The sequence below is a fragment of the Treponema sp. OMZ 788 genome, from assembly GCF_024181245.1.
Classification (GTDB): domain Bacteria; phylum Spirochaetota; class Spirochaetia; order Treponematales; family Treponemataceae; genus Treponema_B.
In genome coordinates this window covers 519,041-576,711 of record NZ_CP051199.1, presented here as the reverse complement: position 1 = coordinate 576,711, position 57,671 = coordinate 519,041, and the positions used below count along the sequence as shown (strand labels likewise).

Here is a 57,671-nt window from a genome sequence, read left to right as displayed (position 1 = left end):
TTCGTTTAGCTTTAAATTTGACGGTAAAAAAAGATCCCAACTCTCCGCTTGCCGGCATCGATACAATATGGGAAACTTTTCCTGATTTATTCTTTTGTTCCCCATCGTAAGCATCCGTTTTGCCCGATGCGTAAGTATTTAACAAAAAGCAGAAAAAAATAAGTAAATGGAGCTTTCTTTTTTTTAACATTTTATCATCCTTGATTTTAGTCAATATATAGCTAATCTATTTTCTTTAAGTCGCGGATCACCATCTTCGGAGTAACGGATCCGTTAAAGTAATTTTTCGATATATTGAATACTATATCGGCATAATCCCCAACCTTAAATTCCGTTCCGAGTTTTTCGGCAGCCTTCCAATAAAGAGCAGTCCATTTATATTTTCCGCATTCCAAATTAAAACGCAGGTGAAGAGGCTCTGCCTTGCCGATAATGTTTGCATTTAAAATTTTTACCCGCTTTGTCATAAATGTCAGTGCCGGGGAATTACATCCGTAGGGCTCAAATTTATCGACCAAGTTTAGGATTTCGGGTTTTAAATAATCGTGGGGAAGCTCTGCATCAATTGTAAGCGTTTCGGCATTTGAATCATTTTCAAATTCCATTGCTATGGAAAATTGTTTTAGACTGTCCAAAAACTGCTTCAACTTTTCCTGCTCGATGCCGAAACCGGCCGCAAAATCGTGTCCGCCGTAGTCCAAAAAAAAGCTCGCTGTATGGCTCAAGAAAATCCAAAAGACGGAAACCTCTGGCTGACCTTATGGAGGCAACTGCACTTCCGTCCGGCATAAGGCAGATGGCAAGGGCCGGAAGTTTAAAGTATTCGGCCAACTTTCCTGCAAGAATTCCGGTAATTCCTCGATGAAATTCCGTACTGACGGCAACTACCAATTTTTCGTTATAATCCTTTAAGCTTTCAATAGCGAGAGGCAGGGCAACTTCCCAAGCCTTAGCACCGAGAGCCTTTCTATCCTCATTCATTTGAAATATTTCTTGAGCCTTAGCCGTTCTCTCGCCTGAGTCTTGAGCAAGAAAAAGCTCGATAGCCGTTTCGGGCCGGCCCATTCTGCCTGAAGCATTCACCAAGGGAGAAATGTTCCACGCTATGTCTTCGGTTCCTATGGGAGCTCCCAATAGTTTTTGCATGGCCATAAGGTCTACAAGACCTAAGCGGGGTTTTTTGTTTATCTCTTTTAAGCCTTGTTTTACTATGATGCGGTTTTCGCCGGAGAGCTCCATCAGGTCGGCAAGGGTCGAAAGGGCAACCAGCTGAATTTCGGAGGCCTCGCGTTTTCCGTAAAAATTATTTTTTTGCTGAACAAAGGTTATGAAGATATTTTTAAATGTTTCAAGTTCCGAGCGGTCTTCTTCATAGTATTTTCCTATGGTAGAAAATTCCTTTAAGCGTAAGAGGCTCATATCTCCCATCTGCGGGAATTGTTTTGCAACCTCGCTCTGAAAATCAAAAAAATTAAATTCGATTCCGTTTCCGAAGATGTTTTTAAGCTGCTTTTTTTTGCAAGGGAGCATCCCAAACAAATATTTGCTGACCGTTTAAAAAAGAGCCGAGCCTTGTTTCCGAAAAAGAAAGCATTCCGGGAACGACGGTTTCGGTAATTTTCCCGATTTGAACCATGTTTACAAGTTTTACGGCTTCTATCGAATAGGCATCATTTACAGGCCTTACGTTTAAAAGGGAAACCTGCTGTTTATAAAAGGGATGCATTCCGAAGCGGAGAGCGGTGATGAGCTTCCACGCCGTTGCACAGCCTGATAGGTTTTCGTGGGGGTAGCCCGAATCGGGAACCTTACAGTTTATTATTACGGCAGCATCCGGTAAGGTCTCTTGGGGAGTGTGATGATCGACCACGATTACATCAATGCCTAAACTATTGGCTTTTTCGATTTCTTTAAAATTGGAAATGCCGCAGTCCACAGTGATGATAAGGGTACCGTCATTTGCGGCGTGTTTTTCGACAGCTTCTATAGAAAGCCCGTAGCTTTCATCCCCGGTCGGGATGCGCCACGACACGTCAAGGCCCAGGTCTTTTAGGGCCTCATAAAGGAGGGTTGTGCTTGTGATACCGTCCACATCCCTGTCGCCGAAAATTAAAACCCTCTCGCCTTCTTCCCTTGCATCCAAAATACGGTCTACGGCATCTTCCATGTTCTTAAATAGAAAGGGGCTGTGTAGATAGCGCATATCGTCTTCCAGATAGAATAAAATATCCTTACCTTCTATAATTCCGCGGCGTACCAATATTGCCGAAGTCAGGGGATCACAGCCGTATTTTCTTTTTATCTCGTTTACCAGCTCAGGGCCGATTTCTTTTTTTTGCCAGTTCATTTTTTTCTCCGCAGCAGGCCTAAATTTTAAAGATCTTCTTGTCTGATAATTTTAAAAATAAGCTTATCCTTTTGCGGAGCCTTATCGGAATATGCTACAGCGTTTTTCAATAAAGGAATCGAAGCAGAAACCGAAGCCGAATCCTTTCCGTAGACCCTCATTATAAGATCGCCTTTTTTTACCGGGTCTCCCTTGTGTTTTAAAATTTCGACTCCGGCATCGGGGCATACAGGATCGGTGGTTTTGTTTCTTCCGACTCCGAGGTTTACGCCGGCCATTCCGACCTCAAAGGCGTTTATGCTTTCGATAAAGCCGTCCTTCTCGGCCTTCAACTCTTCAAAGAATTTACTTCGGCGGGTTTTATATTCGGCCATGAGGGTCTTAGGATTGCCGCCTTGAAGCTCTATGTTTTTCATAAAAAGCTCCAAGGCCTTGCCTGAACTTACGGCTTCTTTTGCAAGAACAAGCCCTTCTTCTTCAGTCTTTGCCTTGCCGCCGAGGATGAGCATGTGGGCTGCCAGCTGTAATGTAAGCTCGGTGCTGTCGGCGGGGCCTTGCCCCTTTAAAATATCTATCGTTTCTTCTATTTCCAAAAAGTTTCCGGCCATTGTGCCGAGGGGTTCATTCATATTGGTTATAAGAGCCCTAGCCTTTTTTCCCATAGCCTTAGCCGTACCTACAAGGCTCACTGCAAGAGCTTCCGCATCGTCCAAGGTTTTCATAAAGGCTCCTTTTCCGCATTTTACGTCGAAAACGAGGGCTTCGGAGCCTTCTGCAACTTTTTTCGACAAAATACTCGAAGTAATAAGCGGAACAGACTCTACAGTGGCCGTAACATCCCGCATTGCATAAAGTAGGCGGTCGGCAGGAACAAGTTCCTTTGTCTGCCCCGTCATAGCAAAGCCGGTTTTTTCTATAAAAGACCTAAATTCGGTTTCGGTAAGGTTAGTGCGGTAGCCCGTAACGGCTTCAAGCTTATCGAGGGTTCCGCCCGTATGCCCGAGGGCCCGGCCGCTCATCATCGGAACCTTAATGCCGTTTGCCGCAACAATGGGTGCAAGCGGAAGAGAAAGTTTATCCCCCACCCCGCCGGTAGAATGCTTATCGACAAAGGGCCCTTCAAGGCCTGAAAGATCCATTACCTTACCGGAATGAAGCATAACATCAGTAAGGACGGCAGTTTCTTCAAAGGTCATTCCGTTAAAATACACGGCCATAAGCCATGCCGAAATCTGGTATTCGGGTATTTCGCCTCTTACATAAGAATTTACAATAAACTCTATCTCTTTGCGGTTTAGGGGTTCAAGATTTTGCCACTTTATTCCGCGTTTTTTCATAATAATATCTGTTGCTCTCATGTGTTACCTCTCGTTTTTGATATTAGTATGAAAGGGCATAAATGTCAAGTCTAAAATTTTCGATTTTATTGAACGGATAAATTATTGACAATCAGCGGTATATATTGTAAAATGTCAAATGTGAAGAATATATGTAAAACTTGTGGATAAGTAGGGATGAAATTTTACGATATAACAGATAAAAACATTCAGGTCTCTTTTAAAGATGCCGTACTAAGAGGTTTTAACTCTGAAACGGGGGGAGTTTTTATGCCCGCCGAATTCGGCAAGTTAAGTCAGGCTATGATTTACCGAAATCCGCCCCCTTCTTTTAGGGATATAAGTTTTGAAATCATAAAGAATTTTTGCAAAGATGAAATTCCTGACGGAGATCTAATGTCGATAATAGCTCAATTTTATCCGCATAAGCTCCCGATAGCCCCGATAACACCCACAACCTATGTTTTAGAGCTCTTTCATGGGCCTACTTTCAACTACAAGGACATAGGAGCCGCTTTTTTAGCCTATCTTTTGGAATATTTTAACAAGGATGAAGACGAAGAGATTAGCCTCATTGTCGCAGCCTCAGGCGAAAGAGCCTGTGCCGTTGCCTCAGCCGTTTCTAAAGTTTCAGGCGTTAATGCCCTTCTTTTGTATCCTCAAGGCTCATTGACGGAAATACAGGAAAACATCCTTTCCTCGATGCCTAAAAATATCTATCCGATTTGTGTGGAAGGATCCTTTGAAGATTGTGAGAAACTTGTGGATAAAGCACTCAAAGATGCGGATTTACTGAAAAAATTAAAATTGGTATCAGGAGGAGCATTAAACATAGCCCCTATTTTACCTCAAACAGCATTCTTCGTATATGCAGCATTGACCGTTTTATACCGCAGCGATTATGACAACAAAATTGAAAATCCTTCAATTATAGCATCGGTGCCTTCAGGAAGTTTTTCATCCCTTACGGCAGCCCTGATTGCAAAAAAAATGGGAACTCCAATAAGCGGTTTTATTTCGGCCGAAAACGAAAATCATGCTGTTTCCGATTGGCTGACCCTTGGAAAATTTGAAAAAAAAGCGGCAGTAAAAACCAATACCCCGGCCTTGGATATTCCAAGCATGATAAATTTTAAAAGGATGCTTCAAATATACGATTTTGAAGAACTAAAAAAACTGATAATTCCTTATTGGATTGACGGGGCCGGAACTGTAACGGCTGTAAGATCTTGTCATGAAAGAACAGGTTATATAATAGATCCTTACGGAGCTATGGCTTGGACAGCATGGCAGGACATTTATCACGGAGCTTTAAATTCCTTAAAACGAAAAACGCCCGAACAAGATAAACAACCCGGAATACCTTCACAATATGCAGATATAGAAACATGGGCATCTTCAATCCATAGAAACAATATGGTAAGTATAATCCTTCAAACCTCTCATCCTGCAAAATTCCCGGAAATTATGAAACCGGCCATAGGAAGACCTCCTTCCTTGCCCGACAAGCTTGAAAGCCTTCAATACAGACCCTTAAAAGCTGTTAATGTGCCGCCCGACTACTCGGCATTTAAAGAATGGGCCTTATCTCTCTAAAGGCTTAAAAGTAAAAAGAGCAATTCCCTACTGACCCTTATATTCTTCCAAAGAGTCCGAAATATGCTCGAGGATTATCCCGGCTTTTTTAAACATTTCGATTGTATCGGCAGAATCGTGATAGCGTTTTTCGGCTACAACACGCACTATTCCGCAATTTATGATGAGCATGGCGCAGGTGCGGCAAGGGGTCATCTTGCAATAGAGGGTTGCTCCGTCTATGCTGATGCCTCGCTTTGCTGCCTGACAGATGGCGTTTTGTTCTGCATGAACGGTTCTCACGCAGTGTTGGGTAATGCTTCCGTCCTCGTGCTGAAGTTTTTTAAATTGGTGACCGACATCATCGCAATGAGGAAGGCCTGTGGGAGCTCCTACATAGCCGGTAACAAGAATTTGGTGATCGCGCGCAATAACGCATCCCGACCTTCCCCGATCGCAGGTAGCTCTTTTTGCGATAGCCCTGCAAACATCCATAAAATACTCATCCCATGAGGGCCGTCTATATTTTTCTTCATTGTTATTTGTTTCTGCCATAAACTTCTCCATACAAATAAAGCACCGGTTTGAGCTTTACAAATCGGTGCTTTTTTATCTTAAAAAAATAGGATTAAAGAATTCCCATTTCTTTGCCGACTTTTTCACAGATTTTTACGGCTCTGTCAAGCTGCTCTGTGGTGTGGCCTGCTGTTACCATACATCGGACTCGGCCTGTTCCCTTGGGAACCGTGGGGAATACGATGGGGCCTGAGAATAAGCCGTTTTCAAAGAGCTTTTTGGAGAACTCCAAGGTTTTGGCCTCATCACCGATGATAATCGGGGTGATGGGGGTTTCGCTGTGTCCGATATTGTAGCCGAGCTTTCCTAAGCCCTCTTTAAAGTGCTTGGCGTTTGCCCAAAGTTTGTCCGTATGTTCGGTTGATTCCATGAGCATCTTAACGGCTTCTATGGCGGCTCCTACTGCTGCAGGAGGAAGACCTGTCGAGAATAAGAAGGGGCGGCCCCTGTTTTTAAGCCAGTCGATTGTTACCTTTTTTCCTGCAACATAACCGCCTACAACACCGATAGCCTTTGAAAGAGTTCCCATTGCAACGTCAACTCTTCCGTGAAGCTTAAAGTGGTCTACGGTTCCGCGTCCGCTTTCTCCCAAAACACCGCTTGAGTGAGCATCGTCAACATAGGTTAGACAATTATATTTTTCTGCAAGAGCAACGATTTCGGGGAGCTTGGCGATATCTCCGTCCATAGAGAAAACGCCGTCGGTTATAATCAAAACATTGTTGTAGCTCTCTCTTTTTTCTTTTAAAACCCTTTCAAGGTCTGCCATATCCGAGTGCTGGAAAACAGCCTTGTCGGCCTTTGATAGGCGGGTACCGTCGATGATTGAAGCGTGGTTAAGCTGATCGGAGATGATTAGGTCTCCCTTATCGGTAAGAGCCTGAATAACGCCTGCATTGCAGTTAAAACCCGATTGGAAGGCTAAAACGGCTTCCTCTCTTTTAAATTCGGCTAAGAGCTTTTCCAAGTCGTCATGAATCTTCATGTTACCGATGATGGGGCGTACGGCTCCGGCTCCGGCTCCGTATTTTTCGATTGCTTCGATAGCAGCCTGTTTAAGGCGAGGATGATTAGCAAAGCCTAAATAGTTGTTGGATGAAAGGTTAATAACTTTTTTTCCGTTAATAACACATTCTGCATCGCTCGGTCCTTCAAGAGTAACGAGCTCCTTGTATAAGCCTTGCTCTTTTAATTCTTGAACTTTCTTTTGTAAAAATTCCATATCATGGATATTCGACATAGGTTCCCCCTAATAAAATGTTTAAAATTCTTAAAGACAATCAGCCTTTAATATGGAGGTATTATTTATCTTTTTGGCGATATTGTCAAGAGCCGAGAAAAGACTCACACTATAGAGCTTTTATTTCTTCAATACTTAATCCTGTTCCTTCGGCTATTTTAGCAATATCAACTCCAAGCCTTTTGAATGAAGCAGCCGTTTCGAGCTTTGTTTGGTAAGAGCCCTCGGCAAAGGCGATTTCCCGATCTTCTGCACGCTGCAAGGATATATCCGTATTATAGTCGTATTCTGCTACTAACATATTTATTACCTCCTCTTTTTAAAATAATCGGGCATCTTCTGCGTCACTACGCAAAAATAAATGCTCGGCGTATACCAGATACGCCTCCGCTTTATTTTTACTAGGTTCCTTGAATCTACTCCGCCTATTTTCAAAAAAGCTAATTCAAAAACCGCCATGGATGGCGGTGGTTTTAACTTTACGATGTTTTGAGCTATGCTCAAAACTCGAAGTCAAAGAATGTACATGGAAGTACATTCTTTGACCGGACATATTCGGGTTTATTGTTGATTGATGTTCAGCAAGTACTATTATTTTGTTATTAACAAGATAAGACACATCATTATAAAATGTCATATAGAGAATCTGATCAAGCCTAATATTTTTTAAATGCTCTATTGCCGTAAGTTTGGTGTTATGCAAGGCATTATAGAGCGATAAAAAGTTTTCTTTAGCTTTTTCGTCTTCGCTGAACAAGTCAACAAAAACCGAATCTTTGTATTTTCTATTGGCCGTACTCATAGCCGTTTCCTCTATTTTTAAAGACTGTCCACCATTATGCGGATGGACACACCGGCCTTATGTGTGCAGCTGCCTGAATATTAAAAAATAAAAGTTTTACAGCGGAAGCGTAAACGGGATTGCCAGCCGAAGAAATAGCTATTGGAAATTCACTTATCAATGTTGCGAAAGATGAAAGCGGAAATATAATTAAAGCAACAGGAAAAAGTATAAGATTTATTTATGATTTAAACCTTTGCAAAACAGATTTTAACACAGGGTATTTTGGTAAAAAAAGTGGTTCAAATTTATCAATAGAACAACTTCAAGAGTATTATAATCGTTCTGATAAAATGCAGATAGATGATGCAACAATCACTTGGTTAAATTCTGAAAATTTCAAGGGAAATTTTTTTAAAAATATGTTAACTAATGTTAGCTTCATAAATTGCGATTTATCAAAAATAAGTTTCCATAAATCTCAAACAGGTGAAGGGTATCTTAAATTTGAAGATTCAACTCTACCAACAAATATGTCAGGTTCTGCTATTAATAAGATAATACTAAAAAATATAACTTTTCCCAAAGAAGAATTTAATAATAACACAGAGTATGGCTTCAGTGATTTACCATATAATTTACCAAACATAGAGAGTACTTTAGAAATATATGGTGAAATAAAAAATAGTATTTTAGATGGTGCAACTCCTGAACAATTAAATTCATTAGTTCCACAAAAAAATATGCCTCCAAAATACAAAGGTTCACAAGAAATATATAACAGACTTAAGTATATATTTAGTGGAGAATCACAAATTAAAGATTTTGGAAATTATCAGGGTTCCATACAAAAAATCAAAGATCAGCTTCTTGCTTTAATACAAAATCAAGGCAGAGCCCGTGGCTAGTTAATCAAAAAATAAAAAACCGGCTATCCCGACAAGGTTAGGCCCAAGGGGTAACCGGTTTTTTAGTCTTGACCCTCCCTAAGTTTTACGCAAAAAACTGCCTGCGGCAAAGCAGGGCAGTAAGGGAGTAAAAGCCTCTTATTCAACTATAATTTTTCAATTTCCGATTCGGGAAGGCCGGTTATCTCTGTAATTAAAGCTATATCAAAGTTTTTTAGCTTCATAAGTTTAGCGGTTTCCCTTTTATTGTCATAAGCACCTTTATCCCTAGCGTCCATTTCAAAAGTTGACATTAATCTATACTCTTGTCTTGCCTGTTCGCTTTGTTTTACTGTCTGTATCATTTTTTCTATCCCCCTTGTAAATTCGCTTTTTGCCTTACCCGTTTTAAGGTATGTTAAAAATTCCTTTAATTCTTTGTTCTCAGTGTTTTCAAAGGCCTCTGCATTGATTATAACCTTTTTTACACCATCTTGTAAAGATAAGCCTTTATCTTGAATACAGATATTTTCAAAGGTATAAACAGGCCTGTTTTTGCCTATAGCATCAAATAAACAGATAAAAATTATAAAGCTGTCATTTAAATTATTATAAGAATTTCCCTTATCCAAAAACGAAATATCTATAGCAGCTTGATAAAACCTCATTCGTTTCGGGATATTGCGTTCATTGCTTACCTGCATTTCTACATCATAAAATTTACCGCTTTCTGCCTGAACTAAGACATCAAACCTTACGGATTTTGCCTGTTCATAGGTTTTAATACTATGCTGCACCGAGATATACGTAATTTTACCTATTGTATCGGATAGTATCATTTCGATAAGTTTTTTACAAAGCTTCGGATTTTGCATTCCGCCATGGACGGCGGTGGTTTTAGACTTTCGAGAGTTTTGCTGTCAAGCAAAACTCTTAGATTAAAAATGTACAAGGACGTACATTTTTAATCCATCGTCTGTAAAAGTTAAATCTTCAAATCTTTTTACCATTCGTTTTCTCCTAACTTTTTCACATTTTCCCTCCTCATTATATTTATAGTAATTATTTGAAAAAAAGAGCATAAAATAAACCCGCAAAATCCGAATGCTGAATTTATCAAAAATAACCGTAGCAAAGAACGGATTAAAATCTTTTGATAATTGAAAAACAGGCTGTTTTATGATATAATCAAGCTCGGAGATTCTTTACAAAAGATAGCTCAAGCTACGGGCTTAAGCCTTGAAGAGATCGAAAAGCTTTAAAAATCGGTAGTTTAAAATGCAGAACGAGTTGAGAATTCTATTTGAAGATAATTTTTTTGCCGTGGTTTTAAAAAACTGCGGAGATAATTCCCAGACCTTTTTTAAAAAAGCCTTTAGCGAAAAAAAATATGCCGAGGCCGTAAACCGCTTGGATAAGCCGGTAAGCGGCTTGGTTCTTGTAGCTTTTTCTCCTCAAATGCATACAAAATTAAATAATCTTTTTAAAGAACAAAGTATAAAAAAAGAATATTGGGCGATCTGCAAAAAAAGAGAAGAAGCCGACCATCAATTTCCCACAGCAGATTTTGAAATAAACCATAAGTCTTTATACAAAAAAGAATTTTGCGAAGCCTATCTTGAGTTTAACACAAAACTACAAAAGGGCTTTGTAACCGAATCAAAACAAAGAGGAAAAAAAGCCTCTCTTTATTGGGAGCTTTCAGGTATCGGAGACAACTATAATTTTTTACGTGTCTTTCCCGAAACAGGCCGCACCCATCAAATCCGTATTCAGCTTGCTCACTTGGGGATGCCGATAAAGGGGGACATCAAATACGGTTCCGAGCGCACCGAAAAATCCGGCGGAATAAGACTCCACGCCTACTCTTTAAAATTCTGCCATCCTCAAACCCGAAAGCAAATGGAAATTTCAGCCCTTCCGCCCTCTCCCGATGCGCTGTGGTCAGCCTGCATTGAAGCTTGCTTGAAGGCAAAAGAGCTTGACGAATAGATTAGAGCTTTTCGATTTCGGATTCGGGAAGGCCGGTTATTTTCTTGAATTTTTTAAAATTTTCCTATGTATTACAAACAATTTCTATAATAATTATGAGAGGGGAAAAACTATTCCTTTAAATAATTTATCATGGAGGTTGATATGAAACAAGCATTTAAAATTACCCTGCGAAACGACTACGCCTTTAAGCGGGTCTTCGGAGTTGAGGAAAATAAGGATGTACTACAGGATTTATTGGAATGTATCTTGGACATTTCTCCTGAAAATATCACAGGTTTGGAACTTTTAGATAAGGAGTTTCATAAGGAGCTTTTAAGTGAAAAATTAGGTGTATTGGATATAAAACTAAGAATAAAAGACGGAACTTTTGTAGATATCGAAATTCAAAACCTTTGGCACCGTGATTTTGCTGAGAGAACTTTGTATTATTGGTCTAAAATGTACAATGGAGGTATAAAGCAAGGTCAAGACTATACAAAACTTCCAAAGTGTATTACAATAAACTTAATAGGGCAAGGTTTTAATAAAAACAAACGTCTCCACAACAAGTATCTTGTTATGGAAAAAGACACAAAAGAGCCCTTACTTTCAAAGCTTGAGATTCATATACTAAACCTTGAAAAAGCTAAAACCTTAAAATAATCTCAATGCAAAGATAATAAAACAAAAGGCTTATTAAACTGGCTAAAATTTATCGAAACCGATGATAATGAAGGTTATCAACAGGGGCTTGAAGCCGGAATTGAACAAGGCTTTGCTGATGGAGCATATAAAACAAAACTTGAAACAGCCTCTATGTTTAAAAAACTAGGAATAGATATCGAAAAAATAGCTGAAGGAACAGGCCTTAGTAAAGAAGAAATACAAAAATTATAGCAATCACAAATCAAAAAACAATCCAAACATAAAAAAAAGCGGACATCTTTTCCCGTAGGAAAAGGATGTCCGCTTATCAGCTAATTTTTATTGGAGCGGCAGCGTAATCGCCCGGCTGTTTAAAAATTCAATTTTTAAATAGCCGAGGCGAGTACTAGGAGCCAATAAAAATTACTCGGCCATACGCTTATACCGATTATACCTTTCCTTGGCGTCTTCCTCTGCGTGCTTGAACAAGACTTCCGCAACATCGGGGAAGGTCTTTTTAAGCGAGGTGTAGCGGACTTCGGAGTTGATGAAGTCTTGGAATGAGCCGGTCGGTTCCTTGCTGTCCAGCTGGAAGGGATTTTTGCCTTCGGCTTTTAAGCGCGGATCAAAGCGGTATAGGTGCCAGTAGCCGGCCTCAACAGCCTTTTTCTCCTGCTCGACGCTTCTTCCCATGCCGGATCGGAGTCCGTGGTTGATACAGGGAGCGTAACAGATAACGATGGAAGGGCCGTCATAGCTTTCGGCTTCTTTTATAGCCTTTACAAACTGGCTCATATTGGAACCTATGGCAACCTGAGCTACATAAACATAGCCGTAGGTCATAAGCATTGCACCCAAATCCTTTTTGCGGATTCGTTTTCCGCCTGCCGCAAATTTTGCAACAGCCGCTGTTGGAGTCGACTTTGAGGACTGACCTCCCGTATTGGAATAAACTTCAGTATCGAATACGAGGATGTTAAAGTCTTCGCCCGAAGCCATGGTGTGGTCAAGACCGCCGTAACCGATATCATAGGCCCATCCGTCTCCTCCGAATGACCATACACTCTTTTTGACGATAAAGTCCTTCAGCTTGTAGATATATTCCAAGAGTCTGTCAGCCTCGATATTTCCCGTATTATATTTGAAGGTATGGCTTTCGGGAACGGGAAGATAATCGGCAGCATCCGTATTCTTTACAGCCGTATTTCTAGGCGGCTGATGAGCATCAAAGAGGGCCTTAATCTTATCGCAGGTTAGGATATTGGCTTCAACATCTTTTTTATTTTCAATCCATTCTTTAAAGAGCGGAGTAAAATCGGTTCCGACATTGAGCTCGATAAATTTTTTCATATAGTCTTCGGCTTGTTCCCTTAACTTGCGTGCACCGAGGGCCATTCCGTAGCCGTAGTTTGCATTGTCTTCAAAAAGAGAACTTGCCCAAGTGGGACCCTTACCCTTTTCGTTATAGGTAAAGCCGGCAGTGGGGTAAGAGCCTCCCCATATCGAAGAACAGCCTGAAGCATTTGCTATCATCATGCGGTCTCCGAAAAGGCGGGTAACAAGGGTTGCGTAGGCAGTTTCGCCGCAGCCTGCACAAGCTCCGTGGAATTCCAAGAGGGGCTGCTTAAACTGGCTTCCCTTAACCGAGAACTGATCCATAAGGCCGTGCTTTGTAGAAACATTGTCAACTGCATAGTCCCAGTTTTTAGCCTGAGCTTCTTCCTCTGCCAGAGGCTTCATAACGAGGGCCTTGTTCTTTGCGGGACAGACGTTTGCACAGTTTGAACATCCGGTGCAGTCCATAACCGAAACCTGCATCCTGTACTCAAGACCTTCAAGTCCTTTTCCGTTGGCCTTTATTGTTTCAAAGCCCTCAGGTTTTGCCTCTCTCTCTTTTTCGTCAAGAAGGAAGGGGCGGATTACGGCGTGCGGACATACAAATGAACACTGGTTACACTGAATACAGTTTTCCTTTATCCAATGCGGAACTTCAACAGCAACGCCGCGCTTTTCATATCGGCTTGTGCAGTTAGGCATTCTTCCGTCTTCAACACCCTTAAAGGTACTTACCTTTAGAGCATCGCCTTCCTGCCTGTTGATAGGAATAAGTACATTGCGTACATAGGGCGGAAGATGAGAATTTAAAATAGCAGAATCCTCTGCATTTGCCCAAGCGGCAGGAACAGCAACCATGTGAAGAGAGTTAACTCCCTTTTCTACTGCTGCATAGTTCATGTTTACGATGTCTTCACCCTTTTTACCGTAATCTCTTACTATGGATTTTTTTAAACTGTCAACGGCTTCTTCAATAGGAATAATTTCTGCAAGTTTAAAGAAGGCAGACTGCATTATCATATTGATTCTTCCGCCCAGACCGATATCTTGAGCAATACCTGTAGCGTTTATGGTATAAAACTTAATTTCATTTTTTGCGATAAAGCGTTTCATCTCGCCGGGGAGGTTGGCTTCAAGCTCCTCATCTGACCAGAGACAGTTAAGCAAGAAGGTTCCGCCTTTTTTTAAGCCCTTCAATAAATCGTATTGATGAACATAGGACTGTTTTGAACAAGAAATAAAGTCGGCATCGCTTATAAGATATGTCGACTTTATCGGCTGTTTTCCGAAGCGTAGGTGAGAAATTGTTACGCCTCCCGATTTTTTACTGTCATAAGCAAAATAGGCCTGGGCATACATACCGGTGCTGTCGCCGATAATCTTGATGGCGCTCTTATTTGCACCGACAGTTCCGTCAGAACCGAAGCCCCAGAATTTACATCTGATTGTTCCGGCAGGTTCGGTTTTAATTTCCTCTAAAACAGGAAGGCTTAAATTGGTAAGATCGTCTTCGATTCCTACAGTAAAGTTATTTTTAGGTGCATCGGCTTTAAGATTATCGAATACGGCCTTTACCATTGAGGGGGTCGTATCCTTAGAAGCCAAGCCGTACCTTCCGCCCACGATTAAGGGCTTATTGGGTACATCAATGTAAGCGCCGAGTATATCCAAGTGAAGGGGTTCATAAAGAGCACCCTTTTCCTTTGTCCTGTCAAGAACGGCAATCTTTTTAACCGTCTTAGGCATTACATCAAAAAGATATTTAGGCGAGAAGGGGCGGAAAAGTCTTACCTTAATAAGACCTACTTTTTCTCCCTTAGAAACAAGGTAGTCAACCGTTTCTTCTGCTGTCTCGGTGATAGAGCCCATAGCGATAATTACTCTTTCGGCATCGGGTGCTCCGTGATAGTCGAAGGGGCGGTAAGTTCTTCCGGTCAAGGCCGAAATCTGCTTCATATAGTCTGCAACTATTTCTACAGCATCGGTGTAGAATTTATTGGAGGCTTCCGAGGCTTGAAAATAAACATCGGGGTTTTGAGCCGTTCCCTTTGTAAAGGGATGCTCGGGATTCATGGCTGTGGTGCGCCAATCGTTTAAGGCCTTCCAGTCAAGCATTTTTGCAAAGTCTTCGTAATCGATAAGTTCGACATTCTGAAGCTCATGGCTGGTTCTAAAGCCGTCAAAAAAGTGGAGGAAGGGAACTCTGCCCTTTATTGCTGCAAGGTGAGCAATACCGCCGAGGTCGATGATTTCCTGAACCGAGCCTGAGGCAAGCATACCGAAACCTGTTTGGCGGCAAGCCATAACGTCTTGATGATCGCCGAAAATAGACAGGGCGTGAGACGAGAGAGCTCTGGCCGATACATGCAAAACACCCGGCAGAAGTTCACCGGACATCTTGTACATATTGGGTATCATAAGTAAAAGCCCCTGACTGGCTGTAAAGCTTGAAGCTAAGGCTCCGGCAGAAAGGGCTCCGTGCATTGATCCTGCAGCTCCTGCTTCGGACTCCAATTCCGAAACAAGAACGGTTTGCCCGAAAATATTTTTTCTTCCGTTGGCAGCCCATGAGTCAACCAGCTCAGCCATATCTGAAGAGGGCGTAATCGGATAAATGGCAGCCACATCGGTAAATGCATAAGCAACATACGAAGCCGCATTATTACCGGTCATTGTTTGTGTTTTCTTTTGCATACTCTTTTTTCTCCTTGATATTTAATATCGTAGTATGTAATATGGTTTCCAGCATTTTATTTGCCGGGTCTATAATTCTAATTGAGGTGTGCTTTTCAAGTTCCATTTGTATATAAGGAAAATGAGTACAGCCCAATATAAGGCTGTCTATTTTGTATTCTTCTATTTCAATTTTTTCAAGATAAGATAAAAATCCTTTAAGATTTAATAGTTCTACTATTTTATCGGGGCTAAGCCCTTCTTCAATAAGCCGAACTATACTTATATTTCCTATCGGAATAGTATTCTTATCTTGGTTATAACTTTGAATAATCCTGTCGATTGTATAAGCCGATAATCCGTTTGCCGCTAAAATAGCTATGTTCTTGCAATCCTTAGGTAATTTTTTATATGTATCTAAAGGACTAAAAATCTCGATATTTAAAATTCTTCTTATTTTTTCATAGTCTACAGCAGCACTTAGCGAGTTACAATATATTACAATAAAATCGGCTCCATTGGATATAGCTTCTTTCGATTTAACTATAAAAAGCTCTTCAAGAGCTTCTTGTGAAAAATATTGTAAATTTGATTGCTCATCACAGTTACTCGACATAGGAACAGCAAAGGCTTCTATACCATGACTTTTTAAAAGTTCCACTCCCATTCGGGTATCAACCGTAGTTCCGGCAAACACAGCCGCTTTCAAAAATCAACAACCTCCATTTCAAATACGGACAGGCGAAAACACCTGTCCGATTTTTAATTAAGACTTATTTAACAAGTTTATCTAAGGCTTGTTTTAAGTCGGCAATAATATCCTCTGCATCTTCAAGACCTACAGAAAGGCGTACCAAACCTTCGGCAATATCCGAAGCAGCTCTTTCTTCAGGCGTATAAGGAGAGTGAGTCATACTTGCAGGATGCTGGATGAGAGTTTCGGCATCACCTAAGCTTACTGCAATTGTTGCAAACTTAACGGAATTTATAAGAGTTTTTCCGGCTTCCAAACCGCCCTTAACTGTAAAGGCAATCATAGCTCCGCAAAGTTTCATCTGTTTTTTTGCAAGCTCATATTGCGGGAAGGATTTAAGACCGGGGAAGGCGATGGACTCAACTGCAGGATGCTTTTCCAAGAACTCTGCTACTTTTTGAGCATTGGCACAGTGTTTTTCCATTCGGATATCGAGGGTCTTCATACCGCGGCCGATTAAGTAAGCTTCAAAGGGGCCCAATGTAGAACCTGTCATATCCTTAACACCTACAAAGCGTACCTGATCAATGAATTCTTTTTTTCCTACAACAAATCCTGCGATAACATCTCCATGTCCGTTTAGGTATTTTGTTGCAGAGTGAAGAACAACATCTGCACCTAAATCAAGCGGTCTCTGAAGATAGGGAGTCATATATGTATTATCTACTACTACCTTGCAATCAGGATTATTTGCATGAGCAATTTTGCTTATTTCTGCAATATCGCAAAGATACATATTGGGGTTGGCAGGTGTTTCCAAATAAACAACTTTTGTATTGGGCTTTAAAGCTTTTTTTACATTTTCAGGGTCTCGTGTGTCAACGAATGTTACTTCAACTCCGAAGCGTGAAAGACCATGATTTAAAAAAGCAAAAGTACAACCGTAAAGAGTTTTTCCTGCAACAATGTGATCTCCTGCATTTACAATTGACCAAATACATGAAGTAACAGCACCGATACCGGAGCTTGCAGACATACATGCTTCACCGTTTTCAAGGCAGGCAAGTTTTTCTTCAACAACTGAAGTCGTAGGATTGCCTAAGCGGGTATAGATATAACCATCTTCCTCTAAGGCAAATCTGCGGCCGCCTTGCTCTGCAGAGTCAAATGCAAATGTTGAAGTTTGATAAATAGGTGTGGCGAGAGCACCGTATTTGTTCTTAATGCTTCCTGCGTGAATCTGTTTTGAAGCAAATCCCAGTTTTTCTAATTCTTTTTTATCCATATCTTCCTCCAAATAAAAGATACATATTGCGACTATTATAAAACATTTATTGTATTAACGCAAGTATAAAAAAGTAAAATTTAGAAATTTATCTTAATTCATTATAAAGCCGTATGCAGTTTTATCATTACGTTTACAGATCCCGTAATACTTGACTTCATTATCATCTTATTATATCATGTCGTCGATAAAAATTCATATTATAACCAGAGCTGTGCTATGTCCAATAAAATAAAATCATACTTATTTGCCTTAACGGCAGTTATCTTTTTTGCCTCATCATTTCCTTTCTCAAGATTTGCATTAGTATATTTTAGTCCTGAAGCCTTGGGATTTTTAAGATGCTCTTTGGCAAGTATCGTCCTTTTAATCATCGGAAGATTTAATAACTTACGCTCTCCTTTCAAACTAAAACATATAGGATTATTTTTTATATCGGGAGCACTAGGCTTCGGTCTTTATCTTATAGTATTTAATATGGGACTTAAAACAATTACCGCGGCAACCTCAAGTATTCTCATCGCAACAACCCCCATAATGACTGCAGCAGCAGCTTCGATACTTTATGGAGAAAAAATAAGCAGAATAGGAATCTTCTCAATCTTTTGTGCCTTTTGCGGAGTTTTAATTATTATTTTATGGAAAGGAATTCTATCAATAAACATAGGAATAGTATGGACTGTTATCGCGGCAGTTTTTTTCTGCGGATACAATATACTAAGCAGAAAACTTGGAAAGATGGGTTATACCTCAATAGAGATTGTTACATACAGTATGATTGCAGCAGCAATTATTTTATCGCCTTTTTCCATAGATGCATATAAACAAATTATTAATGCAGAATTAAAATATATCGGCAGCTTCATATACTTAGGAATCTTTACCAGTGCCTTAGGATATTTTTGTTTTAATAAAGGAATAGAAATAGCTGAAATGACAAGCGATGTTACAAATTTTCTCTTCGTTAACCCTTTGGTTGCAAGTCTTTTAGGCTATGTTGCTCTCGGTGAAACATTAAATGCAGGTACAATCATAGGAGGGGCGGTTATTATAGCAAGTATTGTTTTGTTTTCGCTAAAAGGTGCAAAGAAATAACTTAGAAAAATTAAATAAAAAAATCCCGAAACTCAATAAGCTTCGGGATTTTTTTATTTTAGATTAAGCTAAGACTTCCATCTTAGTTTATAAAGTAAATACTTGCAATCCAATAGGCTATTTTGCTTTAACAGGTTTCCATTCTTCAAAATTCCAAGGATGCTTTTTAATGTATCCGTCAGCGAACGGGAAGAATATGGAAAGAGTTAATAAAACTGCCAATAAGAGCTGATACCACAATAGGGGTATAACACCTACAGGGCTTACAAGACCGTTTGTAAAGGAACATGCTATTAAAAGCTGGGCACCATAGGGAATTAAACCTTGCATTACACAAGAGAAGGCATCAAGAAGAGATGCAGACCGGCGCGGGTCAACCTTAAACTCTTCGCACATTTCCTTAGCTATGGGGCCATCGATAATAATTGCAACGGTGTTGTTGGCTGTTGCAGCATCCGTAATAAGGGTAAGAGCACCGATACCAAGCTCGGCTGATTTTCTTCCCTTTACCATGCCCTTTATTTTTTGCAAGAGCCACTCCATACCGCCGGCCTGGGTTACCATATAAGCAAGCCCTCCTGTTAACATAGAGAGCAAGAATATTTCAAACATTCCGCTGAAGCCGTCATAGATATGATTTGTCCACTGCAAAGGATTAAATGCTCCATAAGCCATTCCTATAACGCCTGAGAATACGATTCCGCCAAGAAGAACAACAAATACATTAAGACCGGCAATGGCAGCAACCAATACGAATATGTAAGGTAAAACTTTAACAATATTGAATTCCAAGGATTCGATTTGGGGAGGAACAGCAGGTCTTCCGAAAATCAAAAGAAGAACTAATGTTATAAGAGCGGCAGGCAAGGCTAAAGCTATATTTACCCTAAATTTATCTCTCATTTCTACATTTTGAGTTCTTGTAGCAGCAATAGTTGTATCGGAAATGATTGAAAGGTTATCACCAAACATTGCACCGCCTACCATAGCAGCAACCATGAGAGGCATTGAAATACCGGCTTTTTCTGCAAAACCTACAGCAATAGGGCCTACAGCTGCAATAGTACCGACGCTGGTACCTGTTGCGATAGATAAAAAACAACAGATAATAAAGAGACCTGCAGTAACAAAGTTAGCAGGAATCAATGTTAGACCAAGGTTTACTGTAGAGTCAACACCGCCCATCTGTTTTGAAACAACAGAAAAAGCTCCTGCCAAAATGTAAATAATACACATGGTAATGATGTTTTCATCTCCGCATCCCTTAATCAATGCATCAAATTTTTCGTTGATAGATCCTTTGTGCATTAAAAAAGCGGCTATAATACCTACAATAACGGCAATAGGCCCCTTAAAACCATAAAAACCCATCGGGTCGCCTTTTGCAACAAGTGTTACACCTATTCCAAGGTAAACGACAACAAAAATTAAAAAAGGCAACAGTGCTAAACCATTAGGTTTAATTTTGGATTTTTCCATAAAAATATCCTCCATAAAAGTTTTACTCAAAATACATAGGCAAATTAACAGCCTCAATATTTTGCATTACTAGATTATCGCATAGCTTTTACTTATTGTCAATAAATAAAACCAAAACTCTTTATTTTTTTATAAAAAATTATAAATTTTTGTAAAAAAACTTGACAGATAGAAATTTTCATGTTACCATTTTCCAGCTAAACTAGCAATTTTTATAAATTGCAAAAAAAACGGAGGTTTATATGATTAATCCTGTAATAGTAGCCGTTGTTGTAATGACGGTACTATGTCTTCTCAAAATCAATATTTTGATTGCGATTATGGTTTCCGGCGTTATCGGCGGATTAGTTGGAGGCTTAGGTCTATCTGCGACTGTAAGCACACTTATTTCAGGTATGGGAGGCAATGCAGAAACAGCCTTATCCTACATTCTTTTGGGTACATTAGCTGCAGCTATCAGTCAAACAAATATCGTTACCTTACTCGCTGTAAAGCTTTCAAAGAGCCTTAAAGCAAAAAGCATTCTCTTTGTTTTAATAATTGCTTTTGTAGGATGTTTTTCACAAAACCTTATTCCTATCCACATTTCATACATTCCGATTTTAATTCCGCCGCTATTGGTTGTTATGAACTCGATGAAGCTTGACCGAAGAGCCATGGCCTGCGGTCTTACATTCTCTGTTAAGTGGCCCTATGTTACCTTCCCCGTAGGCTTCGGTCTTATCTTCCATGGAATTATTGCAAATTCAATGACACAAAACGGAGTACCTTTTGAAGCAACAGATGTATGGAAGGCTATGTGGATTCCCGGACTCGGAATGTTATTAGGATTGTTAATTGCAGTATTCTTCTCATACAGAAAACCTAGAGAATACAAAGATTTACATCCCGAAATGAATCTTGAACAAGATGTAAAATTCACCTCACGCGAATGGTTTACACTCTTAGCTATTCTTGCAGCATTTGTAATTCAGATCTTTACAGGTTCAATGCCCCTCGGAGGTCTTGCCGGTATCTTAATCTTAATGATTACACGCGTTATCAAGGTTAATGAAGTCGATAACACAATGGCAGAAGGTATCAAACTCATGGGCTTTATCGCCTTTGTTATGCTCGTTGCAGCCGGTTTTGCCGAAGTTATCAAGGCCACAAAGGGAGTTGATGCTTTGGTAGTTTCAAGTGCCAACCTCATAGGCGGAAGCAAGCTGCTCGGTGCTATTATAATGCTCTTAATCGGTCTCGGTATTACCATGGGTATCGGAACGTCTTTCGGTACAATCCCGATTATCGCAACCATCTATGTTCCTCTCGGTATAAAGTTAGGATTCAGCCCTGCCGCTATTGTTTGCTTACTCGGTACAGCAGGAGCCTTGGGCGATGCAGGATCCCCCGCATCAGACTCAACCCTCGGACCTACAGCCGGTCTTAATGCAGACGGTCAGCATGACCATATTTGGGACACCTGTGTTCCGACATTCTTGCACTATAATATTCCGTTAATCATCTTCGGAACAATAGCTGCAATGTTCCTGTAAAAATTTAAACAGCCTTACAAAATATTAATTTTGAAAGCTGTTTGATTTAATTTGAAAAACACCTCCGTATTTATGCGGAGGTGTTTTTTTTCTATGTTCTACACGCCTTGAATTCAAAAAGAATCTAAAGTATAATCTGAGAAAAATTTTTGCGGGGGGATTATTATGAAGTTAAAAGACCTTGATCTTTATTTTACTGAACTATTAAACATAGATGACTTTGCATCTCAGGATTTGTCGCAAAACGGCGTTCAAGTGCAAAACAGCGGAAAAGAAATAAAAAAAGTTGCCTTTGCGGTAGATGCCTGTCTTCAATCGATAAAGGAAGCCGCCGAGCGGAAGGCCGATATGCTTTTTGTCCACCACGGTCTTTTTATGGAGCCGCTCTTTAAGGATTATGGGAAATCATTATCACAGGATAAAGGCTCTTTTGGACAATGATATTGTGCTTTATGCCGTTCACCTTCCCCTCGATGCTCATCCTCTTTACGGTAACAATATCGGTCTTGCCCGCCGCCTTGAGCTTGAAAACTTAAAAGAGTTCGGAATGTACAGGGGTATAAACATAGGCCTTTACGGCAGCCTTCCTGTAAAGCAGGATTCTGAAGAAGGCTTGGAGATAGACGAGATTGTAAATAAGCTTTTTCCCCAAGGAGAAAAACCTGCAAACATTCTTCCCTTCGGACCTAAAAAGATTAAAACCGTCGGAGTCATTTCGGGAGGAGCCGCCTCTGAAATAGATGATGCCATAGCCTTAGGACTCGACTTATATATCACGGGCGAAATAGAACACATTACCTATCACAATGCCCTCGAAAACAGAATAAATGTTATTGCAGGCGGGCATTACCAAACGGAAACCGTAGGCGTTCAATTGGTTGCAAAAAAGCTTGAACTTGATACAAACCTCGAAACCTGTTTTATAGATATTCCGACAGGCTTTTAAATTTTTAGAATTAGGATGAGTTTAAGCTGAATATGAAAGAAAATAAAAAGCGCATTTTAATTTTAGGAGCAGGGCTCATGCAGGGGCCTGCAATAAGGGCTGCAAAGGAATTGGGCTGTGAGGTTATAGCCGTAGACGGAAACCCGAATGCGGTTTGCGCAAAAGAGGCCGACAAATTTTTTCCGATAGATTTAAAAGATATTCCTTCCCTCATAGACCTTGCAAAGAAGTTAAAAGAAGAAGACTGCCCGGCCGATAGCGGCCTAGACGGAGTCTTTACTGCAGCTACGGACTTTTCAGTATCGGTTGCAGCCGTTGCAGAAAGCTGTTCCCTTCCCGGGCACAGCTTGGAAGCAGCCCGCCGCGCAAGCGATAAGGTCTTGATGAGGGAGTGCTTTGAAAAACACGGAGTTCCCTCCCCTAAGTTTACCCATATTTTTAAAAACGAAATCGATGAGGCCCTTCAAATCTTAAAACAAAAAGCCATTCCCTTTCCTATTACGGTAAAACCTGCCGACAACATGGGAGCCCGCGGCTGCCGCTTGGTCTACTCCCAAGAGGAGCTAAGACCGGCCTTAGAAGATGCCGTAAACTTTTCGCGGAGCGGAAAGGCCATCGCCGAGGAGTTCATCGACGGTGAAGAGTTTTCGCTTGAAGCCCTAGTAGTAAACGGAGAGATTTTTTTAAATGCCCTCGCAGACAGGCATATTTTTTTCCCGCCCTATTTTGTCGAAATGGGGCATACAATTCCGTCGAGTAAGGGCAAGGAAGAATGTGATGAGCTTATAAGAGTTTTTTGCCTAGGCATAAGGGCCTTGGGGCTTACAAACGGAGCAGCCAAGGGAGATATTTTTTTGCGAAAAGCCGATCCTAAAAAGGGCGGCAAACGGACTGCCTGTGTAGGCGAAATCGCAGCCCGCCTTTCAGGGGGCTACATGTCAGGCTGGACGGTTCCCTACTCTTCGGGCTTTAATGTAACTAAGGCCGCAGTCAAAATCGCCCTAGGCGAACCCGTAGATGAGCTTCCCATAGGTAATGCCGCCCGATTTAGTGCTGAAAGAGCTTGGATTTCGGTGCCGGGCATAATAAAAAAAATAGAAGGGCTTGAAGAAGCAAGAAGCACAAAAAACGTAAAAGATGTTTTACCCCGCCTCTTTGAAAATGATGAGGCTGTCTTTCCTAAAAACAATGTAGAAAAATGCGGCAATATCCTAAGCTCTGCAGAAAGCTATGAGGAAGCAGTCAAGGCAAGCATGGAGGCCGTCCAAAAAATCTTTTTGCGCCTTGAAAAAGCAAACAGCAAAACAAATCTTTTTTTTGAAAAGACAAACCCTTCGATAGCTCTGCAAAATAATTATCCGCCGAACTTTTTTAAATTTCCGCAAAACAAAAGCACAGAGAAAATTAAAAACAAAAGCTTCGATGAATTATTGGAAAATTCTATTTTGATAGAAGAAGATGGAATTCTCTACCCTTCATTTTTTAAAGATTTTTTAAATACGGCCTTTGATGTTCACGGCCTTTCAATTCGGGAAGCAATAAAAAAATCGTTTGACCTTGAACCTAAGCTAAAAGACAGGATGCTCAAGACTCAAAAGATAGGAGAGCCTTTAAGCCCTCATCTCGTCTTATGGTGGAAGTACTTTATCCGCGGCAGCCGTCAAGGACTGATTTATTATTTTGACACCGAGCTTTGCGGTTAAAATTACACCGAAATAACAGATACTCCGTCGGATGCTTGGCAGGCAAAAAACGATGCGGTAAAGCCGGTTTGCTCCGTGTATTCCTTCCCCACCCTTTCGGCAAAGTCTTCAAAGCCGTCCTTGTGAACGATGGCGATAGCACAGCCTGAAAAGCCTGCCCCTGTCATCCTTGCACCGATACAGCTTTTTTCTTTTACGGCTGCAAAGAAAAGGGAGTCCAGTTCTTTTCCGGTAACCTCGTAATCGTCTTTTAAGGAAAGATGGGATTGGTTTAGATAATCGCCTAAAAGTTTTAAGTCCTTATTTTTTAAGGCTTCGGCACTCCGCCTTACCCTATCCATCTCGGTAACACAATGCCTTACCCTGCGGGCAATTTTTTCTCCCAAATTGGAAGTCAAGCTTTGTTCCAAGCTTTCAAAATCGGAAACGCTTAGATCGCACAAAAAATCTATATCCCTTTCTTTTTGTAAAAAGGCAAGGGCTTTTTCACATTCTTCCTTTCTTTCATTATATTTCGATTCCGTCAATTTACGGGGCTTATTTGAATTCATAATTACAATTCGGTAAGGCTCGGTTTCGAGAGGGATGTACTCATAGTCCAGTGAGGAAGTGTCTAAAAGCAGAGCCTGATTTTTTTTGCCCATTGCTATCGAAAACTGATCCATAATCCCCGACTTTAGACTTAAGAATTCGTTTTCGACACGCCTGCCGGTTTTAGCAAGCTCAACTCCGTTGATTTCAAAATCAAAGGCATGAGAAATAATTTTGCCGAAACAAAGCTCCAAGGCAGCCGAAGAAGAGATACCGCTTCCTTGCGGAATATCGCTTGTGATTAAAAGCTCAAAACCGGTGTCGGCCTTTAACCCCCTTTCTTTTAAAAACAAAAACATTCCGTTTAAATAATTTGCAAAATCGTTATCTTTATCAAAGGCTAAATTTCCATCAAGCTCAAATTCAAAAACTTTTTCCGATTTAACCGAGCGGTAAATTATTTTTTTATCCTTTCGTTTGCGCATGGCAATCCTTAAATATAAATTCACCGCAGCAGGAAGCACGAGACCTCCGTTATAATCTATGTGTTCGCCTATTATATTTATGCGAGCAGGTGAAGCCGCAAAAATAACTTTTTCTTCAGAATTTCCGTAAAAAAGAAATAAAGGCATTTTTTAATTCTTGTAATTGTATATCGTTTGTTAATTTCAAAGTTTTCCTACTCCTTTATTTTATATATAATGCTTACATGGATGCCGAGAGCATAGTAATTTATATTCTAGTCATTGTTAATTCATGTTGTAAGGCTTTTTCTATTTCCGCTACGCTTGTACCTTGAAATGTAATAACATCACGAGTATTTATAACATCTCCATGTAGTATTTTTGCTTCCGGATCGTATTCTATTTTTCCGATATATCCCTTATATTCAATCATTTTTTACTCCTGCGTTTTCTATAAAACAGTTAAATCCCCTACTTCTCGGCGTAGATGAGGCTGCTTTGGATGTAGTTTTTTATTTCCAAGCCGTGACCCCATTTTTTGGCATACTCGTCGGACACCTCTTTAGAGCTTATGTTGATATTTTTAAAGCCGATTTTTTCGAAGGCTCTTTTGATCTGCTCCGCAGACCAGGCTCCGCCCACTCAGGTTTTTACCATATTGGGATCGGATATCCATTCTTGGGGCAGGGCTTTTTTTAAGGTGATATCCGAAATAGCCGTTCTCCCGCCTTTTCTGAGGCAGCGGTAAATCTCGGAATAAACTCCGTATTTATCCGTAGACAGGTTTATTACGCAATTACTCATTATTAGGTCTAAGGAATTATCGGGAAGAGGAATGTTTTCAATCTCGCCTAGAATAAATTCGCAGTTGGTAAAGCCGTTTTTTACGGCTATTTCCGAGGCCCGGCTTATCATGGTTTCGGAGCCGTCAAGCCCGAAGACCTTTCCGTTTTTACCCACAGCCTTTGATGCAATAAAACAGTCAAGCCCGCGTCCGCAGCCTAGGTCAAGGACGCTTTCGTTTAGACGAGGCTTGGCCGCCTCTTGAGGATTGCCGCAGCCGAGCCCTAAGTCCGCTTCCTTAGGTATGCCTGCCAGATCTTTAGCGGCATAGCCTATTGAGGCTGTTATCTTTTCGGCTTCTCCGTTTACCGTAAGATTTTCTTTTGCCAAATTTTCATAGTGCTCTTTTACGGCATCCTTAATCGCATTTTTATCGTAATTTTTTTTATCGTAACTCATTCAAATCCCTTAAGACTTATTTTTTCTTTAGGTACTTTACGCTGTCTAAGGCAACGGCGGCAATGATGATAAAACCTTTAAACACAAACTGCAAGTTTGTGTCAATACCTAAAAATGTCAAACAGTATGTTAAACTTGTAAAGATGATAACGCCTATTACGGCACCGCTTATCTTCCCTATACCGCCGTTAAAGGAGATGCCTCCTACAACACAGGCAGCAATGGCATCAAGCTCATATCCCTGTCCTGTTCCTGCACTTGCATTGGCCCTAAAAGCTTCAAGGAAGGAGCCTACACCGTAAAATACACCGGCCATAATGAAAACTCCCATGGTAACCCTAAAAACGCTTATTCCGCTTACAGCTGCAGCTTCGGAATTTCCGCCTACTGCATACATATTTTTTCCGAAGGTAGTTTTATTCCAAATAAACCATGCAATTACAATTGCGGCCAAAGCAGGGATTATAAGCTTAGGCAGAGTAATCATCTCGTTATTTACAATACCCAAAATCCACCTTCCGCCGAGCAAGTCTTTTACCTCGTTATCGATTGAACCGACAGGAGTTCCGCTCGTGCCGAAAAACAAAAGTCCATAGATAATAAGCTGAGTTGCAAGCGTCGAAATAAATGGGTGAATCTTGAGGCGGGCCGAAAAGAATCCTGCAAAGGCACTAAACAAAACGCAGAGAACTATTGAAAGTCCTAAAGAAAGTACCAAGCGCCAAACCATAGGCACAGTAGTAAAATCCCATGGACCTAGACCGAAAAAGGTAACAATATTAAGCCCCGGATGTAAAATCAATCCCGTAATAACCGAACCCAGAGCAACCATTCTTCCTATGCTTAAGTCCGTACCGGCTAAAAGAATAAGACCTGCAACACCGAGGGCGTAAAACATTCTTGTCGAAGCCTGTTCCAAAATCGTAAAGATATTGGGAAGGGATAGAAGGTTTCCGTTTCCTGATAAGGGAGCGACAATTATACAGACAATGAAGAAAACTAAAATTGCAAGATAAAGGCCGTTACTCAATAAGAAGCTTGAAAGCTTAAACTTATAAATATAATCTTTAAAATTTAAAACCATGTTTTCTTTAAGATTTGTTCTTCCGTTTCTTAAAGAAATATTTTTTTGAACATGGTCTATGTAGGCTTGATTTTTTGCCTCTTTAGAAGCGGCAACTGCATCCCTATATTTATTCTTTGCTTCAGCCAATGAAGAGTTCAGCTGAAACTTTAAAACATTTAATTTTCGTGTGAGTTCTCCCGAATCCTTTGTTTCGGCATACTCATCATGCAGGGCTTTTTTTTCAGCTTCATTTTCTTGCATAATTGAAGCGATTTGACTTTCATATTCAGCCTTGCACTGTTCTTGTTTTTGATTTTCTGATTTTATAAAATCCTGTATATTATCTTTAAACAGCTTATTGGAATAGGCAACAGCCTCGGCTGCAAGCTTCTTTTCGGCTTCTTTGTTTTCAAGAGCAATCTTCTTAGCGGCTTCAATTCCTTTTTTATATTCGTCTATCGAAGAAGCCTTTACCTCATCATCTATCAAACGGTTCTTTTTAAGGGCATAGATATGATTTTTTAAAGAAGCTATTTTATCGACCCCGTCCTTACGCAGATCGTGGAGAGCTTTACCGTATTCGGCAAGTTTTTTATCTTCATTAAAAAAACTAAAGTCAGTTAAATCTACTTTTTCATTGCTTTTATTTTCCATACAACATACTCCTTAAACTAGTTCCTACAAATACTTAGCCGAAAGTCTGAGCAGGGTTTCCTGATCGGTTTCCTTGGTATTCACGATACCTGCAAGGCGGCGGTTGGACATAACGGCTATACGGTTTGTGATACCTAAAATTTCGGGCATCTCGCTCGAAACAACGATTATAGTCTTACCCTCTTTGGCCATCTTGATAATGAGCTGATATATTTCGTACTTCGCTCCTACATCGATACCGCGGGTAGGTTCATCCATCAAAAATACATCGGGTGAACGCTCCAGCCATTTTCCAATTATAACCTTCTGCTGGTTTCCTCCGCTCAATGCAGAAATACTCTGATCAGCCGAAAGGCAGCGAGTCCTCATGGTGTCGATCTCTCTGTTGGCGGCTTCACGCATTTTACGGTTTGACAACACACCCATAGTTTTATAATTATCCAGATTGGTAATTACCGTGTTAAATTCGATTGTGTCCTTGCCGAACATTCCGTTTAATTTACGCTCTTCGGTCAACAAGGCAAAGCCGTAGGACATAGCCTCTTTACTGCTTTTAAAATTAAGATATTTATCGTTAATACTTATGCTTCCCGATTCTATAGTGCGGATACCGAATAGGGCTTCCAAAAGCTCACTTCTTCCGGCACCGACAAGACCATAGAGGCCTAAAATTTCTCCCTTCCTTACGGTAAAGGAAATATCTTCAAGCACAGGTGCATATTTTGTTTTTAAGTTTTCTATTTTTAAAAAGTCTTCTCCGGGCACATTATCCACATCGGGGAAACGCTTATCCAGAGATCGGCCTACCATGGCCGCAATAATTTCATTCATATTTGTTTCGGCGATGGGTTTTGAAAGAATCATTTTCCCGTCCCGTAAAACGGCAACCTCATCGCAAACTTCAAAAACCTCATCCATCTTATGCGAAATATAAATAAATGAAACGCCTTTTTTTTGCAAGGCTCTGATTATCGAAAAAAGTTTTTTTACTTCCCTCTCAGTTAAAGAAGAAGTAGGCTCATCCAATACGATGAGCTTCGCATCATAAGAAACAGCCTTTGCTATTTCGACCATCTGCCTCTGCGAAACAGACATGGTACGCATTATTGTTTTTGGATTGACATTCATATTGAGCGAAGAAAAAAGAGAACTTGCAGATTCAAACATTTTTATTTCGTCAACAATCCCGAAGTTGGTCGGGTATCTGCCTAAAAATAAATTATCGGTAACGGTTCTGTCAAGACAAAGATTAAGCTCTTGATGAACCATAGCGACTCCGCTTTCAAGAGCTTCTTTAGGATTTTTAAATTCTATTGATTTATTTAATAAAGAAATGGTGCCCTCATCCCGCGTATATATACCGAAAAGGCACTTCATCATGGTGGATTTTCCCGCCCCGTTTTCTCCCATAAGTCCCATTACGGAGCCTGGTTTTACGGTTAAGTTAATACCGTCCAAAACCTTGTTTTTTCCGAAGGATTTTGAAAGGTTTTTTATTTCAAGAACTACATCACTCATCCCAAAGATCACACTCCTTTTAAAGCCTCTTATTTATTTTAAGGCAGGAGAAAAATTCCCCTGCCCTAAAAACCATCAAAGATTAACGGCTGCCTTAAATTTAAGACTCATTAATACTTTAACTTGTCGGTGTAGTTTGAACCGGAGTTTGTTTTAACCATGTTTACGGCAAAAGCATCAAAGTTGTTAAGGTTAGTAAATTTATCCAAACAGCTTGATTCGTTCTGTCCGTCACCCTGAACGATTGTCAATTCAATGTTCAAGAGGGGTGCATAGTATTTTAATGCAGGCAAGTATGAAGAAGAAAGGAAGTTATCGCCTGAGTTATAAATGGTCAAAAGAACCTTCTTTTTGGGAGCATTTGTCTGCTTGATTCCGGCATCGCGTGTTCCGCCGAGGTAGTTTTTGTAGTTAGCCATTGTAACACCTGAGTTGGCAGCCATAACAGCCTTTACATCAGCCCAGTACTGAACAGGAGCCGAAATTTTGTTGCCGTAAGAATCTGCAGACGTAATACCCTTTGTGTATACATCTGTTCCCTTTAAACCGTCGAGCAAGTTGCGCAAAACCTGTAAGGTTGCTGTTGCCTGAGCATCAACGTTCTGAGAAACTGTTCCTGTAAGAATACCCTTACCTACAGCTTCGATAGCATCTGCATTTGCATCATATCCGAAGATAGGAACACCGGCAGGATAGTTTGAAGCCTGTAAACAGCCCATTGCCATACCGTCATTGTTTGAAACAACCATATCAATCTGATCGGCAAATTTTGTTGCCCATCCGCCCATAGCTTCTGTTGCAGCATTTGCATTCCATGTGGAACCATCTGTTCCTGTCATGGCCTTTCCTTCAAGCTCAATAACATCAAATGTTTTACCTGCGATTGTTACTGAACCCTGCTTTGTTTTACCGGGGTCGGTAGAACCTGCCCAGTTCCCAAGGCCTTTCTGATACCTTCTGTTCTGGCCTTTGAATCGTTATGACCTACGTCTCCGATGCAAAGAACATTGAACTGACCCCATAAATTAGGACACCTTTTGGAGGTGTACAGATGGGAAAAAATAGAGAAGTACAGTATTGACTTCAAACTAGAAGTTGTAGGAAAATATGAACGAGGAACATGCGGCTACAAAAGACTCGCCAGAACATATGGGCTTTCTCGAGATACCGTACGCGATTGGTGTCTAAATCCACGTCTGCATGAAATAACAACTATGGCTCGGAAAAGAAAATTAACAACGAAGAGCACGACCTTGAATATTATAAAACGGCAGCTCTTTTTTTGGGAAACGTACGCAAAGAATATCGAAGAGGAACTTGCAAAACAAGGTAAAAAAAAACTCGTTTTGAAAACGATTCAGGACTGCCTATCAATAACACCGCGGACGAAGATACGGAAATTGTGTAAAGTTGCAGAAGTTTCAAAGTCAACATTCTATTATAACCGGAACAATGACCGTCAAGCACAAAAGGATGCACAAATCATAACTTTGCTTAAGAAACTGCCCAAGGAAATCATATTACGACGAGGAAACAAGGCGAAAGCAATCATTCTCAGACAAAAATTCGGTGTAATTGTAAATCACAAGCGCATAGAGCGCATTTGCCGTGCATACGGCCTTCTTGCGAAGAATAGGAGAAGAAAGTTTCCTAAACATTATTACGAGCAACAAAAGCAAAACAAGCAAAATCTGCCCAATAATATTCTGAATCGTCAATTCTGTGCAGCAGAACCGCTTACAAAACTCTGTACAGATGTATCGTATTTTCGTACTACAAAAGGATGGTTGTATCTAAGTCCTGTGCTTGATTTATATAGAAATCAAATTAGTGCCTACCACATGTCGACTCATAATGATGAAAAACTGGTTATGGATATGTTGGATAAACTTCCATGCCTTGAACCCGGAGCACTTCTTCATTCCGATCAAGGCGCAGTATATACTTCCAAAGCATATACAAATCGCCTTAGGGAAAAGAAAATCATTCAAAGTATGAGCCGTAGGGCAAACTGCTGGGATAATGCCTGTATGGAACATTTTTTCGGAACTCTCAAAGTCGAAAGCGGATATAACGAGCTAATAAAAATCAGAACTCCGACAGAACAAGAAGTGATAGCACTGATTGACAATTTTATAAAATATTACAATAATGAGCGTATTCAAAAGAATCTCGGCTGGCAGCCGCCAGTCGAAAAATCTGCTTAAACTGTCCTAAAATATGGGGTCAGTTCACATAGCCTAAAATACCGTCACCGTTTCTGTCGAGTGAAGCATTTGCTGATGCGAGGAAATCTGTAATGAGTTTTCCTGAACTGCACCGCCGCCTGCGGCATCAAAACCTACATAATAAGTCTTGTCATTCCAGTTCATAGAAGTCATATCGATTTTTCCTGTTGTCGGATCTGAAGGCTGTCTGTTAAAGAAGACTAAGGGTTTGTCCTTGTTAAGAACTGCATTTCCGCTTCCGCCGCAGCTTACAACAAAAACAGCCGACACAATAAGAAGCCCAAAAAAAACTATTTGTGCAAATTTAGAAAAAGCTCTCATAAATACGCACCTCCTAAAATTTTATTACTTTTGAGTATATTATATTTTATAAAATATGTCTATATCAAATTCACGGCTTTTAGCTAGAAAAAAATTAAAAAATTGGTATAATCACTCCATGATAATAGATAATAAATTCACTGTACGCCATAAGATTCTCACAGGAAACATAGACGGAAAATGCAGGGCAACTCCGATGGAGTTTGCTATTTTGCTGCAAGAGCTGGCAGCAGGACATTACGGCACGACGGGACTTTCCATCCCTCACTTACAAAAAATGGGCATGACATGGGTAATAACAAAACAGCATTTTGAAATTGCCGAATACCCTCTTTGGATGGATGATTTAATAGTACAAACTTGGGCACAGCCGCCCAAGGGCTTTTTTTGCTTTAGAGACTTTGCTTTCTTTTATGCAAGAAACGGAAAAAAAGCTTCCATTGATGATGCATTTGAAGAAAATTTAAGTATCGAAGAAGAACGAGAAAAAAGGCTATCTATAGAAGAATTTAAAGGGCTCTCAAAGCCTTTTTTTAGAGCAAGCTCATGCTGGGTAATATTGAATTCTGAAACCGGACAGCCTATAAAACCCGATGAAAGAACTATGGGAAATTTAGCCTTTAATGATGAGCACCTTGAGGGTAAGGTCTTTGCAAAGATTACATTACCGGAAAAATGGGAAACGGAAGAAAAATTCAAGCCTACCCTTTTGGACATAGACATGAATTCCCATGTAAACAATTTAAATTACTTGAGATGGATTTTATCCTACATGGATGCAGATTTTTGTAAGGGCAAATTACTTAAGACCCTCGATACAAACTTCGTTTCATCGGCAATGTACGGCGAAGAACTGATATGCAGATCAAGCCTTTCTGAAAATGTATGTATTCACTCCATAATAAGAGCCGAAGACAAAAGCGAAGTTTTCAAGGCCCGTTCCGAATGGGCTGACGAAAAGACTCTTTCAAGAGAGTTAAAGGTAAAAGCTTAAACAGAGCAGCACAAATTGAACCTTCGAAAAAAAGCCGCATAAATTATGCGGCTTTTTACTTAAACTTACTTTACCAAACCGAAACGGGCTCTGGGGAAAAGAATCAGGTTTACTGTTCCTAACATCCTCGAAGAATGAATATAGCGGGGAGCCACATTTGTTACAAACATCATGGACATGGGATCATCCTTATTTAGAGCTTCCAAGTGGTATTGATATTCGTGCCTCATGTCCGTGGAGTTAAAGCGGTTATCCCCCATCATAAAGTAGCAGTTTTCGGAATGTATTCTTCTTCTCCCTTGGGGAATTCATCCATGTTTCTTTGAGACGAAAGTGCTAAATAGTAAAGGTACTCGCCAAGCTCGTTTATGATAGCTTGACGCTCTACATCAGAAGAAAAGGCAGCCTCGCTCACATTGGCTTTATAAAGCTCCGCGTTTCGTACAAGGAGCTTTCCAAAACTAAGTTTTATAAGAATATCGAGTTGGGCATTTCTCATTTCGTATAAATTGAAAGAATTTGTTTTGACTGTTTTTTTCCATGAGGTTAAAAAATCCTCAAACCATGTAAGACCGCCGTCCGTTGTCGTGTTTGAGGCTATTGCCTCATTATCACGAGCCATTTGGGTAACCAGGTACTGAGCCTTGTTTAAAAAGTCCTTGGCCGAAAAAACCTTGTCGGGCTTTGACTTTATTTCTTTCATTTTTTTTACCAAGGCCGCAGCTTCAGCTTCTGCCTCATCAAAATTTACCCTAGCCCTCCAAGCCTCCACCGATTGAAGACGGTTTAAGTCTTCGGTATTCATTTTTACATCTTTTACATATTTTAAACTTGACTGGGGAAGTTTGGATAAATCCCACACGGCATAAGCACTTTCATCAAAGGCCTTAAAATACTTTTCACCGGCTTTTTTTATGTAAAGCACCCCGTCGACAAGCATCAGTTTTTCTCCGCCTACACCGACAATTCTTTTTACCAAGGGATCAGCCTTTATTCTTCCGCCTTCGTCCTTGTTGATGTTTACCATAGTAAGAGTCAGATATTGAACCAACTGAGAGGTGTACTTAAGCTCATTATTCGGATCGTTTTCGTAATGAGGATTCCGGATTATAACCACGTCTCCCCTCTTATAATTATAAATTTGAGGAAACCTGAATGAAGAAAGCGGAAAGGTCGGCCCTGCAGCAGCCTTAAAACCTGCAACCCTATCGCCTATCATAAACTGCTGTACCATAGATTCTGAAGGAATAACATAGAGCTGCAAAACAAAAACGCTAAAAAGAAGAACTATACAGGCAGCCTGCAATATTGCATCCGCCCAATCCAAAATTTCTGAAATAAAAGAACGCTTTTTTTTAAGGATTTCCGGCAATTCAGGAAAATATTTAGGCAGCCTTTTATCCTTTAATCTGAACAAAAGTATCCTGTTGTAAATAACTAATACAATCCAATAAAGGGCTAAGACTGCATCAAGGGTAGACCTATCCTCTCCGCTTTGAACAGCCCTGGACATAATAAAGCAGGCCATAAAAATATAGGGCACATATTCCATCGTTTTACGCATTACAAGCATTGAACTTACAGTCTTTTTTTTGAAAAAAGAAAATATACAAAAAGCGTTCCAAATAGAATAAGCCGAACCTAAGGCCGCTGCAAATACGGCAAGGCCTGAGCCGTTTTTTATAATTAACAAGATTGAAAATAAGAAACTTAAAACCGATTCTGCGTAAAAAAGGATAGACATGAAAACTCCTGATAATTTCTATATTAATTAATTAACTAACTACCTAAACAAAATAAAGGCCGATAGGCAACAGAGTATATCAGTTTTTTATACTTTGTGCTAGGGATTGGAGAAAACTTGCCAATACGCATCATAGAGAGGTTCATTTTTTCTAATTTACGTTTTTTTCAAATAAATCCTATAAATATAATGAGGGGAGAAAAATATAAAAATTAATAGGAGAACACAAATGGTAAAAAGATTTGAAGATTTAACTTTTACGGACGATTTTATGTTTTGTAAGGTCATGCAAGAGCCTTATTTATGTAAAAGACTTATTGAAATGATATTATTCGATTCGATAGGTAAAATTTCTTATATTTCGGTACAGCATAATATTAAAACCTATGAACAAGCAAAGTCGATAAGACTTGATGTTCTAGTACAGACTGAAAACGGCAAATTTTATGATGTTGAAATGCAGGTAAGCAATGAGAGGAATATACCTAAGCGAATGAGATTTTACCAGGCAGCTATCGATATTTCGTTCTTGGATAAAGGCAATTCTTATACTAACTTAAATGATACTTTTATAATTTTTATCTGTATGTTTGACACTGTAGGCAAAACATGCCTATCTATACCTTTGAAAACATCTGCATAGAGGATAAAAATACCACTTTACAAGACGGCACACAACAAGTTATAATAAATGCAGAGGCTTTCGAGAACATTGAGAACGATGATTTAAAGGAATTTTTAGAATACCTTAAAACAGGTAAGGCAAAGACTGAATTTACAAGGAGGTTAGAAAAAATGATACAGGCAATAAAAAATAATGAACAAGCAAGACAAGAATACAGATTAATGTCTACCTTTGAAATGGACGCCAGAGATAGAGGAGCTCATGATAAAGCCCTAGAAACAGCCAAACTCATGAAAATGGAAAAATGTGATAATAATTTTATCATGAGAATGACAGGGCTTTCTGAAACAGAGATTGAAAAACTGTAATTTAATATTTTAAAAATTGTCTTTTATCAATAACCACTGCATTGAACCGGCTAAGTGGAAACATACCAAAAATCCGGCCTATAGATTTTTTTAAGCAAAAGCGGTACAATAACTTTTTTGGAGAAGTAATTATGAAGATGACGCAGATGTATATGCCTACATTGAGAGAGATTCCGAATGAGGCTGTTGTTGAAAGCCATAAGCTGCTTTTAAGGGCAGGAATGATAAGAATGGCAAACGGGCTTTTTTGCCTATCTCCCCCTCGGCTTAAAGGCCTTTAGAAAGGTCGAAAAAATTATCAGGGAAGAAATGGATGCAATAGGCTGTCTCGAATTTTAAGCCTCCCGTAATCGTTCCGGGCGAATGGCAGGAATCGGGAAGATGGGATTCTATGGGGCCTGAACTTTTGCGCATTAAAAACCGCTTAAACCAAGAGTTGGTAGTAAGCCCCACGGCCGAAGAAGCCTTCACGGCTCTTTTTAAAGAACGAATTATCATCTTACAAAACTATCCGGTCTTAACCTATCAGATTAACACAAAATACCGCGACGAGATCAGGCCCCGCTACGGGCTTATGAGAACCCGCGAATTTACAATGAAGGACGCTTATTCCTTCCATACAAATGACGAAAGTTTGGACGAAGCCTATCTCAGCTTTGAAAAAGCCTATGTAAAGATTTAAGCGCTGCGGTCTTACCGTAATAGGCGTAAAGCCGATTCCGGTGCGATGGGAGGAAGCGGCTCGCAGGAGTTTATGGTAGAGTCTTCCGTAGGGGATGACACCCTCCTTATCTGCCCTTCGTGCGGTTATGCAGCAAATGAAGAAAAAGGCGGCCTGCGCACCCGACAAGGAGCAAGGTTCGGCTTCTGCAATTAGTATAGAAGAAATTGACACACCCAACGTAAAAACGATAGAAGAACTTACAGCCTTTTTAAAAACGGAAAGTTTTTATAAAAACCTTGATTTACCGCGTAGAAAATTCCCAGTGCTCGGCAATGCAGAAAACGGTAAAAAAAGTGCAAAAACGCAGAGCAAGAAGTTTTTTAATTGCCGTCTGCATAAGGGGAGACTTGGAGGTAAACGAAGCAAAATTAAAATCCTCCCTTAAAGCCTCGGAAGCAATCCTCGCAAGCGATGCCGAAGTCGAAGAAGCTACAGGAACGGTTGTAGGCTTTGCGGGCCCCGTAGGCTTAAAAAACATTCCCGTAATTGCCGATGAAAGCGTTATGCTCATGCACGATGCTGTAACCGGAGCCTTAAAAGGATAAACACCTCATCCATGTGGAGCCTTCATGATTTATACCCGCCCATGTCTTTGACCTCCGCACGGTAAGAGCAGGAGATACCTGGTATGCGGCACCCCTCTTTACACTAAAAAGGGCAATGAACTCGGCCACATCTTTAAGCTGGGCTATAAATATACAAAGTCAATGAACATGACCTATCTTGACGAAACGGAAACAACAGCATCCCTCGATGGGCTGCTACGGCATAGGGCTTGACCGCCTTACGGCTTCAATCGTTGAAGAACACCACGATGAAGACGGAATAATCTGGCCATTGAGCGTCGCACCCTTTCAGGTTGCCAGTTCCCATAAAATACGAGGGCGAAATGCAAAAGGAAGCCGACCGCCTCTATGACGAGTGCAAAAAGAGGAATTGAGCTCTCTTGGATGACAGAAAAGAAAGAACCGGCGTTAATGGTGGGATATGGACCTTATAGGCATCCTGATAAGGCTCGTAGTCGGCGAAAAAATCTTCCCAATATCGAATTTAAGCTGAGAAGCAAGTTCCGAAAACAGTACGGTCAATAAAGATGAGGTGATGGATTTGGTAGAAAAACGTAAAGAACTTGCAAAATTGCTAGAGGCTTTAAGATGAAAAAGATTTTAAGTTTAAGCTTTTGGTTTTTCCTCGCCGGCAGCGGCTTTAGCCTTGCCGCTCTTTAAGCTGATTTTGCCTCTTTAGAAGCGGCAACTGCATCCCTATATTTATTCTTTGCTTCAGCCAATGAAGAGCTTCAGCTGAAACTTTAAAACATTTAATTTTCGTGTGAGTTCTCCCGAATCCTTTGTTTCGGCATACTCATCATGCAGGGCTTTTTTTTCAGCTTCATTTTCTTGCATAATTGAAGCGATTTGACTTTCATATTCAGCCTTGCACTGTTCTTGTTTTTGATTTTCTGATTTTATAAAATCCTGTATATTATCTTTAAACAGCTTATTGAATAGGCAACAGCCTCGGCTGCAAGCTTCTTTTCGGCTTCTTTGTTTTCAAGAGCAATCTTCTTAGCGGCTTCAATTCCTTTTTTATATTCGTCTATCGAAGAAGCCTTTACCTCATCATCTATCAAACGGTTCTTTTTAAGGGCATAGATATGATTTTTTTAAAGAAGCTATTTTATCGACCCCGTCCTTACGCAGATCGTGGAGAGCTTTACCGTATTCGGCAAGTTTTTTATCTTCATTAAAAAAACTAAAGTCAGTTAAATCTACTTTTTCATTGCTTTTATTTTCCATACAACATACTCCTTAAACCAGTTCCTACAAATACTTAGCCGAAAGTCTGAGCAGGGTTTCCTGATCGGTTTCCTTGGTATTCACGATACCTGCAAGGCGGCGGTTGGACATAACGGCTATACGGTTTGTGATACCTAAAATTTCGGGCATCTCGCTCGAAACAACGATTATAGTCTTACCCTCTTTGGCCATCTTGATAATGAGCTGATATATTTCGTACTTCGCTCCTACATCGATACCGCGGGTAGGTTCATCCATCAAAAATACATCGGGTGAACGCTCCAGCCATTTTCCAATTATAACCTTCTGCTGGTTTCCTCCGCTCAATGCAGAAATACTCTGATCAGCCGAAAGGCAGCGAGTCCTCATGGTGTCGATCTCTCTGTTGGCGGCTTCACGCATTTTACGGTTTGACAACACACCCATAGTTTTATAATTATCCAGATTGGTAATTACCGTGTTAAATTCGATTGTGTCCTTGCCGAACATTCCGTTTAATTTACGCTCTTCGGTCAACAAGGCAAAGCCGTAGGACATAGCCTCTTTACTGCTTTTAAAATTAAGATATTTATCGTTAATACTTATGCTTCCCGATTCTATAGTGCGGATACCGAATAGGGCTTCCAAAAGCTCACTTCTTCCGGCACCGACAAGACCATAGAGGCCTAAAATTTCTCCCTTCCTTACGGTAAAGGAAATATCTTCAAGCACAGGTGCATATTTTGTTTTTAAGTTTTCTATTTTTAAAAAAGTCTTCTCCGGGCACATTATCCACATCGGGGAAACGCTTATCCAGAGATCGGCCTACCATGGCCGCAATAATTTCATTCATATTTGTTTCGGCGATGGGTTTTGAAAGAATCATTTTCCCGTCCCGTAAAACGGCAACCTCATCGCAAACTTCAAAAACCTCATCCATCTTATGCGAAATATAAATAAATGAAACGCCTTTTTTTTGCAAGGCTCTGATTATCGAAAAAAGTTTTTTTACTTCCCTCTCAGTTAAAGAAGAAGTAGGCTCATCCAATACGATGAGCTTCGCATCATAAGAAACAGCCTTTGCTATTTCGACCATCTGCCTCTGCGAAACAGACATGGTACGCATTATTGTTTTTGGATTGACATTCATATTGAGCGAAGAAAAAAGAGAACTTGCAGATTCAAACATTTTTATTTCGTCAACAATCCCGAAGTTGGTCGGGTATCTGCCTAAAAATAAATTATCGGTAACGGTTCTGTCAAGACAAAGATTAAGCTCTTGATGAACCATAGCGACTCCGCTTTCAAGAGCTTCTTTAGGATTTTTAAATTCTATTGATTTATTTAATAAAGAAATGGTGCCCTCATCCCGCGTATATATACCGAAAAGGCACTTCATCATGGTGGATTTTCCCGCCCCGTTTTCTCCCATAAGTCCCATTACGGAGCCTGGTTTTACGGTTAAGTTAATACCGTCCAAAACCTTGTTTTTTCCGAAGGATTTTGAAAGGTTTTTTATTTCAAGAACTACATCACTCATCCCAAAGATCACACTCCTTTTAAAGCCTCTTATTTATTTTAAGGCAGGAGAAAAATTCCCCTGCCCTAAAAACCATCAAAGATTAACGGCTGCCTTAAATTTAAGACTCATTAATACTTTAACTTGTCGGTGTAGTTTGAACCGGAGTTTGTTTTAACCATGTTTACGGCAAAAGCATCAAAGTTGTTAAGGTTAGTAAATTTATCCAAACAGCTTGATTCGTTCTGTCCGTCACCCTGAACGATTGTCAATTCAATGTTCAAGAGGGGTGCATAGTATTTTAATGCAGGCAAGTATGAAGAAGAAAGGAAGTTATCGCCTGAGTTATAAATGGTCAAAAGAACCTTCTTTTTGGGAGCATTTGTCTGCTTGATTCCGGCATCGCGTGTTCCGCCGAGGTAGTTTTTGTAGTTAGCCATTGTAACACCTGAGTTGGCAGCCATAACAGCCTTTACATCAGCCCAGTACTGAACAGGAGCCGAAATTTTGTTGCCGTAAGAATCTGCAGACGTAATACCCTTTGTGTATACATCTGTTCCCTTTAAACCGTCGAGCAAGTTGCGCAAAACCTGTAAGGTTGCTGTTGCCTGAGCATCAACGTTCTGAGAAACTGTTCCTGTAAGAATACCCTTACCTACAGCTTCGATAGCATCTGCATTTGCATCATATCCGAAGATAGGAACACCGGCAGGATAGTTTGAAGCCTGTAAACAGCCCATTGCCATACCGTCATTGTTTGAAACAACCATATCAATCTGATCGGCAAATTTTGTTGCCCATCCGCCCATAGCTTCTGTTGCAGCATTTGCATTCCATGTGGAACCATCTGTTCCTGTCATGGCCTTTCCTTCAAGCTCAATAACATCAAATGTTTTACCTGCGATTGTTACTGAACCCTGCTTTGTTTTACCGGGGTCGGTAGAACCTGCCCAAGTTCCCAAGGCCTTTCTGATACCTTCTGTTCTGGCCTTTGAATCGTTATGACCTACGTCTCCGATGCAAAGAACATAGCCTAAAATACCGTCACCGTTTCTGTCGAGTGAAGCATTTGCTGATGCGAGGAAATCTGTAATGAGTTTTCCCTGAACTGCACCGCCGCCTGCGGCATCAAAACCTACATAATAAGTCTTGTCATTCCAGTTCATAGAAGTCATATCGATTTTTCCTGTTGTCGGATCTGAAGGCTGTCTGTTAAAGAAGACTAAGGGTTTGTCCTTGTTAAGAACTGCATTTCCGCTTCCGCCGCAGCTTACAACAAAAACAGCCGACACAATAAGAAGCCCAAAAAAAACTATTTGTGCAAATTTAGAAAAAGCTCTCATAAATACGCACCTCCTAAAATTTTATTACTTTTGAGTATATTATATTTTATAAAATATGTCTATATCAAATTCACGGCTTTTAGCTAGAAAAAAATTAAAAAAATTGGTATAATCACTCCATGATAATAGATAATAAATTCACTGTACGCCATAAGATTCTCACAGGAAACATAGACGGAAAATGCAGGGCAACTCCGATGGAGTTTGCTATTTTGCTGCAAGAGCTGGCAGCAGGACATTACGGCACGACGGGACTTTCCATCCCTCACTTACAAAAAATGGGCATGACATGGGTAATAACAAAACAGCATTTTGAAATTGCCGAATACCCTCTTTGGATGGATGATTTAATAGTACAAACTTGGGCACAGCCGCCCAAGGGCTTTTTTTGCTTTAGAGACTTTGCTTTCTTTTATGCAAGAAACGGAAAAAAAGCTTCCATTGATGATGCATTTGAAGAAAATTTAAGTATCGAAGAAGAACGAGAAAAAAGGCTATCTATAGAAGAATTTAAAGGGCTCTCAAAGCCTTTTTTTAGAGCAAGCTCATGCTGGGTAATATTGAATTCTGAAACCGGACAGCCTATAAAACCCGATGAAAGAACTATGGGAAATTTAGCCTTTAATGATGAGCACCTTGAGGGTAAGGTCTTTGCAAAGATTACATTACCGGAAAAATGGGAAACGGAAGAAAAAATTCAAGCCTACCCTTTTGGACATAGACATGAATTCCCATGTAAACAATTTAAATTACTTGAGATGGATTTTATCCTACATGGATGCAGATTTTTGTAAGGGCAAATTACTTAAGACCCTCGATACAAACTTCGTTTCATCGGCAATGTACGGCGAAGAACTGATATGCAGATCAAGCCTTTCTGAAAATGTATGTATTCACTCCATAATAAGAGCCGAAGACAAAAGCGAAGTTTTCAAGGCCCGTTCCGAATGGGCTGACGAAAAGACTCTTTCAAGAGAGTTAAAGGTAAAAGCTTAAACAGAGCAGCACAAATTGAACCTTCGAAAAAAAGCCGCATAAATTATGCGGCTTTTTACTTAAACTTACTTTACCAAACCGAAACGGGCTCTGGGGAAAAGAATCAGGTTTACTGTTCCTAACATCCTCGAAGAATGAATATAGCGGGGAGCCACATTTGTTACAAACATCATGGACATGGGATCATCCTTATTTAGAGCTTCCAAGTGGTATTGATATTCGTGCCTCATGTCCGTGGAGTTAAAGCGGTTATCCCCCATCATAAAGTAGCAGTTTTCGGGAATGTATTCTTCTTCTCCCTTGGGGAATTCATCCATGTTTCTTTGAGACGAAAGTGCTAAATAGTAAAGGTACTCGCCAAGCTCGTTTATGATAGCTTGACGCTCTACATCAGAAGAAAAGGCAGCCTCGCTCACATTGGCTTTATAAAGCTCCGCGTTTCGTACAAGGAGCTTTCCAAAACTAAGTTTTATAAGAATATCGAGTTGGGCATTTCTCATTTCGTATAAATTGAAAGAATTTGTTTTGACTGTTTTTTTCCATGAGGTTAAAAAATCCTCAAACCATGTAAGACCGCCGTCCGTTGTCAAAATTTTTGAGGCTATTGCCTCATTATCACGAGCCATTTGGGTAACCAGGTACTGAGCCTTGTTTAAAAAGTCCTTGGCCGAAAAAAACCTTGTCGGGCTTTGACTTTATTTCTTTCATTTTTTTTACCAAGGCCGCAGCTTCAGCTTCTGCCTCATCAAAATTTACCCTAGCCCTCCAAGCCTCCACCGATTGAAGACGGTTTAAGTCTTCGGTATTCATTTTTACATCTTTTACATATTTTAAACTTGACTGGGGAAGTTTGGATAAATCCCACACGGCATAAGCACTTTCATCAAAGGCCTTAAAATACTTTTCACCGGCTTTTTTTATGTAAAGCACCCCGTCGACAAGCATCAGTTTTTCTCCGCCTACACCGACAATTCTTTTTACCAAGGGATCAGCCTTTATTCTTCCGCCTTCGTCCTTGTTGATGTTTACCATAGTAAGAGTCAGATATTGAACCAACTGAGAGGTAAAAAATTTAAGCTCATTATTCGGATCGTTTTCGTAATGAGGATTCCGGATTATAACCACGTCTCCCCTCTTATAATTATAAATTTGAGGAAACCTGAATGAAGAAAGCGGAAAGGTCGGCCCTGCAGCAGCCTTAAAACCTGCAACCCTATCGCCTATCATAAACTGCTGTACCATAGATTCTGAAGGAATAACATAGAGCTGCAAAACAAAAACGCTAAAAAGAAGAACTATACAGGCAGCCTGCAATATTGCATCCGCCCAATCCAAAATTTCTGAAATAAAAGAACGCTTTTTTTTAAGGATTTCCGGCAATTCAGGAAAATATTTAGGCAGCCTTTTATCCTTTAATCTGAACAAAAGTATCCTGTTGTAAATAACTAATACAATCCAATAAAGGGCTAAGACTGCATCAAGGGTAGACCTATCCTCTCCGCTTTGAACAGCCCTGGACATAATAAAGCAGGCCATAAAAATATAGGGCACATATTCCATCGTTTTACGCATTACAAGCATTGAACTTACAGTCTTTTTTTTGAAAAAAGAAAATATACAAAAAGCGTTCCAAATAGAATAAGCCGAACCTAAGGCCGCTGCAAATACGGCAAGGCCTGAGCCGTTTTTTATAATTAACAAGATTGAAAATAAGAAACTTAAAACCGATTCTGCGTAAAAAAGGATAGACATGAAAACTCCTGATAATTTCTATATTAATTAATTAACTAACTACCTAAACAAAATAAAGGCCGATAGGCAACAGAGTATATCAGTTTTTTATACTTTGTGCTAGGGATTGGAGAAAACTTGCCAATACGCATCATAGAGAGGTTCATTTTTTCTAATTTACGTTTTTTTCAAATAAATCCTATAAATATAATGAGGGGAGAAAAATATAAAAATTAATAGGAGAACACAAATGGTAAAAAGATTTGAAGATTTAACTTTTACGGACGATTTTATGTTTTGTAAGGTCATGCAAGAGCCTTATTTATGTAAAAGACTTATTGAAATGATATTATTCGATTCGATAGGTAAAATTTCTTATATTTCGGTACAGCATAATATTAAAACCTATGAACAAGCAAAGTCGATAAGACTTGATGTTCTAGTACAGACTGAAAACGGCAAATTTTATGATGTTGAAATGCAGGTAAGCAATGAGAGGAATATACCTAAGCGAATGAGATTTTACCAGGCAGCTATCGATATTTCGTTCTTGGATAAAGGCAATTCTTATACTAACTTAAATGATACTTTTATAATTTTTATCTGTATGTTTGACACTGTAGGCAAAAACATGCCTATCTATACCTTTGAAAACATCTGCATAGAGGATAAAAATACCACTTTACAAGACGGCACACAACAAGTTATAATAAATGCAGAGGCTTTCGAGAACATTGAGAACGATGATTTAAAGGAATTTTTAGAATACCTTAAAACAGGTAAGGCAAAGACTGAATTTACAAGGAGGTTAGAAAAAATGATACAGGCAATAAAAAATAATGAACAAGCAAGACAAGAATACAGATTAATGTCTACCTTTGAAATGGACGCCAGAGATAGAGGAGCTCATGATAAAGCCCTAGAAACAGCCAAACTCATGAAAATGGAAAAATGTGATAATAATTTTATCATGAGAATGACAGGGCTTTCTGAAACAGAGATTGAAAAACTGTAATTTAATATTTTAAAAATTGTCTTTTATCAATAACCACTGCATTGAACCGGCTAAGTGGAAACATACCAAAAATCCGGCCTATAGATTTTTTTAAGCAAAAGCGGTACAATAACTTTTTTGGAGAAGTAATTATGAAGATGACGCAGATGTATATGCCTACATTGAGAGAGATTCCGAATGAGGCTGTTGTTGAAAGCCATAAGCTGCTTTTAAGGGCAGGAATGATAAGAAATTTGGCAAACGGGCTTTTTGCCTATCTCCCCCTCGGCTTAAAGGCCTTTAGAAAGGTCGAAAAAATTATCAGGGAAGAAATGGATGCAATAGGCTGTCTCGAATTTAAGCCTCCCGTAATCGTTCCGGGCGAAATTTGGCAGGAATCGGGAAGATGGGATTCTATGGGGCCTGAACTTTTGCGCATTAAAAACCGCTTAAACCAAGAGTTGGTAGTAAGCCCCACGGCCGAAGAAGCCTTCACGGCTCTTTTAAAGAACGAATTATCATCTTACAAAAACTATCCGGTCTTAACCTATCAGATTAACACAAAATACCGCGACGAGATCAGGCCCCGCTACGGGCTTATGAGAACCCGCGAATTTACAATGAAGGACGCTTATTCCTTCCATACAAATGACGAAAGTTTGGACGAAGCCTATCTCAGCTTTGAAAAAGCCTATGTAAAGATTTTTAAGCGCTGCGGTCTTACCGTAATAGGCGTAAAAGCCGATTCCGGTGCGATGGGAGGAAGCGGCTCGCAGGAGTTTATGGTAGAGTCTTCCGTAGGGGATGACACCCTCCTTATCTGCCCTTCGTGCGGTTATGCAGCAAATGAAGAAAAGGCGGCCTGCGCACCCGACAAGGAGCAAGGTTCGGCTTCTGCAATTAGTATAGAAGAAATTGACACACCCAACGTAAAAACGATAGAAGAACTTACAGCCTTTTTAAAAACGGAAAGCTCTTCCTTTATAAAAACCTTGATTTACCGCGTAGAAAATTCCGAAGTGCTCGGCAATGCAGAAAACGGTAAAAAAAGTGCAAAAAACGCAGAGCAAGAAGCTCTTTTAATTGCCGTCTGCATAAGGGGAGACTTGGAGGTAAACGAAGCAAAATTAAAATCCTCCCTTAAAGCCTCGGAAGCAATCCTCGCAAGCGATGCCGAAGTCGAAGAAGCTACAGGAACGGTTGTAGGCTTTGCGGGCCCCGTAGGCTTAAAAAACATTCCCGTAATTGCCGATGAAAGCGTTATGCTCATGCACGATGCTGTAACCGGAGCCTTAAAAAAGGATAAACACCTCATCCATGTGGAGCCTTCAAGGGATTTTATACCCGCCCATGTCTTTGACCTCCGCACGGTAAGAGCAGGAGATAAGTGCTCCGTATGCGGCACCCCTCTTTACACTAAAAAGGGCAATGAACTCGGCCACATCTTTAAGCTGGGCTATAAATATACAAAGTCAATGAACATGACCTATCTTGACGAAAACGGAAAACAACAGCATCCCTCGATGGGCTGCTACGGCATAGGGCTTGACCGCCTTACGGCTTCAATCGTTGAAGAACACCACGATGAAGACGGAATAATCTGGCCAATGAGCGTCGCACCCTTTCAGGTTGCCATAGTTCCCATAAAATACGAGGGCGAAATGCAAAAGGAAGCCGACCGCCTCTATGACGAGTGCAAAAAAAGAGGAATTGAAGTTCTCTTGGATGACAGAAAAGAAAGAACCGGCGTTAAATTTAAGGATATGGACCTTATAGGCATCCCGATAAGGCTCGTAGTCGGCGAAAAAAATCTTCCCAATATCGAATTTAAGCTGAGAAGCAGTTCCGAAAACAGCTTGGTCAATAAAGATGAGGTGATGGATTTGGTAGAAAAAAACGTAAAAGAAGAACTTGCAAAATTAAGCTAGAGGCTTTTTAAGATGAAAAAGATTTTAAGTTTAAGCTTTTTAGTTTTTTTTCTCCTTACGGCAGCGGCTTTTAGCCTTGCCGCTGAGGAAAAGCCCGCATGGGAGGGTACGGAATCGGGGGATTATGTTATCTACCGCGACCTTTCATGGAAGGAACCGGCTTGGGCAGGCTTTTTATATTACAACGATAACGAAATAGGCAGCTTCTTGTACACCTCGAACGGAAAAATCTTTGCAAAGGTTCTTTTTAGCGGAGAAATTTTGGATGGGGACTTCGTAATCACAGGCCAAAACAATATTTCGGGCATCAACACGGACCCGGCCTACACCTATGCCGTAAACTATCTTATGGGAATGCTCCCTAAACTCTATTCGTGGAAATCTCAAAACCTGATTGAAAGCCTCGTAATAAAAACAGGCTCCAAAACGGTAAATGAAGAACAATTCGGAGGCGAAAGCGAGGTAAAATTCCAATCCTACATACCCCTCTTTCATGTAAAAGAGATTTTAGATTCCGGTAAGAAAAAAAGCCTTTGAGCTGGTAGAAATGGGAAAAACCATGGACGAAAAAACTTTTTTTGAGTTTACCCCCAACGAAGAAACTAAACAGCTTGAGACCAAATTCGTTTTAAACCCTAAGGCAAAAAAAGAGCAAAGAACAGTTGACGGAATAAAACTTTCCTTAGACAGCCAATGGAAGCAGATAGCAGACAATGCTTTTTTAATGGGAAATGAGGCCTTTTTAAATGTCAACACCATCGACTTAAAAAAGACACCCGATGTTAAAGGCCGGGAGGCAGATTTTTTGATAAAATACTTTTCGTCTTCGGGTAAGGCCTCAAAGGTGCTTGCAAAAAATACGGAAGTTACCGGCTCAAAACAAAAATTTAAAATCATAAACAAAGTCTATGATCTTGAAACAAAGAGCACAAAGCACGATATTAAACTGGTAATCAAAAAAGAAAATTCAAAGTATACTGTAGTAAGTTTAACCGTCGATAAGGCTTCGTACCAAAAGTACAAAGAATATTTTGACGGCTTATTTTAAAAGATTTTACGGAGGTTCAAAATGCAGCAGACTTTAATGGAGTATGTTAGAGAAAAATTACCTGAAATTACAAAACATAAGAGTGCAAACCATGAAGTTACACCCGAAAATGTATTTCAAAAAGGAAATTCCGATCTGGCTAAAATTCTTGACAAGATGGTAGACGATCTCGCCCTTGAAAGTTCGGAGTTCAGACACCCTGAACACTTAGAAGAATTTTTAAACGAAGTAAAAACAGGAAAAAAAGGCATTATCCTTGCAGAACACTACAGCAACATGGATTACCCTGCTTTTATAAATTTGATGAAAAAAACAGGCCCAAAGGGAACTGAACTAGCAGAAAAATGTATCGCAATGGCCGGCTTAAAACTTGGGGAAGACAATCCCTATGTTGCCGCCTTTGCAGGATCATACGACCGCATTTACATATACCCAAGCCGTTCCATCAAATCAATCAAGGACCCGAAACTCTTGGAAGAAGAATTAAAACGCAGCAAGATGATAAATCTCGCTTCAATGCGTGCCCTCGAAAAAGCAAAAGAAGAAGGCAGGGTAATTCTTGTATATCCTGCGGGTACAAGATACCGCCCAGGAACCCCCGAAACAAAGAAGGGTGTAAAAGAAATCGACTCTTATATTAAGATGTCAGATATAATGCTTTTAATTTCTACCAACGGAAACTGTCTGCGCATTTCCGATTCCGGAGATATGACAGAAGATACTATCCATAAAGATAGGCTCATTTTTGATGCAAGCCCCGTCATAAACTGTGAAGAATATAGAGAAAGGGTAAAGGCCGAACACTCGGAACTTACAGGTATCGACAAAAAGCAGGCCGTAGTCGATCAGGTAATGGCCGACCTTGAAAAAATGCACGAAGCAAACGAAATCGGACGGCTCGATTAGAAAAAATTTTTATATTAAGGAAAGATTGTGACACATACGTTTTATGTTGAAGTAAGAAGCTACGAGCTTGATGCTTATAATCATGTAAACAATGCAGTTTACCTAAACTATCTGGAATATGCCAGAATGCAGTTTTTAAAAAAAATAGGCTTTGACTATATAGGGATGATTGAAGAAGGCTATATGCTCTATGTATCCCACATAGATATCAAATACAAGCACTCTGCCAAACTTTACGATAAATTGGCCATTGAGGTTACCCATATGGATTTAGGTAAGGTGTCGGGAACTTTTTTGCAGGTAGTAAAAAATGAAGAAGGAAAGGTTTGTGCAGAAGCAAAGGTAACTTGGGCCTGTGTTGACAGCACCGGCCGGCCTGTTAAAATCCCGGAAAAATACTTGGTTCCCGGTCTTCAGCCTTAAAAAACAATAAAGATTTAAACTTTTTATTGACTTAATTTCTGCAAGGTATTATATTCTATTCCGTCTTAAAAAATTACCTATGGAGTTTTATTTTATGAAATTTTATATGAAATCTGTTTTAAAAGCATGTTTATTGATTGCAGTTCTTTCATCGGCAAATTTATTTGCGATGGGAGCAAAAGAAACACCGGATAACGGCAAAAAAAATGTTGCCGTTACCTTCGATGCTATGAAGGAGCTTACTCAGGCTGTTGCAGGAGATAATGTTAATATTTCGGTTATCATCCCGCCCGGGATGGAGGCCCATGACTTTGAGCCCAAGGCAAAGGACCTAGCCTTTTTGTCAAAGGCCGATATCTTGGTATATAACGGCTTAGGCATGGAATTTTGGCTTGAAGAGGCCGTAAAAGCCGTCAACAATAAAAAACTTATTATGGTTGAAGCAAGCTCAGGAATCGAACCGATTCAAGCAGGGCATCATCACCATGATGAACACGGCGAAGACTGCGACTGCGAAGCTTGTGCAGGAGAGCACGAACACGGCAAGGGGCATGATCACTGCCATCACGGAGAATTCGATCCCCACACTTGGCTCAGCCTTTCTTCGGCAAAAATCATGGTTAAAAATATCGAAAATGCTCTTAGCAAGGTTGATCCGGCAAATGCAAAAAGCTATAATGAAAATGCAAGCAAATATATTTCCGCCCTCGATACCCTTTTAAAAGAATATATCGAAAAATTTTCTAAGATTAAAAACAAACACTTTGTAACGGGGCACGCAGCCTTCGGCTATCTTTGCAGAGACTTTAGCTTGGAGCAAAATTCGGTAACCGACATCTTTAACGAAAACGAGCCTAATCCGAAAGAGCTTGCAAACCTTGTCGAGTATTGCAGGGAGCACAATGTGAAGGTTATTTTTACCGAAGAAGCGGCAAGCCCCCTGGTTTCAAAAACCCTTGCTGCCGAGCTTGGAGCCAAGGTTGAAAAGATTTATACAATCGAAAGCCCCGAAGATAATATGAGCTATCTTGAACGCATGAAAACGAATTTAATGCGGATCTATGAAAATCTAAAATAAAAAAATAAGGCGGTCTTTTAAATTAAAAAAAGGCCGCCTTAAACTCTTTGGAGAATAAATGAGCCATTACCTTAAAAATATCTTCAAAATTAAGAGTACATTTTCCCTAATGTTCTTATCTTTTTTTTGTATCTTTTTATCGGTTTCAAGAATTTTTATAGCCGAAAATTACTTTTTAATTTTTTTGGTTTGGAATTTATTTTTAGCCTTTATACCTTGGTTTGTTTCTTCAATACTATACATTTCAAAAAACAACAAAAAAATAGTTTTTATTATCTTTTTGCCCTTATGGCTTATTTTTTTCCCTAATGCCCTTTATATCGTTACGGATTTTATCCATTTAAAAACTGCAGCCTCTTCCATGAGGTGGTACGACTTAATTCTCTTATTTTCGTATAGCTTTACCGGCCTTTTTTACGGCTTTGTAAGTTTGGACTTTATCGAAACAAAGATTAAAATCCTTTTTAAGTTAAAATTCACGCAAATCTTTTCGATTATTATCATCTATCTTTCAGCCTTCGGCATCTATCTGGGCAGATTTTTACGCTGGAACTCATGGGATATGATAACAAATTTAAGCTCAGTACTATCGGATCTTTTTTTACCAATAAAAAATCCATTTATCCACGCCAGAACATGGGCCTTTATCCTATTGTTGGGAACGCTTTTTAATTTGCTTTATGCATCCTTTAAAACTTTTAAAAAAGAGTAAAAATCTCTCTTTATAATCATTTTCCTCTTGACATGAACATACTTATGAGCTAAGCTATAGTATATTAATACAATATTCAAAAACAGGAGGAATTTGTATGAAAAAATTAGTATTAACGGTTATGCTGCTTGCAATGGCATCAGCATTATTTGCTCAATTCACTACACCGAGTACAGATACAACATGGAGCAGTAATCTGTGGGACTCTGTTTCTTTTGAAAAAGAGGTAACATCCGGGACATTTTCAAATGAAATTGACAAGGCTTTTAGCCCGAATGCGGATTTCGGTCTATACGGACAGCAATTTATCTACGGAGGCTTAGGAAACCCTCTCAAACTAAACACCTTGGGTTCATTGTCGGCAGGAGATGGATTTAATTTCGGTTACTACCGCCCCGGCACCATGCCGATGTCCTATTACGGTACCTTTGCCGGAACAAGGCTTGCTAACAGGCCAAGCTCAAGTTTCAAAAAGGACTGGAATGACAATGATCATAAAGATTTAAAGTCGACAACCAAAACCACCTACAACAGGGTACCTCTAATTGGGAAAACCGACAGTACCTTTAGGTTTTTAATAGGTATCGGCAAGGATAAAAAAATGGTTACAGGTTTTTATTTTAATATGCAAAGCGATAATACCGGCTACACTCCTACAAATTTTGTAAAAACTGTATATACAGACAATAAAACTCCAGATAACTCATTTACTGAAAGCATAACAAACCTCAATACTGCCGGTGTGACCAACATGAAAAATCCTGCTACAGGTTCAGGAACTGTAATAGCCCCAAATGTTATAGCAGGACAAGCAGGTACAATGGCCTTTAAAAACCGCTTCAGTATCGGAGTTCCTCTGGCATTAAAAACAGGAGCCATAGCCCATACTGCAAACTTTGATTTAAGTGCCTACTTAGAAGACAACAATGCAGCTTACAAAAACAATAAAAAAAATGAAAATATCGAGTATAAATATACAGGCTTTAAATCACATGTTGCCTTAACTGCTTCTTACGGTTTAGAGATGCCTGTAAACGATAGAGAAGGCGATATGTGGTTCGGATCTGCCCTACTCGGTATTGATTTTAAAAATAATCAGCACAGCTACAAATACGAACATAAAGACAAGCAGATTAAAGCAGATGCAAGTGAAACCTCAAGTCCTAAGCTAGGTTTTAAACTTGAAGCAGAAGGCGGCCGCCTATTTAATTTTACATCACCCAAAAAAGCATTCACATTTAAATTAAGCCCCAGCCTTAAACTTGGGCTTGATACCAGAATGACATCAACTGCATATGAAGGATATAACACAAAGATAAAAGCCAACTACTCCAATTCAAAAGCATCGGGAGCTGGTGATGTTAAGAGCCTGTCATATACCAAAGCAGATAAAACAGGTTTTTATCAAAATACCACAACTCTCAGCACCGAAATCAAAGCACCCATGGGCTTAAAGGTATTACCCGAAAATTGGAAGATAGGCTTTTTATTGGGAGCAGACCTAAGTGCAAAATACGAGGTTACAATAACCAGAAACACAACCAACAATCATAAACGAAACAATGTAGAAACGACAAAAGTTACTCTAGGAGACGGCTCATCTCTTCCTGATACAAATGTAAACAATACAGATTACCCGGGTACTACTTATACTTCGAAAGGTACTATAGCCTCTTCTGCATTTACTTTCCACGAAAAGCACTATTTCGGCTTTACCATCCCCTTTGAAGGCGGAGCCCACCTTGACTTCTTTATGGAAGGAGGTCCTGGTGGTTCATGGTTAATAAATGTAAACGACTTCAGAATCCAGGCCTTTATTCCCCTTGGTGCACCCAAAGAAAGGGTAAAGACAGCAGCTAAAGAAGTTAAGGCTAAAAAATAAGTTTTTAACCTAGAATCAACAAAAAACGCATTTGTTTAAAACAAATGCGTTTTTTTTATATATTTCACTTGACAAATACAATAAGTGTGCTACAATTAAATTAGGAGGGAGATGTGAGTATCCGCTCTTAGGCGGTTCAAAGCACAACTCCCATAAGGGGCATGACTTCATGCCCCTTTTTAGTTTTTAATAAGGCCGGTAAATCGAACCTCAATTTCTACGCCTTATTTTCTAGTTCTTTAATTCGGCAAGATATGCTAATAAGAACTTCCATACTCGTTCTACCGAGGCGATGTCCATGTGTTCATTCGGCGTATGTACATCATACAGGTTGGGACCAAAGCTGACAGCATCGACAGTGGGGAGGGTCTTCTTTAAAAGGCCGCATTCAAGCCCTGCGTGTATTGCCGTAATAACGGGTTCTTTTCCGTTAAGTTTTTTGTAAACATTAACCGCAGCATCCCGTACGGGCGAATCGGGGCTGTACTCCCAAGCGGGATATTCCGAAGCCTTTTTGAACTCGGCTCCGCAGCGTTCTGCTTGGATTCTAAGAACATCTACAATTTCGTCAAGGGCACTCTTTACGCTGCTTCGTACAGAGGTTGTAAATTTGATTCTTCCGTCAATTTCTTCCAAAACACCGTTATTTAAACTTGTTTGGACAAGACCGGGGATTTCCATGCTCATGTATTGAACACCGTTAGGAATACCTGCCATAAACTCAATAATGTTGTGCGTAAGTTCTTTTGTAAACATTTGGCCTAACGGATTTTGAGCCTCTGCTGCGGTAAGACTTAAAAGCTTATCGACAGCCCTGTACTCGCCCTTAAAATCGGCAGCCATTTTTTCGACAATCTTTAAAACGGCATCAGCATTTTCAACGGCTATTACTGCATAGGCATCCTTTGCAATCGCATTATGCTTTGAACCGCCTGAAATTTCGACAATGTTAATTTTTTCGTTTTGCTTGATATTGTATAAAACACGGCCCAAGAGCTTGATTGAGTTTGCCCTCTGCTTGTTTATTTCGATACCTGAATGCCCTCCAAGAAGACCGCCGACGGTAACTTTTAAGAATTTTCCCTTTGCAGCTTCTTTCTTTATATCGAAGAACACATGTATATTGGCTCCGCCTGCACAGCTTACCAAAAATACGCCTTCTTCCTCGGAATCGATATTTAAAAGCCGGCTTCCTTGCAGATGTTCATCGGTAAGGGCCATTGCACCGCCCATTCCGGTTTCTTCTTCGGTCGTAATTAAGACTTCAAGAGGCGGATGGGGAATATCTTTTGAATCGAGAACGGTAAGAGCGTAGGCTACGGCTATACCGTCGTCGCCGCCGAGGGTTGTCTTATCGGCATAGAGCATTCCGTCTTTTACAACGAATTTAATCGGGTCTTTTAAAAAGTCGTGGTTTGAAGAAGCCTCTTTTTCGCAGACCATGTCCATGTGTCCCTGAATAATAACCGCCGGAGATTTTTCATATCCGGCAGTTCCGCTCTTCTTTATGATAACATTCATAGCCTTGTCTTGATGTACTTCAAGATTTCTATCTTTTGCAAATTTTACAAGAAAATCGCTGATAGCTCTTTCATTTCCTGAACCTCTCGGTATCTGAGAGATCTCGTAGAACCATTTAAATACTTCTTTAGGTTCGGTGTTTTGTAATGGGTTCATTTTTGCCTCCAAATTATTTATGTTTTAGGCTCTTAGTATATTATAAAATACAAAAAAAAACAATATAGAAATTAATATACTGAGTGTTCTTAATAATTCAAATGCAGTTTTCTCGACAGTGTTCTTTTGCAGCATAAAAAATCTTCCTTTTTTAAATCAAAAAGCAAACAAGACCAGTTCAATTCTTTTGGGGGAAGGTACGGAATTTGTACAACAATATTTTTTACCTTTTCAAAACCGCCGTAAAGTTGAAACATGGCATAATAATCCTCCGGTCTGCCGTATTCCAAGACGCGGGCGACAACAGTTTTTGCCATTATATTCCAATCCCAATCGGGAGCTTTTGTATCATACTCCCAAAGAATTGACTGAGAAATTTGTTCTTTTTTGTGGGTTTCATAATCTGCAAAAAACATATCATACCTCCCGAGTTCCAGTATAGCATATTTTTGTACATTTTTCCACACAGCAACAAAGCAAATAGCCGCAAATAAAAAAAGAATTTAACTTCAAATTTCCGATAATCGTTTGCCTGTAAGCTAAAAAGCTGTAAGCCATAAATTAAAAGATTCTCTCATCCAGCCGGCTACATCCATTCCGTAAACTGATTGTAAAATCTCTCCGGTTAAAATATCTTCTTTTTTTCCGAATGAGGCTATCTTTCCGTCCTTCAAAAAAAGGAGCTTATCGGCAAATTGAAGGGCCAGGTTGATATCGTGAAAGACTCCGATTACGGTCTTGTTTTCCGTTTTGCAAATATCTTTTAAAAGATAAATCAGCTCGGTTTGATTTTTTAAGTCCAGATGATTTGTAGGCTCATCCAAAAGAATAATCTCGGGCTCTTGGGCAAGGGTTCGGGCAAGATAGACCCGCTGAAGCTGACCGCCTGAAAGTTCATCTATTTTCTTTTCTCGTAAGCTCCAAACATCTACAGCCCTCAAACATTTTTCTACATAGGCCCTGTCATTTTTTGAAAAAGAACGGAAGGATGAGTTTTCAAGGCGGGCATAGCGTCCCATCATAACCGTATCGTAAACGGAATATGAAAAGTATATTGAAGAGACTTGGCTTAAAAGAGCGATTTTTTTGGCTATATCCTTATGCTTTATATCTTTTAGATTTTTACCGTCTAAAAGAATTTCGCCCGAATAATCTATAAGACCTGCAAGGCTTTTTTAAGAGAGTCGTTTTTCCGCAGCCGTTGGAGCCTAAAATGCAAAGACTTTCTCCACACAAAACCGAAAAAGAGATTTCCTTTAAAACGGCAGTTTTTGAATATCCTGCATAAACCGATTTTGCTTCTATTATGGGATGATCCATAAGAGTTAAGCCCTCCTCCGGCCTTTAAAGTAGACATAGCAAAAAAACGGGGCACCTGCGATGGCGGTAATTGCTCCGACGGGAAGCTCTTGGGGAGACAAAATCGTTCGCGCAATCATGTCGCAGAGCACCATGGATGTGCCTCCTATGCAAAAGGACATGGGTATAACTATCTTATGCCTTGCCCCGAAGAATTTTCGTACAAGGTGGGGAGCTATCAAATCGATAAAACCGATTATACCTACAAAGGAAATTACAGCTCCTGTAAGGGCGGAAGCCGAAAACAAAAGAGTCCATTTTATATTTTTTGTATTGACTCCCATGGTTCTAGCTTGTTCCTCTCCGAAGGTAAGCAGATCCATCTCGTGCGAAAGAAAGGTAAGAATCAAGGTGCATCCCGCACAGATAGGCAGAAGCACATTAAAGTTTTTTATGTTTTGGCTTGCAAAGCTCCCCATCTGCCAAAATATGAGTCGTGCCATTCCGTCCCTGTTAAGGGCTATTATGACGGTTATAATTCCGTTTATAAAAAGAGAAAAAACTATACCGGCTAAGATAATCGTCGAGTTTTCAAAATTCTTATCAACCAAGGCTGCAAATTTAACCGAAGCGTAGACTGTAAGGAGGCCTGCAATAGTTCCTGCAAGCGGAAGGGTAAAAGCGGGTATTAGAGGGAGATAGAACCCCGTCAAAATTACCAGAGCGGCTCCGAGGGCAGCCCCCGATGAAACACCCATGGTGTAAGAAGAAGCCAAGGGGTTTTTTAAGATGCTTTGCATGACTGCCCCGCTTACTGCCAATGCTCCTCCTGCCAAAAAAGCGACCAAAACTCTTGGGAGCCTTACATTCCAAACAATAGCGATAAAGGTTTCTTGAATACCGGCAATTTCTTTTTGAGCTATTTTAAAAAGGATGATTTTAATTATATCTTGGGGCGGAACAAAGACCGAGCCTATTCCAACCCCTAAGATTAAAACAAGGATGCAGGCTGTAATTGAGCCTGCAAGCTTGAATTGAAGTTTCATTATTTATAGATTTCAGGATAGACGGCCTTAGCCATTTCCTTTAAGGCCTTGATAATATTGTGGTTGGGTCTTGAAGAGGAATTATTGTCAACAGCAAAAACCTGTTTACCCTTTACGGCTTTAAGAGAAGCCCAGCCTGACCTCGCCATTATTTCATCAATGGGGTTAGGTATATAGTTTACATTGGTTAGAATTACATCGGGATCCTTTGCCAAAACCATCTCATCAGAAACAGCGGCCCAGCTTTTTTTGATCGGCAAGGATATTTTGAGCCCCGATAATTTCGATCATCTCATGGATAAAGGTTCCTGTTCCCAAACTGTACATATAAGGAGCGGCTCCTATTTCAAAATAGACCTTCTTCTTTTTGCCTTCGGCAATAGAAGCACCCTTCTTTCGGACAGCTTCGATTTCATTCTTCATGTCTGCAATAATTTTTGCTCCGTTTTTTTCTTGTTTTACTACGGCAGCTATGTATGCAATGTCAAGATAGATGGCTTCAATACTTGAAGATGAGGGAATGTTGATAACGCAGATGCCTGCATCAATTAGAGGAGAAAAAGGGGTGTTTCCCTTTGCATTTGACATACCCGAAATAAAAACAACATCCGGCTTTAAGGCGATGAGTTTTTCGGCATCAGGCTTCATCATATCAAAGTATGGAATATCCTGCTTTAATAATTTATCTTTTTGAGTGTTAGTATCGGCTGCGATAATCTTATCGGCGG

At 40.0% G+C, this 57,671-nt stretch carries 46 protein-coding genes and 13 pseudogenes (2 of these 59 running past the window's edge); 27 read left to right on the top strand and 32 right to left on the bottom strand.

Annotation, left to right across the window (positions count from 1 at the left end):
* From E4O00_RS02680 to E4O00_RS02670, 3 genes and pseudogenes are all read right to left on the bottom strand, one after another.
* Positions 1-190: the beginning of a M23 family metallopeptidase gene (locus E4O00_RS02680; RefSeq protein ID WP_253678454.1), read on the bottom strand. 761 nt of this gene lie to the left of the window's left edge; the window shows 190 of its 951 coding nt (coding positions 1-190); its start codon is at positions 188-190; its stop codon lies off the left edge, out of view.
* 31 nt (positions 191-221) lie between these two features.
* Positions 222-2,347, bottom strand: a pseudogene (recJ, locus tag E4O00_RS02675) (single-stranded-DNA-specific exonuclease RecJ).
* A gap of 26 nt (positions 2,348-2,373) precedes the next feature.
* Positions 2,374-3,705 carry a thymidine phosphorylase gene (locus E4O00_RS02670; protein WP_253678453.1) on the bottom strand — a complete coding sequence of 444 codons (1,332 nt, stop codon included), beginning with the start codon at positions 3,703-3,705 and terminating at the stop codon, positions 2,374-2,376.
* Positions 3,706-3,861: 156 nt separating this feature from the next.
* On the opposite strand from E4O00_RS02670, the gene E4O00_RS02665 reads away from it, so the two are divergent.
* Positions 3,862-5,280 carry a PALP domain-containing protein gene (locus tag E4O00_RS02665; RefSeq protein WP_253678452.1) on the top strand — a complete coding sequence of 473 codons (1,419 nt, stop codon included), beginning with the start codon at positions 3,862-3,864 and terminating at the stop codon, positions 5,278-5,280.
* Between the two features lie 27 nt (positions 5,281-5,307).
* On the opposite strand, the gene E4O00_RS02660 is transcribed toward E4O00_RS02665, so the two are convergent.
* The 3 genes and pseudogenes from E4O00_RS02660 to E4O00_RS14115 all read right to left on the bottom strand — a co-directional run bounded on the left by E4O00_RS02660 (position 5,308) and on the right by E4O00_RS14115 (position 7,877).
* Positions 5,308-5,814, bottom strand: a complete 507-nt coding sequence (locus tag E4O00_RS02660; RefSeq protein WP_253678451.1) for a deoxycytidylate deaminase — start codon at positions 5,812-5,814, stop codon at positions 5,308-5,310.
* 73 nt (positions 5,815-5,887) lie between these two features.
* Positions 5,888-7,075: a glycine C-acetyltransferase gene (locus tag E4O00_RS02655; protein ID WP_253678450.1), complete on the bottom strand. Its 1,188-nt coding sequence runs from the start codon at positions 7,073-7,075 to the stop codon at positions 5,888-5,890.
* A 109-nt stretch (positions 7,076-7,184) separates the two neighbouring features.
* Positions 7,185-7,877 (bottom strand): annotated as a pseudogene (locus E4O00_RS14115) (hypothetical protein).
* A gap of 119 nt (positions 7,878-7,996) precedes the next feature.
* Between E4O00_RS14115 and E4O00_RS02640 the strand changes: the two are divergent.
* The gene (locus E4O00_RS02640; protein ID WP_253678449.1) at positions 7,997-8,764 is read left to right on the top strand and encodes a hypothetical protein; all 768 of its coding nucleotides are present in this window, start codon (positions 7,997-7,999) and stop codon (positions 8,762-8,764) included.
* A 146-nt stretch (positions 8,765-8,910) separates the two neighbouring features.
* On the opposite strand, the gene E4O00_RS02635 is transcribed toward E4O00_RS02640, so the two are convergent.
* The gene (locus tag E4O00_RS02635; RefSeq protein WP_253678448.1) at positions 8,911-9,618 is read right to left on the bottom strand and encodes an Rpn family recombination-promoting nuclease/putative transposase; all 708 of its coding nucleotides are present in this window, start codon (positions 9,616-9,618) and stop codon (positions 8,911-8,913) included.
* A 285-nt stretch (positions 9,619-9,903) separates the two neighbouring features.
* Here E4O00_RS02635 and E4O00_RS14110 point away from each other — a divergent pair, with 285 nt between their 5' ends.
* The 3 genes and pseudogenes from E4O00_RS14110 (at position 9,904) to E4O00_RS02625 (ending at position 11,614) form a co-directional block, all read left to right on the top strand.
* Complete coding sequence (locus tag E4O00_RS14110) at positions 9,904-10,005, top strand: LysM peptidoglycan-binding domain-containing protein (protein WP_371921859.1); 102 nt, start codon at positions 9,904-9,906, stop codon at positions 10,003-10,005.
* A gap of 16 nt (positions 10,006-10,021) precedes the next feature.
* On the top strand, positions 10,022-10,735 hold the full coding sequence (locus tag E4O00_RS02630; RefSeq protein ID WP_253678447.1) for an RluA family pseudouridine synthase: 714 nt from the start codon (positions 10,022-10,024) through the stop codon (positions 10,733-10,735).
* 144 nt (positions 10,736-10,879) lie between these two features.
* A pseudogene (locus E4O00_RS02625) lies at positions 10,880-11,614 on the top strand (Rpn family recombination-promoting nuclease/putative transposase).
* A gap of 171 nt (positions 11,615-11,785) precedes the next feature.
* On the opposite strand, the gene nifJ reads toward E4O00_RS02625, so the two are convergent.
* The 3 genes from nifJ to megL all read right to left on the bottom strand — a co-directional run bounded on the left by nifJ (position 11,786) and on the right by megL (position 17,349).
* Entirely contained in the window at positions 11,786-15,391 is a 3,606-nt protein-coding gene (gene nifJ, locus E4O00_RS02620; RefSeq protein WP_253678446.1) for a pyruvate:ferredoxin (flavodoxin) oxidoreductase, read from the bottom strand.
* Positions 15,360-16,079, bottom strand: coding sequence for an aspartate/glutamate racemase family protein (locus E4O00_RS02615; RefSeq protein WP_253678445.1), 720 nt, complete (start codon positions 16,077-16,079; stop codon positions 15,360-15,362). The genes nifJ and E4O00_RS02615 overlap by 32 nt, the downstream gene beginning before the upstream one ends.
* Positions 16,080-16,143: 64 nt before the next feature.
* Positions 16,144-17,349 carry a methionine gamma-lyase gene (megL, locus tag E4O00_RS02610; RefSeq protein ID WP_253678444.1) on the bottom strand — a complete coding sequence of 402 codons (1,206 nt, stop codon included), beginning with the start codon at positions 17,347-17,349 and terminating at the stop codon, positions 16,144-16,146.
* A 219-nt stretch (positions 17,350-17,568) separates the two neighbouring features.
* On the opposite strand from megL, the gene E4O00_RS02605 reads away from it, so the two are divergent.
* The gene (locus E4O00_RS02605) at positions 17,569-18,444 is read left to right on the top strand and encodes a DMT family transporter (protein WP_253678443.1); all 876 of its coding nucleotides are present in this window, start codon (positions 17,569-17,571) and stop codon (positions 18,442-18,444) included.
* A gap of 117 nt (positions 18,445-18,561) precedes the next feature.
* Here E4O00_RS02605 and E4O00_RS02600 read toward each other — a convergent pair whose 3' ends face one another.
* Positions 18,562-19,923, bottom strand: coding sequence for a Na+/H+ antiporter NhaC family protein (locus E4O00_RS02600; protein ID WP_253678442.1), 1,362 nt, complete (start codon positions 19,921-19,923; stop codon positions 18,562-18,564).
* Positions 19,924-20,165: 242 nt separating this feature from the next.
* Between E4O00_RS02600 and E4O00_RS02595 the strand changes: the two genes are divergently transcribed.
* The 3 genes and pseudogenes from E4O00_RS02595 (at position 20,166) to E4O00_RS02585 (ending at position 24,107) form a co-directional block, all read left to right on the top strand.
* Entirely contained in the window at positions 20,166-21,458 is a 1,293-nt protein-coding gene (locus E4O00_RS02595; RefSeq protein ID WP_253678441.1) for a Na+/H+ antiporter family protein, read from the top strand.
* A 165-nt stretch (positions 21,459-21,623) separates the two neighbouring features.
* Positions 21,624-22,404, top strand: a pseudogene (locus tag E4O00_RS02590) (Nif3-like dinuclear metal center hexameric protein).
* A 32-nt stretch (positions 22,405-22,436) separates the two neighbouring features.
* The gene (locus tag E4O00_RS02585) at positions 22,437-24,107 is read left to right on the top strand and encodes an ATP-grasp domain-containing protein (protein WP_253678440.1); all 1,671 of its coding nucleotides are present in this window, start codon (positions 22,437-22,439) and stop codon (positions 24,105-24,107) included.
* Positions 24,108-24,109: 2 nt separating this feature from the next.
* Here the strand turns inward: E4O00_RS02585 and E4O00_RS02580 are convergent.
* From E4O00_RS02580 to E4O00_RS02550, 7 genes and pseudogenes are all read right to left on the bottom strand, one after another.
* Positions 24,110-25,310 (bottom strand): annotated as a pseudogene (locus E4O00_RS02580) (galactokinase).
* Between the two features lie 60 nt (positions 25,311-25,370).
* Entirely contained in the window at positions 25,371-25,535 is a 165-nt protein-coding gene (locus E4O00_RS02575; protein ID WP_253678438.1) for a hypothetical protein, read from the bottom strand.
* Positions 25,536-25,573: 38 nt separating this feature from the next.
* A complete protein-coding gene (locus tag E4O00_RS02570) occupies positions 25,574-25,744 on the bottom strand; it encodes a methyltransferase (protein WP_253678437.1) in 171 nt (56 codons plus the stop codon).
* Positions 25,745-26,344, bottom strand: coding sequence for a methyltransferase domain-containing protein (locus E4O00_RS02565; protein WP_253678436.1), 600 nt, complete (start codon positions 26,342-26,344; stop codon positions 25,745-25,747).
* Between the two features lie 16 nt (positions 26,345-26,360).
* Positions 26,361-28,064, bottom strand: coding sequence for a galactose/methyl galactoside ABC transporter permease MglC (locus E4O00_RS02560; protein WP_253678435.1), 1,704 nt, complete (start codon positions 28,062-28,064; stop codon positions 26,361-26,363).
* Between the two features lie 24 nt (positions 28,065-28,088).
* Positions 28,089-29,582, bottom strand: coding sequence for a sugar ABC transporter ATP-binding protein (locus E4O00_RS02555; RefSeq protein WP_253678434.1), 1,494 nt, complete (start codon positions 29,580-29,582; stop codon positions 28,089-28,091).
* Between the two features lie 110 nt (positions 29,583-29,692).
* Positions 29,693-30,588 (bottom strand): annotated as a pseudogene (locus E4O00_RS02550) (substrate-binding domain-containing protein); the annotation flags it as partial.
* Between the two features lie 37 nt (positions 30,589-30,625).
* Between E4O00_RS02550 and E4O00_RS02545 the strand changes: the two are divergent.
* Positions 30,626-31,789 (top strand): IS3 family transposase, encoded by a 1,164-nt coding sequence (locus E4O00_RS02545; protein WP_253679616.1) that lies wholly within the window; start codon positions 30,626-30,628, stop codon positions 31,787-31,789.
* Between the two features lie 25 nt (positions 31,790-31,814).
* On the opposite strand, the pseudogene E4O00_RS02540 reads toward E4O00_RS02545, so the two are convergent.
* A pseudogene (locus E4O00_RS02540) lies at positions 31,815-32,131 on the bottom strand (sugar-binding lipoprotein); the annotation flags it as partial.
* 118 nt (positions 32,132-32,249) lie between these two features.
* Between E4O00_RS02540 and E4O00_RS02535 the strand changes: the two are divergent.
* Positions 32,250-33,125 (top strand): acyl-[acyl-carrier-protein] thioesterase, encoded by an 876-nt coding sequence (locus tag E4O00_RS02535; RefSeq protein WP_253679614.1) that lies wholly within the window; start codon positions 32,250-32,252, stop codon positions 33,123-33,125.
* A gap of 65 nt (positions 33,126-33,190) precedes the next feature.
* Here E4O00_RS02535 and E4O00_RS02530 read toward each other — a convergent pair whose 3' ends face one another.
* Positions 33,191-33,388, bottom strand: coding sequence for a hypothetical protein (locus E4O00_RS02530; RefSeq protein WP_253678433.1), 198 nt, complete (start codon positions 33,386-33,388; stop codon positions 33,191-33,193).
* On the bottom strand, positions 33,385-34,869 hold the full coding sequence (gene lepB / locus E4O00_RS02525; protein ID WP_253678432.1) for a signal peptidase I: 1,485 nt from the start codon (positions 34,867-34,869) through the stop codon (positions 33,385-33,387). Before lepB ends, E4O00_RS02530 begins: the two co-directional genes overlap by 4 nt.
* Before the next feature lie 229 nt (positions 34,870-35,098).
* Here lepB and E4O00_RS02520 point away from each other — a divergent pair.
* From E4O00_RS02520 to E4O00_RS14085, 6 genes and pseudogenes are all read left to right on the top strand, one after another.
* Positions 35,099-35,862, top strand: a pseudogene (locus E4O00_RS02520) (Rpn family recombination-promoting nuclease/putative transposase).
* Between the two features lie 131 nt (positions 35,863-35,993).
* A complete protein-coding gene (locus E4O00_RS14105; RefSeq protein WP_371922709.1) occupies positions 35,994-36,143 on the top strand; it encodes a hypothetical protein in 150 nt (49 codons plus the stop codon).
* A gap of 110 nt (positions 36,144-36,253) precedes the next feature.
* Positions 36,254-36,544: an aminoacyl--tRNA ligase-related protein gene (locus E4O00_RS14100; protein ID WP_371922708.1), complete on the top strand. Its 291-nt coding sequence runs from the start codon at positions 36,254-36,256 to the stop codon at positions 36,542-36,544.
* A 72-nt stretch (positions 36,545-36,616) separates the two neighbouring features.
* The gene (locus E4O00_RS14095; RefSeq protein ID WP_371922707.1) at positions 36,617-36,739 is read left to right on the top strand and encodes a hypothetical protein; all 123 of its coding nucleotides are present in this window, start codon (positions 36,617-36,619) and stop codon (positions 36,737-36,739) included.
* A 119-nt stretch (positions 36,740-36,858) separates the two neighbouring features.
* On the top strand, positions 36,859-37,131 hold the full coding sequence (locus E4O00_RS14090; RefSeq protein WP_371922706.1) for a YbaK/EbsC family protein: 273 nt from the start codon (positions 36,859-36,861) through the stop codon (positions 37,129-37,131).
* A 208-nt stretch (positions 37,132-37,339) separates the two neighbouring features.
* A complete protein-coding gene (locus E4O00_RS14085) occupies positions 37,340-37,504 on the top strand; it encodes a hypothetical protein (protein ID WP_371922705.1) in 165 nt (54 codons plus the stop codon).
* A 362-nt stretch (positions 37,505-37,866) separates the two neighbouring features.
* Here the strand turns inward: E4O00_RS14085 and E4O00_RS13975 are convergent, their stop codons facing one another.
* The 5 genes and pseudogenes from E4O00_RS13975 to E4O00_RS02495 form a co-directional block, all read right to left on the bottom strand.
* Positions 37,867-37,989: a hypothetical protein gene (locus tag E4O00_RS13975; protein ID WP_256483987.1), complete on the bottom strand. Its 123-nt coding sequence runs from the start codon at positions 37,987-37,989 to the stop codon at positions 37,867-37,869.
* Between the two features lie 62 nt (positions 37,990-38,051).
* Positions 38,052-38,216: a hypothetical protein gene (locus E4O00_RS02510; protein ID WP_253678431.1), complete on the bottom strand. Its 165-nt coding sequence runs from the start codon at positions 38,214-38,216 to the stop codon at positions 38,052-38,054.
* 10 nt (positions 38,217-38,226) lie between these two features.
* Positions 38,227-38,382 (bottom strand): hypothetical protein, encoded by a 156-nt coding sequence (locus E4O00_RS02505; RefSeq protein WP_253678430.1) that lies wholly within the window; start codon positions 38,380-38,382, stop codon positions 38,227-38,229.
* 24 nt (positions 38,383-38,406) lie between these two features.
* Positions 38,407-39,901, bottom strand: a pseudogene (locus E4O00_RS02500) (sugar ABC transporter ATP-binding protein).
* A 110-nt stretch (positions 39,902-40,011) separates the two neighbouring features.
* On the bottom strand, positions 40,012-41,223 hold the full coding sequence (locus E4O00_RS02495; protein ID WP_253678429.1) for a substrate-binding domain-containing protein: 1,212 nt from the start codon (positions 41,221-41,223) through the stop codon (positions 40,012-40,014).
* 119 nt (positions 41,224-41,342) lie between these two features.
* On the opposite strand from E4O00_RS02495, the pseudogene E4O00_RS02490 reads away from it, so the two are divergent.
* Positions 41,343-42,219 (top strand): annotated as a pseudogene (locus tag E4O00_RS02490) (acyl-[acyl-carrier-protein] thioesterase).
* Between the two features lie 65 nt (positions 42,220-42,284).
* Here E4O00_RS02490 and E4O00_RS02475 read toward each other — a convergent pair.
* Positions 42,285-43,971 (bottom strand): annotated as a pseudogene (locus E4O00_RS02475) (S26 family signal peptidase).
* Positions 43,972-44,200: 229 nt separating this feature from the next.
* Here E4O00_RS02475 and E4O00_RS02470 point away from each other — a divergent pair.
* From E4O00_RS02470 to E4O00_RS02430, 9 genes are all read left to right on the top strand, one after another.
* Positions 44,201-44,965: an Rpn family recombination-promoting nuclease/putative transposase gene (locus E4O00_RS02470; RefSeq protein WP_253678424.1), complete on the top strand. Its 765-nt coding sequence runs from the start codon at positions 44,201-44,203 to the stop codon at positions 44,963-44,965.
* 131 nt (positions 44,966-45,096) lie between these two features.
* A complete protein-coding gene (locus E4O00_RS02465; protein ID WP_253678423.1) occupies positions 45,097-46,872 on the top strand; it encodes a proline--tRNA ligase in 1,776 nt (591 codons plus the stop codon).
* Between the two features lie 12 nt (positions 46,873-46,884).
* Positions 46,885-47,409, top strand: a complete 525-nt coding sequence (locus E4O00_RS02460; RefSeq protein WP_253678422.1) for a DUF7954 domain-containing protein — start codon at positions 46,885-46,887, stop codon at positions 47,407-47,409.
* A gap of 22 nt (positions 47,410-47,431) precedes the next feature.
* On the top strand, positions 47,432-47,920 hold the full coding sequence (locus E4O00_RS02455) for a DUF7955 domain-containing protein (RefSeq protein WP_253678421.1): 489 nt from the start codon (positions 47,432-47,434) through the stop codon (positions 47,918-47,920).
* Positions 47,921-47,941: 21 nt separating this feature from the next.
* Positions 47,942-48,826 carry a 1-acyl-sn-glycerol-3-phosphate acyltransferase gene (locus E4O00_RS02450; protein WP_253678420.1) on the top strand — a complete coding sequence of 295 codons (885 nt, stop codon included), beginning with the start codon at positions 47,942-47,944 and terminating at the stop codon, positions 48,824-48,826.
* Between the two features lie 27 nt (positions 48,827-48,853).
* The gene (locus E4O00_RS02445) at positions 48,854-49,249 is read left to right on the top strand and encodes an acyl-CoA thioesterase (RefSeq protein ID WP_253678419.1); all 396 of its coding nucleotides are present in this window, start codon (positions 48,854-48,856) and stop codon (positions 49,247-49,249) included.
* Positions 49,250-49,355: 106 nt separating this feature from the next.
* Positions 49,356-50,327: a metal ABC transporter substrate-binding protein gene (locus E4O00_RS02440; RefSeq protein ID WP_371922718.1), complete on the top strand. Its 972-nt coding sequence runs from the start codon at positions 49,356-49,358 to the stop codon at positions 50,325-50,327.
* Positions 50,328-50,385: 58 nt separating this feature from the next.
* Entirely contained in the window at positions 50,386-51,039 is a 654-nt protein-coding gene (locus E4O00_RS02435) for a DUF1361 domain-containing protein (RefSeq protein WP_253678417.1), read from the top strand.
* A 97-nt stretch (positions 51,040-51,136) separates the two neighbouring features.
* Positions 51,137-52,921, top strand: a complete 1,785-nt coding sequence (locus tag E4O00_RS02430) for a hypothetical protein (RefSeq protein WP_253678416.1) — start codon at positions 51,137-51,139, stop codon at positions 52,919-52,921.
* Positions 52,922-53,152: 231 nt separating this feature from the next.
* On the opposite strand, the gene E4O00_RS02425 is transcribed toward E4O00_RS02430, so the two are convergent.
* The 5 genes and pseudogenes from E4O00_RS02425 to E4O00_RS02400 form a co-directional block, all read right to left on the bottom strand.
* The gene (locus tag E4O00_RS02425) at positions 53,153-54,598 is read right to left on the bottom strand and encodes an aminoacyl-histidine dipeptidase (protein ID WP_253678415.1); all 1,446 of its coding nucleotides are present in this window, start codon (positions 54,596-54,598) and stop codon (positions 53,153-53,155) included.
* Positions 54,599-54,687: 89 nt separating this feature from the next.
* Positions 54,688-55,014: a DUF6922 domain-containing protein gene (locus tag E4O00_RS02420; RefSeq protein ID WP_253678414.1), complete on the bottom strand. Its 327-nt coding sequence runs from the start codon at positions 55,012-55,014 to the stop codon at positions 54,688-54,690.
* Positions 55,015-55,137: 123 nt separating this feature from the next.
* Positions 55,138-55,918: pseudogene (locus E4O00_RS02415) on the bottom strand (ABC transporter ATP-binding protein).
* Positions 55,919-55,923: 5 nt separating this feature from the next.
* Entirely contained in the window at positions 55,924-56,943 is a 1,020-nt protein-coding gene (locus E4O00_RS02405) for a FecCD family ABC transporter permease (protein ID WP_253678412.1), read from the bottom strand.
* Positions 56,943-57,671, bottom strand: a pseudogene (locus E4O00_RS02400) (ABC transporter substrate-binding protein) (it continues 208 nt past the right edge of the window). Before E4O00_RS02400 ends, E4O00_RS02405 begins: the two are co-directional and overlap by 1 nt.

Bases quoted from the DNA above. Each gene is read 5' to 3' on its own strand.
- E4O00_RS02670 (WP_253678453.1), bottom strand. From the start codon at position 3,705: ATGAGAGCAACAGATATTATTATGAAAAAACGCGGAATAAAGTGGCAA.
- E4O00_RS02665 (WP_253678452.1), top strand. From the start codon at position 3,862: ATGAAATTTTACGATATAACAGATAAAAACATTCAGGTCTCTTTTAAA.
- E4O00_RS02660 (WP_253678451.1), bottom strand. From the start codon at position 5,814: ATGGCAGAAACAAATAACAATGAAGAAAAATATAGACGGCCCTCATGG.
- E4O00_RS02655 (WP_253678450.1), bottom strand. From the start codon at position 7,075: ATGTCGAATATCCATGATATGGAATTTTTACAAAAGAAAGTTCAAGAA.
- E4O00_RS02635 (WP_253678448.1), bottom strand. From the start codon at position 9,618: ATGCAAAATCCGAAGCTTTGTAAAAAACTTATCGAAATGATACTATCC.
- E4O00_RS02630 (WP_253678447.1), top strand. From the start codon at position 10,022: ATGCAGAACGAGTTGAGAATTCTATTTGAAGATAATTTTTTTGCCGTG.
- nifJ (WP_253678446.1), bottom strand. From the start codon at position 15,391: ATGCAAAAGAAAACACAAACAATGACCGGTAATAATGCGGCTTCGTAT.
- megL (WP_253678444.1), bottom strand. From the start codon at position 17,349: ATGGATAAAAAAGAATTAGAAAAACTGGGATTTGCTTCAAAACAGATT.
- E4O00_RS02605 (WP_253678443.1), top strand. From the start codon at position 17,569: ATGTCCAATAAAATAAAATCATACTTATTTGCCTTAACGGCAGTTATC.
- E4O00_RS02600 (WP_253678442.1), bottom strand. From the start codon at position 19,923: ATGGAAAAATCCAAAATTAAACCTAATGGTTTAGCACTGTTGCCTTTT.
- E4O00_RS02595 (WP_253678441.1), top strand. From the start codon at position 20,166: ATGATTAATCCTGTAATAGTAGCCGTTGTTGTAATGACGGTACTATGT.
- E4O00_RS02585 (WP_253678440.1), top strand. From the start codon at position 22,437: ATGAAAGAAAATAAAAAGCGCATTTTAATTTTAGGAGCAGGGCTCATG.
- E4O00_RS02575 (WP_253678438.1), bottom strand. From the start codon at position 25,535: ATGATTGAATATAAGGGATATATCGGAAAAATAGAATACGATCCGGAA.
- E4O00_RS02565 (WP_253678436.1), bottom strand. From the start codon at position 26,344: ATGAGTTACGATAAAAAAAATTACGATAAAAATGCGATTAAGGATGCC.
- E4O00_RS02560 (WP_253678435.1), bottom strand. From the start codon at position 28,064: ATGGAAAATAAAAGCAATGAAAAAGTAGATTTAACTGACTTTAGTTTT.
- E4O00_RS02555 (WP_253678434.1), bottom strand. From the start codon at position 29,582: ATGAGTGATGTAGTTCTTGAAATAAAAAACCTTTCAAAATCCTTCGGA.
- E4O00_RS02535 (WP_253679614.1), top strand. From the start codon at position 32,250: ATGATAATAGATAATAAATTCACTGTACGCCATAAGATTCTCACAGGA.
- E4O00_RS02530 (WP_253678433.1), bottom strand. From the start codon at position 33,388: ATGATGGGGGATAACCGCTTTAACTCCACGGACATGAGGCACGAATAT.
- lepB (WP_253678432.1), bottom strand. From the start codon at position 34,869: ATGTCTATCCTTTTTTACGCAGAATCGGTTTTAAGTTTCTTATTTTCA.
- E4O00_RS14105 (WP_371922709.1), top strand. From the start codon at position 35,994: ATGAAGATGACGCAGATGTATATGCCTACATTGAGAGAGATTCCGAAT.
- E4O00_RS14100 (WP_371922708.1), top strand. From the start codon at position 36,254: ATGGGGCCTGAACTTTTGCGCATTAAAAACCGCTTAAACCAAGAGTTG.
- E4O00_RS14095 (WP_371922707.1), top strand. From the start codon at position 36,617: ATGGTAGAGTCTTCCGTAGGGGATGACACCCTCCTTATCTGCCCTTCG.
- E4O00_RS14090 (WP_371922706.1), top strand. From the start codon at position 36,859: ATGCAGAAAACGGTAAAAAAAGTGCAAAAACGCAGAGCAAGAAGTTTT.
- E4O00_RS14085 (WP_371922705.1), top strand. From the start codon at position 37,340: ATGGGCTGCTACGGCATAGGGCTTGACCGCCTTACGGCTTCAATCGTT.
- E4O00_RS13975 (WP_256483987.1), bottom strand. From the start codon at position 37,989: ATGCAAGAAAATGAAGCTGAAAAAAAAGCCCTGCATGATGAGTATGCC.
- E4O00_RS02505 (WP_253678430.1), bottom strand. From the start codon at position 38,382: ATGGAAAATAAAAGCAATGAAAAAGTAGATTTAACTGACTTTAGTTTT.
- E4O00_RS02495 (WP_253678429.1), bottom strand. From the start codon at position 41,223: ATGAGAGCTTTTTCTAAATTTGCACAAATAGTTTTTTTTGGGCTTCTT.
- E4O00_RS02470 (WP_253678424.1), top strand. From the start codon at position 44,201: ATGGTAAAAAGATTTGAAGATTTAACTTTTACGGACGATTTTATGTTT.
- E4O00_RS02465 (WP_253678423.1), top strand. From the start codon at position 45,097: ATGAAGATGACGCAGATGTATATGCCTACATTGAGAGAGATTCCGAAT.
- E4O00_RS02460 (WP_253678422.1), top strand. From the start codon at position 46,885: ATGAAAAAGATTTTAAGTTTAAGCTTTTTAGTTTTTTTTCTCCTTACG.
- E4O00_RS02455 (WP_253678421.1), top strand. From the start codon at position 47,432: ATGGACGAAAAAACTTTTTTTGAGTTTACCCCCAACGAAGAAACTAAA.
- E4O00_RS02450 (WP_253678420.1), top strand. From the start codon at position 47,942: ATGCAGCAGACTTTAATGGAGTATGTTAGAGAAAAATTACCTGAAATT.
- E4O00_RS02440 (WP_371922718.1), top strand. From the start codon at position 49,356: ATGAAATCTGTTTTAAAAGCATGTTTATTGATTGCAGTTCTTTCATCG.
- E4O00_RS02435 (WP_253678417.1), top strand. From the start codon at position 50,386: ATGAGCCATTACCTTAAAAATATCTTCAAAATTAAGAGTACATTTTCC.
- E4O00_RS02430 (WP_253678416.1), top strand. From the start codon at position 51,137: ATGAAAAAATTAGTATTAACGGTTATGCTGCTTGCAATGGCATCAGCA.
- E4O00_RS02425 (WP_253678415.1), bottom strand. From the start codon at position 54,598: ATGAACCCATTACAAAACACCGAACCTAAAGAAGTATTTAAATGGTTC.
- E4O00_RS02420 (WP_253678414.1), bottom strand. From the start codon at position 55,014: ATGTTTTTTGCAGATTATGAAACCCACAAAAAAGAACAAATTTCTCAG.
- E4O00_RS02405 (WP_253678412.1), bottom strand. From the start codon at position 56,943: ATGAAACTTCAATTCAAGCTTGCAGGCTCAATTACAGCCTGCATCCTT.